This window comes from Bacillus sp. V33-4 (assembly GCF_002860225.1).
GTDB classification, from domain to species: Bacteria; Bacillota; Bacilli; order Bacillales; family Cytobacillaceae; genus Bacillus_BJ; species Bacillus_BJ canaveralius.
The window spans coordinates 1-57,671 of record NZ_PGVC01000029.1 but is presented as its reverse complement, the minus strand read 5'-3'; the positions used below and the strand labels follow the sequence as shown (position 1 = coordinate 57,671).

The window sequence follows — 57,671 nt, the reverse complement described above, 5'->3', positions numbered from 1 at the left end:
GTTATTTCATGCTCGCCGATCCAAATTTTTCCTGAGGTTGGATCTTCAAGCCGATTCATGCAGCGCAGAAAGGTTGACTTACCCGAACCGGACGGCCCGATAATCGCAACAACTTCCCCATCATGAATCGCTGTCGAAATTCCCTTTAAAACTTCGAGCTTTCCAAACGACTTATGCAAATCTTCAATTTTAATCACTGCGCCTCATCCTCCTTTCCATCGCTTTACCGATAATTGTTAACGTCATGACCATGACATAATAAATCATTCCGGCAATTAACAGTGGTTCGAAAAACGAGAATTTTTCAGCACCAACCTGGTATGAACGCCTCATAATATCCAATACCCCAATTGTCGTCACAATCGCCGATTCCTTCGTTAAAGTAATAAATTCGTTCATTAAGGCCGGTAAAATATTTTTTAATGCCTGGGGCAAAATGATATCCCACATCATCCGCTTGTATGGAACGCCAAGTGCCATCGCCGCTTCGCGCTGGCCCTTGTCCACTGCTAAAATCCCGGCCCGGATGATTTCGGAAATGTACGCTGCTGAATTCAAACCAAAAGCAAGTACCGCTGCGACATAAGCGTCAATTTGATAGCCGAGCAGCTGCGGTGAACCGAAGTAGATAATCATCAATTGGAGAACAAGCGGTGTACCGCGAAAGACCGATGTATACGCATCGGCAATCCAGCCAAGAATTCTTATTGAACCAATTTTAAATAAGGCTAAAATAATTCCAAATGCAAAGCCTAAAATCCCTGCCATGATGACGATTTGAAGGGTAACGCCAATCCCTTTCAATATATAGGGCAAGGAGGGGATAAATTGTGCAAAATCTAAATTCATTGAGATACTCAATCCTCTCGCTAAAATGCAATATTTGAAGGAAAAAACGTTCAGAAGGCTGATCCTTCTGAACGCTGTTTATTTGTGGCAAACTATTCTTTGCTGCGGAACCATTTTTCTATTAATTTATCAAGCTCGCCATTTTCTTTCATTTCATTTAGAACTTTGTTAAATTCAGCTGTATGTTCGCTTTCCTTCGGGAAGGCAATCGCGGAACCTGCTTCTTCAGGATCATCTTTCAAAGTAAATCCTGTCAGATCCGGATTGTTTTTGAAATATCCTTGTGCAACTACATCTTCAATGACGGCTGCATCAAAGCGCCCCGCTTTTATTTCCTGGATTAATTCCGGAATGCGATTGCGATTTTCGATCTTGATGTCAACCTGTTTAGAAATTTCATCAGCTTTTCCTTCCTGAATCGAACCAAGCTGTACCCCTACGGTCTTTCCTTGTAAATCTTCAATTGTTTCAATACCGCTATCCTTCTTTGAAACAATCATGTGCTCTGCCGTGAAATAAATATCGCTAAAGTCAACATTCTTCTTACGGTCTTCTGTCGGCGTCATCCCGGCCATGACGAAATCGACCTGTCCACCCTTCAATGCCTCAATCAAGCCGGCAAAATCCATGTCCTTTACTTCGATTTCATAGCCAAGTTCTTTGCCGATGGCATTGGCAAGATCAATATCAAAACCGATATAATCGTCGCCCTTTGCTGTATCAACATATTCGAACGGCGGATAATCAGCCGATGTTCCCATTGTTAACACTTTTTTATCGTTACCGTTTTGCCCGCCGCTTGAATTTTTTTCAGTTGAGCCACATGCGGCCAGCAGACCGATTAATAATATGCTCATTAAAAATAATCCGATTGCTTTTTTCATTTATTTTCCTCCTATAACTTTTCTGAAAATTAATATTTTTCGTAATTAACTTTTATTTTATAGTAAATATCTATCAATTTTCAAGTACAATCTATGAACTTATATATATTCACCTAGATGAATTTTAACACATTTTTATATTTATGCAAGAATATTATTAAATATAAATTTTCGGTTAACCGTGGAAATTATTATGCTGCAAAAATAGTAGATAGGAGAGGCTAAGTAGGCAATCCTAAATTGCGGGGATTTTTGAAAGAAATAAAGCCCCGGTGCTCCGGGGCTCATTTATCATACTTCATCGCAATGTTGTTCGAAGGCTTGCTGCAGTTTTGATACAACAGCCATTGGTTCATGTCCTTCTATTTCATGCCGTTCGATCATCGTTACGAGTTTTCCATCTTTTAATAAGGCAAAGGACGGAGAGGATGGCGGGAATCCTGTAAAATAGCCTCTTGCTTTTTCAGTCGCTTCCTTGTCCTGGCCTGCAAAAACGGTGACAAGCTGATCGGGGCGCTTATCATAATGGAGTGCATGAGCAGCAGCAGGACGGGCAATTCCCCCGGCACAGCCGCACACGGAATTTACCATTACTAATGTAGTGCCTTCCTTTGTAAGCGTCTGCTCTACCTCTTCAGGTGTTGTTAATTCTGCATATCCAGCCGTTACGATTTCCTGGCGGGCCTGGCGGACAACGTCATTCATAAATAAATTGAAATCGATGTTCATTATTATCGCTCCCTTTCTAGAAATAATTTTAGCAGAGAAAGAATTTGGATTGTAATCATTTGCTTAAACTCTGCCCTGGAGTGATTCCTTTTTCAATGATAACAAGATCGCGACCAAGTTTTCAATTAAGCCAAAAAAGATTCATAAATAAGTTTAACTCCTATCGTACCGGGAATACAAATAATACAGCTAGATCCATACCCCTAAACTCCCTAGATGATGGATAGTGCCATAATGGCGCTATCCGCTTTTTTTTTTTACTATTGGCCGTGCCGATAAAATAGTTTAAATAAGCTGTCCACCGCCGACGTAACCGTTGTCTGGCCGGAGACCACTTCGTTTTCGAGCTTGGGCAACTCGGCTTTAATTTCAGGATGATGAAAAAAAACGGCTTGCAGCTGGTCAACGATCATGGCGTACATCCATTCTCTCGTTTGGCTTCTCCGTCTTTCTGCAAAAGAGCCGCTCTGTTCTGTTTTTTCTTTGAATGCCACAATCATTTGCCACATTTCCTTGATGCCTTGCTGATGAAGAGCTGAGCATGTATGCGCCTCTGTTGCCCATCCTTTTGTGGCAGGCTGCAGAAAGTGCAAAATGCGGTTGTACTCTTGTCTTGTTTTTTCAGCGATTGGTTTATTTGCACCATCCGCTTTATTGACAACCACCGCATCTGCCAGCTCCATAATTCCCTTTTTCATTCCCTGCAATTCATCGCCTGCTCCAGTCAACACAAGCAACATAAAGAAATCGACCATGTCCCTGACGATCACTTCACTTTGTCCGACACCGACCGTTTCTACTAAAATCACATCAAAACCGGCCGCTTCACATAGCAGCATCGTTTCTCTTGTTTTTCTGTGGACACCGCCGAGCTTTCCGCCTGATGGTGACGGGCGGATAAACGCGCGCGGGTTCCTGGAAAGCAGCTCCATTCTCGTCTTATCACCGAGAATACTCCCTCCGCTTATCTTTGAGCTCGGGTCGACAGCAAGGACGGCAACATGTAGCCCTTGATCGCACAAATAACTGCCAAACGCTTCAATAAAAGTGCTTTTCCCCGCACCGGGCACACCGGTAATACCAATCCTGATCGAATTTCCGGCATAGGGCAACAATCGTTGCAGGAGCTGCTGTGCTTTGGCAAAATGGTGCTCAGCATTGCTTTCAATCAGTGTAATCGATCTTGCAAGATAGCTCCGATCACCTTCCTGGACGCCTTTAGCAAGCTTTGCAACATCAAGATTAACTGGAATTTTTTTTTGAAAACGGCCGCTTTTTTTTATGGAGACTCCTGGTGTTCCTGCTTCAACACCTTTGCTGATCACCCCCGCAAAATCATCGGGCCGGTTCGGGTCGTTCCATACGGGTTTTTGTTCATCCTTCATTTACGGTGCCACTTCCTCATACCCGAGTCGTTCATAAATCGATCTGATTACTTTTTGGGCAGCGACAGGAATCACTGTTCCCGGGCCAAAAATGGCTGCGGCACCGTGATCATATAGATACTGGTAGTCCTGGGCAGGTATGACTCCTCCAATGACGACCAGAATATCTTCCCTGTCAAGTTTCAGGAGTTCTTCCAAAAGCTGCGGAAGCAGCGTTTTATGGCCGGCTGCCAATGAGCTCATCCCGATCACATGGACATCATTTTCGACAGCCTGAAGGGCCGTTTCTGCCGGCGTCTGGAATAACGGGCCGATATCAACGTCAAAGCCGAGATCGGCAAACGCAGTCGAAATGACTTTCGCCCCCCGGTCATGGCCATCCTGGCCCATCTTTGCAATCAAAATCCGCGGCCTTCTGCCCTCGTTTTCAAGAAATTCATCGGTCATTTTTTTCACTTCGGCAATTTCTTCTTCGTTGGAGAAATGGCTGCTGTATACACCGCTGATTGACCGGATTACAGCCTTATGGCGATTTGCAACAGCTTCAATTGCATCCGAGATTTCGCCAAGGGTAGCTCTCACCCTTGCCGCCCTGACGGCCATTTCAAGCAAGTTCGCGTCTCCCGTTTCTGCTGCTTTCGTGAGCGCTGTTAAAGCTTCCTTTACTTCATGTTCATCCCTTAATTCTTTGAGCTGCTTCAATTTTTCGATCTGCCTTAAGCGGACGGCCGTGTTGTCTATATCCAATATGTCAATCGGTTCTTCTTGCTCAGGACGGTAACGGTTTACGCCGATAATCGTCTCTTTGCCTGAATCGATTTGGGCCTGGCGACGGGCCGCTGCTTCTTCAATTTTCATTTTCGGAAGACCAGTTTCAATCGCTTTCGCCATTCCCCCGAGATTCTCAATCTCCTCGATGTGAGCCCATGCCCGCTCGATCAGCTCATTTGTCAAAGCTTCTACGTAGTACGAGCCCGCCCATGGATCAATCACTTTCGTAATTCCTGTTTCCTCTTGCAAATATAACTGGGTGTTGCGGGCGATTCTCGCTGAAAAGTCAGTCGGCAGGGCAATGGCCTCATCAAGGGCGTTCGTATGTAATGACTGCGTATGGCCCATTGCCGCCGCATGCGCTTCGATCAAAGTCCGCGTTACATTATTAAAAGGATCCTGCTCGGTCAGGCTCCACCCCGATGTTTGCGAATGGGTGCGAAGTGCCATTGATTTAGAATTTCCCGGTTCAAAGCTTTTCATCATTTTTGCCCAAATGAAGCGGGCGGCCCGCATTTTAGCGACTTCCATAAAGTAATTCATCCCAACCGCCCAGAAAAATGACAGCCTTGGTGCAAATGAATCAATATCGATTCCGGCCTTCATTCCTGTTCTTACATACTCGAGACCGTCTGCCAGTGTGTACGCAAGTTCAATATCGGCAGGTGCACCTGCTTCCTGCATATGATATCCCGAGATACTGATGCTGTTAAATTTCGGCATGTAATTCGCGGTGTATTCAAAAATATCGGCAATGATTTTCATCGACATTTCCGGCGGGTAAATATACGTGTTACGAACCATGTATTCTTTGAGAATATCGTTTTGTATTGTACCTGATAGCTTCTCCTGACTCACTCCCTGCTCCTCTGCCGTGACGATAAAGAATGCCAGAATCGGCAGGACGGCTCCGTTCATCGTCATCGACACCGACATCTGATCAAGCGGTATTCCATCAAAGAGCGTCTTCATATCAAGTATTGAATCGATCGCAACACCCGCTTTTCCAACGTCTCCAACGACGCGGGCATGGTCGGAATCATAGCCGCGGTGGGTTGCGAGATCAAAAGCAACAGACAGCCCCTTTTGGCCCATTTCCAAATTCCGGCGATAAAAAGCATTGCTTTCCTCGGCAGTTGAAAACCCGGCATACTGGCGCACAGTCCACGGCCTGTTGACATACATCGTTGGATACGGCCCTCTTGTGTACGGCGGGATTCCCGGTTTGTCATTTAGATGCTCAATGTTTTTTAAATCATCAGAAGTATAGAGCGGCTTAAGTTTTATCTGCTCGTTCGTCTCAAACAAAAGATCATCTATGGAGCCGCGAATCTCCGCCTCGGCTGCTTTTTTCCAGGCATCAGAATCAAGGGCAGGCTGATCGCCAAAAAGCTTTACACTTTTGAAATCAGGCTTATCCTTCATTGTCATTGGCCTCTATTTCTGTCAGCATCGCAGAAAGCATCGCATAGCAGTTGCTTCGCATATGAATAAATTCATCGATTCCGGCTCTTCGCCATTCTTCTCTTTCTGTCCCTTCCGGCAACCCCGCTAAATAAAGCTTTAATTTCGGATACCTGCCTTTCAGGAGCCGTGCTGTCTCGATTCCTTCAGAACTATATCTTTCATTACTGCCGCACAGGCAATAATGGCTGAAAGCCGTTTCTTCTATGAATGGATAGACATCATCAATAGAATCTATTGGTGTGCTTCTGTGCGAATGGACCCCTGCCGGTGCTAAAAATCCCGCGACAAAGTCGGCTCTTCCCTTATATTCCTTCAGCGCTCCAAGGCAGATCAAGCCGACCAACGCCTTTGCTCCTTGTGCTGCTTCTATTTTTCCTGCTCTCTTTCGTAACGCTTCATATGGCTCCGCTAAACGCGACTTCTTTAACGGGGTAATCATTTCGGCTGCCCGGCCGTCATCATGAATTGAGAATCCAGCCTTGGGACGAAGAGGAACGTCCTGCAAATTGGCATAAACATTAGTGCCGATGATGCTCTGCTTTCGCATAAAGATATCTTCCTGCCTCTTCCTGTTCACGTCAGCAACTTTTTCCTGGAGCCAGCCAGAGCGGAGCACAGCGGCAATCCCGTTTTTCTCGTCAATTTCTAAAAACATTTCCCACGCTTTTTGTGCCAGCTCATCTGTCAAGTGTTCGATATACCATGATCCACCGGCAGGATCGGCGACTTTATTCAAATAAGATTCTTCCTTCAGCAGAAGCTGTGTGTTGCGGGCAATCCGTTCCGCAAGCGAATTCGGGCTGTCTTCAGGGTCATTATATGGATTGACGTGAAGGTACTGGACACCGCCCAACACTGCTGCAAACGCCTCATTTCCGCTCCTCAGTATATTCACATACGGATCATATACGGTTTTTGTAAACGTCGACGTTTCCGCCGCGATAATCGCTCTTCCGGATTCAGGCCCTGCCCCAAACGCTTCCGCTACTTTCAACCAGAGCAGCCTCGCTGCCCGCAGCTTGGCAACCTCCATAAAAAAGTTGGCACCCACCGCCATTTTAATCACGATCTTCTCCAATATTTTCTCAAGATTGATGCCGTTTTCGAGGAGCTGCTGAATATGATAGCTGCCGGTTGCCAGCGCAACTGCCAGCTCTTGAACAGCATTTCCGCCGCTATTATGGACAGGGATGGTATCGATTAAAACGGTTTTCAGATTCGGCAGCATTTGATCGGTTTTCTCAATCAGTTCAGCCCAGTTTTTATAAGCGCTTTCCAGTTTTATCGGCAATTTCCCTGTTTCAGCGAGCCGTGCGACCGGATCCATGCCAACATAACCGGTCACGTTCTCATTTCGGCTTCCAGACAAATTGAGCAGTTCATTTAGAAAATGACTTTGTCCGTCCTTAGCATTGATACAGAAAGGATAGCGGTCATAGATCCCATCCAAAATGAAGGGAAGGCTTTTGTCAACATGTTTACTTACGTCGAATGAAACAGCTGTCTGGCCTTTTTTCAGTGAATCCTCAAGCTTGTTTCTTAAATCTTGTTGATCTGTGTAAGTGATTTTTTGTGCAATATGCCACCCATTTGCGGCCATTCCGAGCGGGTTTATACCCCTGCGGAAATCGGGCTGACCGGGATACTGTGATGGGCTTCCGTTCCGATTCTCTCCTGAATAAAGCGGTTTCAAAATAATCGATTCATATGTATTCGTTGCCAAGGAATCGACCGTCTTCCCTTTTAGTGATTGTTCTGCTTTTCGTTGCCAATCTTCCATCGTGACGCCAGAAAAACGCTTATTTTTCATTTCGTTAATCATGATTACGCTGACCCAGTTGGACAGCTTTCCCCTCCTTCCCGGTTGTGGGGCGAATTATATTAAAAATTCAAAATATAAACGGTTCATGATTATTTTAGTATACATATGAAAAACTGGCAATCATAGCAGTCCTTTCAACTGACACTATTTTTCCAACACCCCCCATTAAATGGGTTTGACAGGGCAATGGAACGGGGATAGTACCATTAAAGGAGTGACGTTTGTGCAAACACACATGGAGCTTTCTGACTATCACAAATGGATGTGCAAACAAATTAAAGAAAAGTTGGCCGAACGCGCTTATTCTGTTGGATACACTTCCAATGCAATAATTGATTACGGAGAACGAGAGGTCATTACATTGGCGCTCAGCGAAATGCTCGTTCGGTTAGACAGCCGTGAAATGTAAACCGATTTTTATGTTCGATATAATATGAAAACCGCTGCAAGTTGCAGCGGCTTTATTTTTTTAAAATATAGCAGTGTTTTCCTTTGATGTATGTTCAATGATTTCCTTGACGCGCTGCAGGAAGCGGCCGCAAATAAAGCCGTCAAGCACGCGGTGGTCAAGCGACATACAGAGATTTACGATATCGCGGACAGCTATCATGCTGTTGTTCATCACAACCGGGCGCTTTACAATCGATTCAACCTGCAGGATAGCAGCCTGGGGATAATTGATAATCCCCATTGATTGAACGGAACCGAACGAACCTGTGTTGTTAACAGTAAACGTACCGCCTTGCATATCGGCTGATGTAAGTTTACCGGAACGAGCTTTCCCGGCAAGCTCGGAGATTTCACGGGCGATGCCTTTTATTGTTTTTTCATCGGCATGTTTGATGACTGGCACAAACAAAGCATCCTCAGTGGCTACAGCAATCGAAATATTAACATCCTTTTTTTGGATGATCTTGTCGCCGGCCCACATCGAATTAATTTGCGGATATTCTTTCAGGGCCTGGGCTGCAGCTTTGACAAAGAAAGCAAAGAAGGTCAAGTTGAAGCCCTCTTTTTTCTTAAAATCATCTTTGACAGCATTGCGGAAATCGACAAGATCCGTTGCATCTACTTCAATCATGGTCCATGCATGCGGAGCTTCATGCTTGCTGCGCAGCATATTTGCCGCAATCGCTTTGCGCACTCCTGTAACCGGGATCTCGATATCCCCAGTGGTAACAGGCGGATTTATAGTTGTTTCCGAGGCATCGACTCGTTCATTTGCTGCTGGAACGGCGGTTTCATACATACGTCCAGACGAGGTGGCAGGCACGGTTTCCTGCTGTTTTGATTGCCGAACAGGAGCGGTTTTGTCCCCGGTTTTTGGAATGTTTCCTGATTCAATGATTTTCATTAAATCTTTGCGGGTAATCCTTCCGCCTGCACCTGTTCCATTTACTTGTGAAAGGTCGATGTTATGCTCTTGGGATAGCTTAAGAACGGCAGGTGAATAACGTGCTCTGTTGCCTTCAGCTACTGGAGCGGAGATCGCCTCTGCTTGCTGCCCTGCGGCATGCGAATTTTCCTTTTCCTGATCGTCGTCTCGGTTTCCGCCGTCTACCTCTAACGTACAAATGATCTCGCCGACCGAGAGCGTATCTCCTTCGTCAGCAATCAACTCCTTGATCACGCCGGTAAAAGAGGATGGCACTTCCGCATTTACTTTATCCGTCATGACTTCGGCAAGCGGATCGTACTTATTCACTTTATCCCCTGCGGAAACAAGCCATTTGCTGATCGTACCTTCCGTGACACTTTCTCCTAGCTGGGGCATTTTAATTTGTTCAATAGCCAAAGGGTAACCCTCCTTTTCACATTGACTGCTTTAGTATTCTGCCAGCTCACGCATTGTTTTTTCAACTTTATCAGGGTTGACCATAAAGTATTTTTCCATTGTTGGAGAATACGGCATCGCCGGAACATCAGGACCTGCCAATCGCATAATCGGGGCATCAAGGTCAAACAAACAATTTTCAGCAATAATTGCGGATACTTCACTAATGATGCTTCCTTCTTTGTTGTCCTCTGTTAACAACAATACTTTCCCTGTTTTTGAAGCAGCTTCGATGATTGCTTCTTTATCTAATGGATAGACGGTTCTTAAGTCTAAAATATGGGCAGAAATGCCGTCTTTCGCGAGCCTTTCCGCAGCCTGAAGGGCAAAATGAACACATAAGCCATAAGTGATCACGGTAATATCTTCACCTTCACGCTTCACATCTGCTTTACCGATCGGTAAAGTGTAATCTTCCGCCGGTACTTCTCCTTTAATTAAGCGATAGGCACGCTTATGCTCAAAGAATAGGACCGGATCTTCGTCGCGGATCGCTGCTTTCAGCAAACCCTTCACATCATATGGAGTGGAAGGCATGACAATTTTGAGCCCAGGCTGGTTCGCAAACACAGCTTCAACTGATTGCGAATGGTAGAGTGCACCATGGACGCCGCCACCATAAGGAGCACGTATAACAATTGGGCAGCTCCAATCATTGTTGGAACGATAACGAATTTTCGCTGCTTCGGAAATGATTTGATTGACAGCAGGCATAATAAAATCAGCGAATTGCATTTCCGCAACCGGCCTCATGCCATACATCGCTGCACCAATTCCGACCCCGGCAATCGCCGATTCTGCGAGGGGAGTGTCAATGACACGCTGTTCGCCAAATTGATCATAAAGCCCCTGGGTCGCCTTAAAAACACCGCCTTTTTTCCCAACGTCTTCACCAAGGACAAATACTTTCGAATCCCGCTCCATCTCTTCACGCATTGCCATTGTAATTGCATCAATATAAGAAATTACTGCCATGTTCGTTCCCCCTTACTTCTCAGCATAAACATATCGTAAAGCGTCTTCCGGCTCTGGATATGGTGCATTTTCAGCATAGTCGGTCGCTTCATTTACGAGCTTCATCACCCGGTCATTGATTTCCAGTTCAAGCTCGTCAGTCAAAACGCCTGTTTCTTTTAAATAAGCACCGAAAGTGATGATCGGGTCTTTTGATTTTGCTTCAGCCACTTCATCGGGAGCCCGGTAGCTGCGATCATCATCATCGGAAGAGTGCGGCGTAAGGCGATAGGAAATTGTTTCAACAAGAGTAGGACCTTCACCGCGGCGTCCCCGGTCCGCCGCTTGTTTTACAACCTTGTAAACTTCAAGCGGATCATTTCCATCAACGGTAACTCCCGGCATACCGTAACCGATAGCCCGATCAGAAACATTTTCGCAAGCGAGCTGCTTTTCAATCGGTACGGAAATAGCATACTTGTTATTCTCGCACATAAAGATAACAGGGAGCTTATGAACCCCTGCAAAGTTCGCGCCTTCATGGAAATCTCCCTGATTAGACGATCCTTCTCCAAAGGTGACAAAGGTGACAAGATCTTCTCCTGACATCCTCCCGGCCAGCGCCACACCAACAGCATGGGGAACTTGGGTTGTGACCGGAGAGGAGCCGGTCACAATTCGGTTTTTCCTCTGCCCGAAATGTCCTGGCATTTGCCTGCCGCCTGAGTTTGGATCTTCCGCTTTCGCAAACCCTGACAGCATCAGTTCTTTTGCGGTCATGCCGAACGTTAACACGACGCCCATATCGCGGTAATATGGCAGAACATAGTCCTTGTCGCGATCAAGAGCAAATGCAGCTCCTACTTGGGCTGCCTCCTGGCCCTGGCACGAAATGACGAATGGTATTTTCCCCGCACGGTTCAGAAGCCACATACGCTCGTCGGTTCGGCGTGCTAAAAGCATCGTTTCATACATTTCCAATACTTTCTCATCGCTTAAGCCTAAGTCTTTATGACGATTTTCAGCCATTTTTTTACCTCCTGAAATTTATATGTAAATGAATTTCATAAAACAAAAGCCAACTATTATCAGCCATGAATGGCTTTGCCATCCACAGCAAGCGCGGCTTCACCGATTGCTTCGGAAAGGGTCGGGTGTGGATGAATCGTATGGCCGATCTCCCACGGTGTTGCAACAAGGACACGGGCGAGACCCGCTTCGGAAATCATATCCGTAACATGGGGGCCGATCATATGAACGCCTAGAATGTCGTTTGTTTCTTGATCAGCAACAATTTTGACAAATCCGTCAGCTTCACCAAACACTAATGCCTTGCCGATTGCCCGAAACGAGAATTTACCGACTTTGACAGTACGTCCTTTTTCTTTTGCTTCGTCCTCTGTATAACCAACACTTGCAACCTCCGGAGTACTGTAAATACATTTAGAGATGAGGCTATAATCGATCGGGACAGGATTTTCGCCGGCGATATGCTCAACAGCAATAATACCTTCATGTGACGCTACATGGGCTAGCTGGAGGCCGCCGATTACATCTCCGATTGCGTATATATGGGACTCCTTTGTTTGGAAATGTTCGTTTACCGAGATAAAACCATTTTCCAATTGAATATCTGTATTCTCCAAGCCGATTCCTTCTACATTTGACTGACGGCCGACTGAAACAAGCAGTTTGGCTGCAGTGAATTCTTTTTGCTCGCCTTTCACTTCTGCGGAAATCGTGACGTTTTCACCTTGTTGCATCGTTTCAGGAAGAACTTTCGCACTTGTAACAATCCGAACGCCCTTTTTCTTCATCAAACGCTGCATTTCTTTTGAGATTTCTTTATCTTCCGTTGGAATAATCCGATCTGCATATTCAATCACCGTTACTTCCGTCCCAAAGTCGGAAAGCATGGAAGCCCATTCAATTCCGATCACGCCGCCGCCGACAATGATGATTGATTCGGGAAGCGACTCCATGACAAGTGCTTCATCAGAGGTTAGCAGCAAATTGCCGTCAGCTTCCAGTCCCGGCAGTGTTCGAGGGCGGGAACCGGTCGCAACAATCACGTTCTTGGGAATGAGCATTTCATTTTCACTGCCGTTATTCATTTCAACCGAAATCGTTCCAGGCATTGGTGAAAAGATCGACGGTCCCAAAATCCGGCCAAGCCCTTCATACACATCTATTTTCCCTTTTTTCATAAGCTGCTGGACACCTTTATGGAGAGTATCGACGATTTTGTCTTTTCGATCTTGAACCTTTGCAAAATTGATGGTTACTTCGCTGGTCATGACACCGAATTCTTCCCCGCGTTTAGCTGTCGCAAAAACCTCTGCACTCCTGAGTAAAGCCTTGCTTGGGATACATCCTTTATGCAGGCATGTACCACCCAATTTCCCTTTTTCAACTATTGCCGTTTTCAATCCCAGTTGGGAAGCGCGGATCGCTGCTACATAACCACCCGTTCCGCCGCCGAGAATAACTAAATCGTATTCTTGAGTCAAGATTCTCTCCTCCTTATTGGACGCTCGCCTTATTTTTTGTGGCGCCAGGGTATGCCTTTACATCCTCTTCACCGCGAAGTACACGCAATGCTCCTTCAGCTAATGCTTGAAGTTCATTTTCACCGGGATGGACGATGACATCTGCGATCCAGTTGATTCTGTCACTGATTTGTTTTACAAAGCCTCTGCCATAAGCAAGACCGCCAGTTAAAATAATCGCATCGACTTTTCCGGCAAGGACTGCGCTCGCTGCGCCGATTTCTTTAGCGACCTGGTAGGCCATTGCCGAGTATACCAGCTCTGCTTGATTATTGCCTTTTTCAATCATTTTCTCCACTTTGACTGCATCGTTAGTTCCAAGATAACCAACAAGCCCCCCCTGGCCGATTAGTTTTTTCATCATTTCCTCACGATAAAAATCACCTGAATAGCAAAGTGCCACTAAATCTCCCGCCGGAACCGTCCCGGCCCGTTCAGGACTGAACGGCCCGTCTCCATGGAGCCCGTTGTTAACATCGATGACCTTTCCCTGTTTATGGACACCGACAGTAATGCCGCCGCCCATATGGGTAACAACTAAATTCAAAGTTCCGTATGTTCTTCCCAATTCTTTGGCTACTCGGCGGGCAACTGCTTTCTGGTTAAGCGCATGAAAAATGCTTTTTCTTTCAATTAAAGGCATACCTGAAATACGCGCGATCGGCTCTAGTTCATCGACGACTACTGGATCGACAATATAGGAGGGAATATTGAGCCCGCTCGCGATTTCAAAAGCGAGAATACCGCCTAAATTTGAGGCATGCTGCCCTGCATACCCTGCTCTTAAATCGGAAAGCATCTGTTCGTTTACAGCATATGTACCACCCTCAATCGGCCGAAGCAAGCCCCCGCGCCCGCAAACTGCAGTGAGCTTCGAAATGTTAATTCCCTCGATGTCAAGTGTTTCCAAGATTGTATTTTTGCGAAATTGATATTGATCAATCGTGCTATCGTATAGATTAATCACGTCTGCTTCATGGCGAATCGTTTTTTCGAAAACAGATATTTCATTATCGAAAACACCAATCTTCGTTGACGTCGATCCCGGGTTGATTACGAGAATTCGATATTCCTTTTCTGGCAACATCTAAACCTCCAATTAATAAGAATAAGCAGCTTCTGTGAATACTCTTATTCTTATTTAAGGTGTATCCTCAAAAAGGGAAAGACGCTGAAATGAATATTCAGCGTTCAATCCCCTTCTTCTTAAATGGCCGAGACTGGCCAAGCTTCAAAAAATTGTCTCCGCGGGCGCTTCCGCTTTTCGTACTACCTGCGGCTCAGGATGTGATGGCCGTTTTGCAGGAATTGGCTGCGGGAGTTTTGCATTCTGCTGATGCGTTCTTCCGCCATACGATCCGCTGCTTTATACGTTGGAATTCCATCCCGTTTCGCAATTTCGATGACTTTTTCGATATTGTTATAGATCATTTCAACTTTTTTCATGGCTCTTTCATGGTTATATCCGTAAAGCTCATCAGCAACATTTATCACGCCGCCGGCATTAATAACATAATCAGGCGCATAAACAATTCCCATTTCGTGGATGATATCACCGTGGCGTGTGTCTTTTAGTTGATTATTAGCTGCCCCGGCAATCACTTTTGCTTTAATTTTCGGGATCGTTTCATCATTGATTACTGCACCTAAAGCGCAGGGAGCATAAATATCGCATTCCACACTGTAAATATCGTTAATATCAACCGCTCTGGCGCCGAATTCCTCAACGGCACGCTGAACTGCTTCTTTATTAATATCAGTAACAATTAATTGGGCGCCTTCTTCATGGAGGTGGCGACACAGAGTATAGGCAACATTTCCTACTCCCTGGACAGCGACGACTTTCCCCTCCAAAGAATCCGTCCCGAAAGCTTCTTTAGCAGCTGCCTTCATTCCGCGGTAGACGCCGTAAGCCGTAACCGGTGAAGGATTCCCTGAAGAGCCAAAAGCAGGCGAAATTCCCGTAACATAATCCGTTTCTTCATGAATCAAGTCCATGTCGGCAACGGTTGTGCCCACATCCTCAGCTGTAATGTAGCGTCCATTTAGGCCCTGAATATAGCGGCCAAACGCCCGGAACATTTCTTCATTTTTATCTTTACGGGGATCACCGATAATAACCGTTTTCCCGCCGCCAAGGTTTAGCCCTGCAGCTGCATTTTTATAGGTCATGCCGCGGGCAAGGCGGAGTGCATCCTCGATCGCCGCTTCCTCTGAATCATATGTCCACATCCGTGTTCCGCCTAAAGCAGGGCCTAACGTTGTATCGTGGATCGCAATGATTGCTTTTAACCCGGATTGCTTATCCTGGCAGAATACTACTTGCTCGTAATCATATTGTTCTAAGTACTTGAAGATTTCCATTAATACTTCCTCCCCATCATGTCAAAAAGTCTATTTAGAAGCAGAACAGAGAGCGAGAGCAAGAGAATAAAGCTTGCTTTCAGCTGAATCAGTTCTTGAGGTTAAAACAATTGGAGCTTTGGCGCCCGCAATCACAGCACCGACTTTTGCTTTTGCAAAATAAATAAGCGATTTGTATAGGATATTTCCCGCCTCAATTGTCGGGACTAACAAAATATCGGCTTGTCCGGCAACCTGCCCGCTTATGCCTTTGTGCTCTGCCGCAAACACGGAAACGGCGTTATCCAAAGCCAGTGGCCCGTCAACAACGCAGCCACCAATTTGGCCCCGCTTGTTCATCGCGGTTAAAGCAGCCGCATCCAGTGTCGCTTGCATGGCAGGATTAACCGTCTCTACCGCAGCAAGCGGAGCAACCTTTGGTGTGTCAATCCCGATTTGCCTCGCGATTGCAACGGCATTTTTGATGATTTCTGCTTTTTGCTGAAGATCAGGCGCGATATTCATTCCGGTATCAGTAATAATCGTAAACCGTTCATATCCCGGCACTTCAAAGACAGCTACATGAGAGAGAACACCTCCCGTCCTCAAACCATATTCCTTGTTCAAAACCGCTTTGAGGATTGTTGCTGTCGGCACATCGCCTTTCATTAATACATTTGCTTCATTAAGCTTTACGGCTTTCACCGCATTCTCGGCGGCAATTGCTTTGGAGCGTGCATGAATGATCTTTATTTTACTATTTTTCATTGCGCCGGGGTCTATTTTATCGAAAATCGACACAATCTCTTCTTTATCCCCAAATAACAGGAAATTGGCGAGATTACGTTCAATTGCACCGACAACCGCTTCAATCGCTTCTTCATCTTCTGCCGCAGCAACTGCGACCGTTTGATTTTCAATTTCGGTTGCCTTTCTGAGAAGTGAATCCAGCTCCATACATTTCTCAATCCCTTCAATCCTAAAGCTATTAACTTACACATATCTATGCAAGAAATATGCCAACTTAAAAAACTGATGAAAACGTTTTATTCACTATAATAAAGCGTGAAAAAAATTTCATAGTATGAAATTTATTGCATGCTATCTATTGCAAGTTGATGCCGCTCCAGCTTGTAATACAAATTCCTTACGGATATTCCGAGCACCTTTGCCGCCAGCGTTTTATTGCCATTGGCCTGCTCCAATGCTTGTTCAATCAGTTTCTTTTCATATTGCTCCATTCGTTCGTTTAAAGAACCTGCCTGTTGAAACGAGTGTTTTAAGACAGGGAGATCACTTGTTTCATTGAACTTTCCCTTTAACTCCGGCAAATGGTTCGTGTCTATTTCTTGTTCTGTATAATACATGAAAATGATCGCCCGACCGAGAATGTTTTCAAGCTCCCTGACATTTCCGGGCCAATCATAGCTCATTAAATAGTTCATCGCGTCAGCGGAAATCGATTCTACATTTCGTCCGTAATCCTGATTGATTTTATGAATCAGCCGCTCGCATAAAGAAGGAATATCGCCCTTCCTCCGCCTTAATGGCGGAATATGAATCGGCATCCGGTTCAGGCGGTAGTATAAGTCTTCCCGAAAAGTTCCGTTCGCAATGCCTTTTTCCAAATTTACATTTGTTGCGGCGATTATTCTTACATTGATCGGAATCGACTTTGTGCCTCCTACCCGCGTGATCTCCTTCTCTTGCAAAACCCTTAATAGCTTTGCCTGGGTATTTCCCGATAGCTCACCGATTTCATCGAGAAAAATACTGCCATTATTCGCTTCCTCAAAAAACCCTCTTTTACCTCCCCGCTTCGCACCTGAAAAGGCACCCTCTTCGTAACCGAACAGTTCACTTTCAAGCAAGGATTCCGATAACGCCGCACAATTTACGCGAATAAACTTGTTATACTTCCGATCACTGGCGTTATGGATGGCATGGGCAAACAGTTCCTTCCCCGTTCCTGACTCCCCGCGCAACAGAACAGTGGCAGGTGTTTTTGCACCGAGCTTTGCCTGATCTATAGCCAGCTGCATTTCATCAGACTTACCAATGATATCCTCAAAAGAATATTTTGCCTCAAGCGTCCGGATGATTTGCCTGGCCCGATTCAACTCGCGATTCAAACTTAGGATTTCGGACACATCGTGAATAACACCGACGCTCCCTTTCAGTTTTCCGTTTACAATAATCGGGGCTACGTTGACAACGACTTCCTTCCTGTTCGGACCGACCCGCATCGCAGCACCCCTGATAGCTCGGCGGGTTTGCAGAACTTTCATATGGATGCTTTCGCCTTCAGAAATATCTGCGGTCGCAGGCTGTCCGATTACCTCATCCACGGTCAGTCCGGTTATCCTTGTATAAGCCGGATTAATGAGTATGCCCCTGCCCGCTTCATCGACAACAGATATGGCATCATCACTGGAATGAATGATTGCCTCGAGCATCGTCTGAATCTCTTTTAAATTCGTTATTTCTTCAGCGAGGTTCACGACTTCGGTAATATCCTGAAAAACAGAAAACGCGCCGATTAGCTGCTCTTTTTCATCGATTATCGGAATACGCGTCGCGATAATTTTTGCACCGTTTTTTAAGAGAAGCTTCCGGTTTGCTTCAATTCTTCTCGTATGTAAAACCCCCGGCAGCTCACTGGCGGCAATCACTTCATGGATATGCCTGCCAAGGGCGAATTCACGGCTGACTCCAGTAATTTTCTCAGCACTTTTGTTAAAAAGAATAACATTTTCGTCGGTATTGATCACAACCATGCCATCTTCAGTAGAATTAAAAATAAGATCGTGCTTATACGTTTCATTGCGGAATGTCTCAACAAGTTCTTCTTTTTCTTCGAGCAGGCTTGACAGCAAGAAGGCCACACTGCCGGGAATCAATACCGCTTGCTTGCCGCGGGCATCACGGAGCGCTGTAAACACTTGATCATTTCCGGTCACTTCAATAATGACATCAATATTGTCGGCAATATGCGGTTTCCAATCGGAATCTGTCGTGATCCCTTCATCTTTTGCGTAGCGAAGTCCAGGTGCGGCTGGATCTATATCAATTACAGCCTTTACATCCAGAATAGCCGTTTCTTTTAAAATTTTTAAAATGGCTGTACCGCCTTTTCCCGCGCCGACAATCATGGCAGTTTGCATATGGACTCCTTTCTTCACGCAGAATCAAGAAATATTTTTCAGGCTAGTTTTGCAACTTTTTTCATATTCATTTTACCTTGAACAGTTAACCTTGACAAATTCGGTGGATGATTTATTATTTTCGTGAGGGCAAGAAGTGAAGGGAATGTCTATGAGCAGAATAATCGCATTAATCATTATGTTGATTCCCGGGGTATTTGCGGCGGTTGGAATAAAATTAATGAGGGATATGGTATTCGGGATTTTGCAGGAGCCGTTTCCTTTTTTGTGGCTGCAATTTTTGGCCGGATTGCTGTTTTTTCTGGCAGGACTTGGCTTTGTTGCAGGTTTTATTTTACATCGGGACCGAAAAAGAAATAAAGTCCAGCAAAGATTTCGAAATGAAAATTCCCGGATAAAAGCAGGTGCCGAACAACATCAAAAGAAATAAGAAAGAGCTTTGTTAAACATGACAAGGCTCTTTTCTGTGTTATTAAAGGTTATTTTTTTGTAGCTCATTTTTAATTTTACTGGCCTTGACAGGTTCATCGGTAAAAAACGCCGAGCACCCTGCCGTAAACAGCCGTTTCATATCTGCTTCTTTATTGACGGTATATGGCCTTACGGCGATGCCATTTTCAATGCTTTCTTTAATAATTGCATCAGGAGCGGCCACCAGTGCCGGGTGAATTCCCTTAGCCCTGATCGACTGCGCATAAACCCAGGGCATATATAATCCTGAAGAATAAAGAGGCGCAATCTCTATTTCCGGGGCAAGCCGATAACTATGTATAATGCTATAATGATTAAAAGAAGAAATAATTATCCGGCTTGACAGCCCGAAGCTGCGGACAAGCTCAATCACCTTCTCTTCCATACCTGGATATGGAATAAGGCCGTTTTTCAATTCGATGTTGCAAATAAGCTGATTCGTTGTCAACCACTCCAGCAGTTCTTTCAAAGCAGGAATCCGTTCGATGCCGGAGAATTTTTTATGCGAAAAAGCGGCATTGAGCTTGCGGATTTCATCGTAGGTGAAATCCTTTACTAGTCCTTGACCATCGGTATGACTGTCAACCCGTTCATCGTGGATAATCACTGCTTCACCGTCTTTTGTAAGCTGCACGTCAATTTCAATTCCGTCCGCACCGGCTTTTTCTGCTTCATCAAATGCTATCATCGTATTCTCCGGAAACAATGCCGAATAGCCGCGATGGGCAAAAATCTGTGTCATACATTCACGTACCTTTCATGATAGGAGGATATTTTATGAAACCACTGCAAATCAGCGCTGAAACAGCCGTTAAAATTGCCGAAAAGCTGAATATCCCTGTAGAACAAGTTATGCATCTGCCACAACATATTTTAATGCAAAAACTAATCGAAATCGAGAAGGGAACCAAGAAATAGGCTAGCGAAAAAGATGCTGAAATTAACTTCAGCATCTTTTTCTTTACTCATGATGGAGTATATTACCCGTGGCATAAAAAGTGCCGTGGGAAGTAGAATGAATCCTTTTAATCATGCTTTTAATTTGGATCACTGTTTCAGGATAGGCGGTCACTCCCACCGTAACTTCGCCTTCCCCCTTCGTCTCCAGCAATGATAATAGTGATGTTCGCTTCTGATCCAATTCATTAAGCTTGTCAAGCTCTTTCTCATAATTGGACTTTGTCAGTGCATATTGATTTTTTTTCTGTTCATTTAACTGATCCAACACACTTTCATATGATGAGATCTGCTGAGCGTAACGTTCGGCATGGAGAGTTGCCATATCATATTCTGGAACCAGTCCCGCCAATTCCGTTTCAATTGATGCTCTGTTGAATCCTTCTACATGAATCATCGTTTTCCTCTCAAGATGGTTGCCGACGATGCCTGCCACCACCTTCCCCTTTGCTTCGATGACTCCGCCAATCAACTTCCCTTTTTTCTCATGGGCCAATACGTTTTTGGCGATTAAGAAGCAGCCTACCGAATAATAGGCGATCATAATATTTTCACCAGCCTGAAGCGTACACTCATTTGCATGCTTTATAAAAATGTTCTTCGCCGCTCTGATCTTAGTTTTTCCTTTGCCAAAGGCCCCGCCTTTAATAAAGATGTCACCGTTCCTTGATGTGACAGACTCGACCCCGCTTAAGCCCATTGCCCCGAGAATCGAGATGTCCTTATCCGCAGTCACGGAAAAACCCTCCATAATAATCCCTTTAATCGTAATATTTCCGTTAAAATCAATATTTCCAGTTTCTAAACCAACATCGCCATTAACAACCAAATGATCCCCAACGGCAATCCGGTTTCCCTTTTTTTCAACAACCCCTTTAACAAGGGCACGGAGAACAATTACTCCGTCCTCTTCATATTCCATGACTGTTTTTGCATCGTATAAAAGTTTCCTGTCTTTCCCCTTTTTCGGATGCAGTATTTCTCCAAATATAGTTCTCCCTGGCAGTCCATCTGTCGGATCATGCTTTTCCCCGAGCCAATCCCCTTTATCTACTTCATCTAAAAAATGCATATCAAAAAAATCAGCTTTACCATCTTCTTTAATCGATGGTTTTCGTTCAGACGGCTGAAAATAGATAAGCTGTGCGTCTTGTCCATCCACCGCTTCGGTTCCGGCCGCAACAGTAATATCTTTTTGGACTTTCAGCTCATGGTCAATAACATGCTCAAGAATTCCTTCACAAATTCCCCTTGCTTCGAGCATGTTTCTAATTTCAGCTTTTATACTTTTAAGATTTTCTTTTAAATGCTGTTCTGTACAATTTATCCTTATCTTTACTGTCATGCTGTCTCTGGAGATCTCCAGGTCAACCGGCGGTTTTATTTCGCCAATCTCCAGCTTTTCACAATAGCCGGCGCTTAAGGCATCCTTTAAAGGCAGAAATTTTGTGATCGATATTTGCGGCAGCGCTTGCAAGGTTCGATCCAGCTTCACAAATGTCATCCCGCTTTTAAAAACCGTTATAAAAACGGAACCGCTTTCTTCTTCAAGTAATATGGTCTCATCTCTGTATAGTTCCATAGTAACCCCTACCAACTAATGCTTTTTCTTCAAGTATATACGAAAAGGAAAATTTTGCAGTAAAATGTTTATAAAATTGATGAAAAATTGCTTGCTGGACATGATTTATCCACAATAATTGTGAAAACTTGCAGAAAATCTCCGTTATTCCTCCTCCAAATACCTATACTTCTATTTTCACGCAATATTCAGATAATACAAGACGCTTTTTTAGAGGTCTCCCCAGTGTTGTTCCATAGTCAGAGTATAGGCTTTTCCCTTCCTGCAGCATCTAGCTTTGAGCCACTATGCATAAAAGCCGCCTGATTTGGCGGCTTATTTCAAAACTTGTTCAATAATATTCATTCATTTACGGCGGTTTGGCAGTGATCAAATGTGATTATGCAGATTGTTTCTTCTCAGCAACTCCTTCCGCTGTTTGGTGAAGGCTCTTCGTCTTTTTGATTTTTGGTACTGGAATAATAAAGCCGCTAAGCGGGATAAACTGCAGAACTCGAATGAAAACGACCGCTATTATCATAACTGCAATAAACATAAAGACGACATAATTTGCATTCCAATAATGTTCCGGAAGATGCCGTGCAAACAGATATAAGATCATTGGATGAATCAAATAAATTCCCATCGAATATTGGCCAATCAAGTATAGAGGCTTTTTGATCACGTTCCATCTAGCCAGAAGCGGATAAATTCCAATTGTTGCAATACAAAGCAACGGGATATTTGCCAGATTTGAAAGTCTTCGATTGGAAACAAAGCCATTCACCATATATTCCACTACTGCACCTGCTGAAACGATCAATGCTAGAGCTAGCATCTGCCACGGCCGTTTCGTTGCAAAGTTCACAATTTCATCCCAGAAGTAGGCAAGAAATCCGCCAAACGCAAAGTAAAAAATCCAGATAGGCATAAATGACTTACTAGCCAGGAATTCCCCAATTGCCCCTTCTATACCAGGACTAAATCCATAAAGATTATAGCTGATTAATAAGGCAATAAACGCAAACACCAACAATAGAGTTTGGGTACGAAATAACTTTTGAATGAATGGAAAGATCAAATAAAATTGAACTACTATAGCAACAAAATACAGGTGATAGAAGGAATCGCCCAATAAAATTTTCTTGACTTCCGCTCCGTAGTCGCCTAATGCCTGATTGTCGTAATAGTAAAGAAGATAACGATAAGCGAGGCTCCAGATAAGAAATGGAATTATAATCTTGGACAGACGTGTTTTCAGGAACCTGCCTAGTGCAAATCCTCTTCTTTTCACCTGATAAAAAAGCAGAAAGCCACTAATAACAGCGAAAATAGGGGTGCCAAATCGTCCGATTTGATTAAGAAAATAGGTAAACCAGGTCCATGTCTCTTGAGTCATTCCATAGTTCGTAGCAGAAACATGCACTCCGACAACCGACAGACATGCAAATGCACGCAAAAAATGAATCTCGTAAATATATTTCTTACCCTCTTTGCTGGGACGCCGTGATTCAGCAGACATTGATGTTCTTCCTCCCTTATTCTCAAATTCAACCCTCATTTTAATTCAAAAACATATAAAGATGTGGACGTTTATAAAAGTCTAGTCTTTTGTCTTGGATTCAAAACAGGACCAAAGGATGCATATAATTTTTATGTAAACGCTGTATTAGTATAAACAGTCAGTAAGCATTTTTTCCTAATACAATTTGGCAACGAAAATTCGGTTAAAAGGGCATAGTTTATTCCAAATTATTCATTTCTGCATTTTTTTAGGGACATACGTTTTGGAATAGAAGCCTTAGTAACAGGAATTTCTTTCATCATTTCATTACCTTTCAACGCTGTGTACAGGGAACAGATAGATAATTACTCCCAACTGAATGTAATGAGATATTCATCAAAATCCGATGTAATAATATTGTTGGATCCTTGTTATTGCCTTTGAATTTTTAACCCTTAAAATAAAGAGCAAAGCCTGTTAAAGAATCAGTTAAATTTTTCATCTTATTTGTTTTATAAAAAGGGAGTATTAATAGTGGTTAAGAAATTCGGTGTTTATGTTTTTATAATAGGATTATCCTTCTTCCTGTTTCCCCTCTTCTCAAAAGATGAGACGGTTTTATTGAACGTAAAGGATTATGGAGCTGTCGGGGATGGAGTTTCCGATGATACAAAAGCGTTACAAAAAGCGTTGCAAGATGGCGCTGGCCATATCATTTACTTTCCTGACGGTGAATATAAAATAACGAAAGAATTACAAATTAAGGGTCACACAGAGATGTACGGGAGCTATGCTATACTAAAAACCTCTTCTGCCCTGAAAACCGTTATGAGGGTTAAAGGCTCGAATATTCGTATTCGCAACCTAACAGTCGACGGAAATAATACATCTTTGCGGGGAATTACTATTGAGGAAGGTTCCAGCAATGTATTCATTGTCAAAAGTATCATTAAAAATTTCACGCAGCCAAATCACCGCTCATTATTCCGATTAACGGTAAGTGCGATTAGAATTCAAGGTGGAACTAGAAATATCGTATTGGACCATAACAAAATCGAAAATGTGATGGCCAGAAACCCTGTAAAAGGCTGGGGGCATTTTGTTGCGAGAGGAATTCTAATCAGCCCAGCTTATAAGAAACAAGCCGCAACTAAAAATATAAAAATCAGCAACTCAACTTTCAAAGAAATCGGCCCAAAAGATGATGGCGATGCGATTGTCATCCAGGGCTTTAACGAAAGAGTGAACCTGCAAATCTTAAATAATTCTTTTTCAAATATTTATAAAAGAGCGATTAAGATACAATCACCCGGAGTGCTCATCAAAGGAAATGAAATATTTAACAGCTTTTTTCAAAATAACTTCTATAGCACATATTCAGAGGAGAAAGAGTATGACATGTGGGCTGCTATATCCGTTTATGCGAACCACGTGACCATCTCACATAACAAAATCGCTGGAGTGGGGAACTACGCAAGAATTATTGATGTAGCTAACGCAAGTGATGTACATATCATTAAAAATTATCTAAGAAATGGAGGGAAGGGATCCTACAATCATTCGTCTATAATTGCTATTACCTCAAATAATTCAAAGCGAGCAATAAAAAACTTCACTATCTTGCACAATGTATTGGTTAATGGCCGATATGGAGTGTATGCGAATAGTAACATACCAGGGTTAAAGGAATTGAACAATAAAATCGTCAATGTAAAATACCGCTAATATCTACCGGACTCAGGCAGTATAATAACAAAGCAGGATACTATCTGATGATTCAGCGAAAGTAAAATATTGACTTTCTTTAAGTCAGTAAATTTTTTAAATGCCGCCATATGGCTAAAAAAATAGAAAGACCAGTGAGAAAATGTCATTGGTCTTTCGTTGAGGCCATCGGATAATGTGAAGTTGGATTGTAAATTTAAAGCTAACCACCTTTATCCTTACACTTCAAAAAGCTTTATGCTTAGTCTAAGTTTGTCAGCCAGCATTGCGATAAACCCACTATTGAACAAAGAGTTGGTTTTCAGAAAATTGGTTTGTTTGCAATAACCCCAACCCGATATCCTAACCCTTTCAAGAAGCCTTATGCTCAAGTCTAAGCTTGTCAGCGACCATTGCGATGAATTCGGAATTGGTTGGTTTTGCTTTTGTCATGCTGACGGTGTAGCCGAAAAGAGATGAAATGGATTCGATGTTGCCTCTGCTCCAGGCGACTTCAATCGCATGGCGGATCGCCCGTTCTACACGGCTTGCTGTAGTGTTGAATTTCTTGGCGATATCGGGATATAACACTTTCGTAATTGAGCCAAGGAGTTCGATATCATTGTAAACCATGGAAATGGCTTCACGTAAGTACATGTAGCCTTTGATATGGGCTGGGACACCGATTTCATGGATAATGCTTGTGATGCTTGCGTCAAGATTTTTCGGCTTTTGTTCAGCAGACGACCGATAATTTGAGGAAAACGATTTTCTAACCATATTGGTTGATTTTCCGCTGACCTGGCGAATATGGTTTGCCAAATTTTCCATATCAAAAGGCTTCAAAATAAAATATGATGCGCCAAGTTCAACAGCTTTCGTTGTGACATCTTCCTGTCCGAAAGCGGTAAGCATGATGACATTAAGAGCAGGATTTGTCTTCATCTCTCGGACCTTTTCCAACACAGCAAGGCCGTCCAAATGAGGCATGATAATATCTAAAACTAAAACGTCCGGTTTAGTTTCCTCTACAATTTCAAGGCACTCCTGACCGTTATGCGCTACACCGACTACTTCCATATCCTCTTGGGAAGAAATATATTCCTCTAATAGTCCAACAAGCTCCCTGTTGTCGTCTACAACACAAACTTTAATTTTTTTCACTTCTTGTTCCTCCTTGACTCCATTATGGTCTCTTTTTCTAACCGCTGCTAATTTCTATTCTAAATGACAAATTCGACAATGCAACCCAAATTCCTTTTGTTTTTTAATATTTTCTGAAAAAGGGCATAAAATCATATTTTTTCTTTAAAATTCTTTCTTTTTCGACGGATTTCACCAGTTTTCATATTAGGAGTCGACTCTTTGTCGAAAAATCTTCATTTTTTTTGCGATGGAGCGCACATAATAAAAGATAGGCAGGATAACCTGCCTATTTAAAGAGCCAAAAGGATCATTATCAATTTGTGCTTAACTTGCTTTTTGCTTGGGTTGCTCATATATATCGATGTCCGCTTCGTTTAGCATCCATTCAATGTGAACACCGTAGCCGGATGTTGGATCATTAACGAACACGTGTGTGACAGCGCCAATTAGCTTTCCATCCTGGATGATCGGGCTCCCGCTCATTCCCTGGACGATTCCGCCCGTTTTTTCGAGCAGCTTTGGATCTGTTACTTTAATAACCATTCCTTTCGTCGCCGGAAATTTTTGCGGAATTGTGCTAACAATTTCGATGTCAAACAGGTTGACCTCGTCAGTGTCGACCACCGTTAAGATTTTTGCAGGCCCTTCTTTAACTTGATGTGATAATGCAATCGGCAATGGCTCGTCATAAACACCATTTTCAATATCTTTATTCAACTTGCCAAAAATCCCAAAAGGACTGTTTCTGTTTATGTTTCCGATTACTTCCCGATCAGTTGAAAACTGCGCGAGTTTTTCGCCGGGATCTCCATTGCTTCCTTTTTCAATAGAAGTAACAGTTGATCGGACAATTTGCCCATCTTCCACCACAATCGGCTTTTTTGTATCCATGTCGGAAATGACGTGCCCCAACGCACCATACTTTTTTGATTCGGGGTGATAAAAAGTCATCGTGCCGATTCCAGCCGCTGAATCCCGGATATAAAGGCCAAGCTTATAGGAGTTCTCGCCTTTTTCCTGAGTGGGCTTTAATTGTGCGCTTATCTTGTCATTCTCGCGGTTAATCGTGATATTAAGTGGTTGACCATTTTTTCCCGCATTCTGAACAACCGGGCCAACGTCCGCCATTTTCTCTATTGGCGTGCCGTTTATTTCAGTGATAATATCGCCAACCCTTATTCCGGCAGCTTCTCCCGGCGACGCTTTCCCTGCCGGGGTTTCAACCTGGTGATGGCCTACAACTAACACACCAACCGTATTTAACTTCACTCCGATCGACTGGCCGCCCGGGTAAACTTTAAAATCCTTTAAAACATCAACATCAACTTTTTTAATGGGAAAACCCGCCAGTTCGAGGATCATCTCATTTTTTCCATATTCCTTTGCTTCGAGCGAGACTGAATCCTGATCTTGAACAAGGTTAAGATTTGAGCTATCTGAAGACAAACCAGCCGATACTGTCACAGCCTTTGGCAGATCGATCTGTTGTCCTTCAAAAATGGTAAGTTGTTTTGGAATTGACAAATATTCATGAACGGGTTTTAAAAATCCGATGGCAATTAATGAAACAAGGAGAATTCCACCAATTATCTTTCTGAGATGCTCATATATCAAATTTTTCACTCTCCTCGCTTCTAGTCCACACACTCGTTAAAAATGGCTACATCTATAATTTTGCCTGCTTGAGAGGCATTTATAACCGATGGAAATTAAAGTTTTTATCCATTTGGCAGGAATGATCTTTATAAAAAAAGAAAAGCTACCCGTATGGATAGCTTTTAATTTGCCATTTTCAGTTCGTTTGCGAGCTGCAACAGCTCTTCGGCATGCTGTTTGGTCAAATCGGTAATTTCAACGCCGGAAATCATTCGCCCGATTTCTTTAATTTTTTCGGGTATGGTGAGCGGGGTGACTGTCGTTTTTGTCCGTCCCGCTTTCGTTTTCTTGGCAATAAACAGGTGTGTATCCGCCATTGCTGCCACTTGCGGCAGGTGTGATATGCAAAGCACTTGAGAGTTCACGGATACTTTATAAATTTTTTCGGCTATTGCCTGGGCCACTCGGCCGCTTACACCGGTATCCACTTCATCAAATATGATTGATGTAACCCCCTGGTGTTTCGAAAAAATGCTTTTCAAAGCAAGCATAATTCGCGAAAGCTCGCCACCTGAGGCGATTTTTGAAAGGGGTTTGAGCGGTTCCCCCGGATTTGTTGAGATGAAAAACTCGGCCTTATCTGAACCGTTTTTCGTGAATCCATCTCCTGCTGTGCCGAATTTTATCTCAAAAACCGTTTTTTCCATGTAGAGTTCTTTTAATTCTTTCATGATCAGTTTTGTCAGCTTTTTTGCCCAGCTTTTACGAAGATCGGTCAGCTGTTTTGCTTCTAATTTTAAATCCTTTCGCAGCGATGAAAGCTCTTGTTCCAATTGGCCGATATGCGTCTCCTTGTTTTGCAGCGTTTCCAGTTCTTCTTCAATCTTTGCTGCATATTCGAGAATTTCAGCAATAGTACTTCCATATTTGCGTTTTAACCCATTGATTTCAGTCAATCGTTCTTCAATTTCATTTAAGCGGCGCGGATCAAACTCGAGGAGCTCAAGTTCATTGCGAAGTGACGTTGAAACGTCTTCAAGGGCATAAAAACTAGCCGATACGGTTTCATACATTTCCTTATAAGCCGGGTCAAGATCTGCTGCATCCTGCAAATGCCCCATCACAAGCCCAATCCAATCAAGCCCCTTTTGTTCGCTTTGCAGGGCCATATATCCTGATTGAACTGCCGCAAAGATCCGTTCGAAGTTCCCCAGCTTTTGTTTTTCTTCAAAAAGCTCTTCATCTTCATTTACCTGCAAATTGGCAGCCTGGATTTCCTCGAACTGAAATTGGAGTAAATCGAGACGGTGTGCCATCTGCTGTTCGTTTTCACTTAAATTTTTCAACTTCCGCTGTGTCGTGTCATAAGCGCGGTATACTTGCCGGTAATCTTCAAGAGCAGCAGCAATCTCGTCGGCACCGAACTGGTCAAGTAACGAAATATGCATCGTTTCATCCATAAGCTCCTGATGCTCGTGCTGCCCATGAATATCAATCAGCGTGCTGCCAATTTCCCTCAACGTCGAAATCGTAACAAGTTTGCCGTTTATGCGGCAGACACTTTTACCGTTTTTGGCTATATCACGACGAAGGATCACCATTCCTTCTTCAATCTCCAGTCCAAATGCTTTTGCCTTTTCATAGCATGGGTGCTTCTCATCATCGAGCAGAAACAGCCCTTCAATCTCGGCCTTCTCTTCGCCATGACGAACAAATTCTGCTGAGCCCCTGCCGCCGACAAGCAAATGTACAGCATCGATAATGATCGATTTCCCTGCGCCCGTTTCACCTGTTAGCACAGTCAAACCTTTTTGAAACGGGATCGATATGGCTTCGATGATTGCGAAATTTTTTATGGACAGTTCATTTAACAAAGTCGTCACCTCGGTTAGAGCATTTCAAGAAAACGGTCTGAAATAGCTTTTGTGTCTTCAGGTGACCTGCAAATGATTAAGATTGTATCATCACCGCAGATCGTTCCAAGTATTTCTTCCCAGTCAAGATTGTCAATTAATGCGCCAATCGCCATCGCATTGCCCGGCAGTGTTTTCATTACCAGCAAATGCCCGGCATTATCGATCCGCACAAATGCATCCATTAGCGATCTTTTTAGCTTTTGCAGTGGATTGAACCTTTGATCTGCTGGCAAGCTGTATTTATACCTGCCATCCATTAACGGCACTTTCACTAAGTGCAGCTCTTTAATATCGCGGGAAACGGTTGCCTGGGTTACATTAAAACCTGCGCGTTTCAACCGGTCAACAAGGTCGTCCTGGGTTTCTATATCGTTGTTTGTAATCAGGTCACGTATCTTAATATGGCGCTGTCCTTTATTCATTCCTATCACCTCAAAAGCGAATCGTAACAGTCTTTTCATTTTCTATTATTTATGTTAGCCCATTTCTGTTAACTTGTACATTTTTTCTTAAAAATCGACACTGATTATTCACTGCTTAGCGACTAAAGTCGTTTTGCCATGTTTAGTTTCATACAGTTAACCGGATTTGAAACCGAACCGAATCGACAAAAAAAGGAATAAGCATATCGCTCATTCCTCGGCAGCTTGTTTTGACTTCAATTCAGCATGGGCCTCCTCAACCACCTTGGCCGGTGGGATTACGAGTTCATTCTTCCCTATTTCCTGTTCACCTTCCCAATAAAGATGCAGCAGAAATTCGATATTGCCATCGCCGCCAGTGATGGGTGAGTAAGAAAGGTTTTTAACATTAAAGCCAATACTCAGTGAAAAATCAATGATTTTTTCAAGGACGCTCTCATGGACTTTTTTATCCCGGACAATTCCCTTTTTTCCAACCTGGTCTTTTCCTGCCTCGAATTGGGGTTTGACAAGGGCAATCACATTGCTGCCGTTCACAAGCAATGTCTTTAGGACGGGTAAAATTAATGTCAGGGAAATAAATGAAACATCGATCGTTGCGAAGCTTGGCATTTCCCCCTGTAAATCTGCGGGGGTAACATAGCGAAAGTTTGTCCGTTCCATCACGACGACCCGCTCATCCTGGCGCAATTTCCAGGCGAGCTGGTTATAGCCGACGTCCAATGCGTACGAAAGCCTGGCTCCATTTTGCAGGGCGCAATCTGTAAAGCCCCCGGTCGATGAACCGATGTCAAGCATTACGCGGTCACGGACATCGACATCGAATATTTTCAAAGCTTTTTCAAGCTTTAAGCCGCCTCTGCTCACATAAGGCAAGACGTTACCTTTTACCGTCAGCGGAAGGTCGGCATTCACTTTTTCGCCCGGCTTATCAAGGCGTTCCTCATTGCTGTACACAAGGCCCGCCATCACAGCACGCTTTGCCTTTTCCCGCGTATCGAACAAGCCTTTTTCTACAAGCAATACATCTAAGCGTTCTTTTTTGCTTTTCATCCCTTAAGCCCTTTTTTGTTTCTTTCTGGCGAGGATTTTCATTTTTTGTACGACATTCTCGACAGTCATCCCAATTTCCTTGAGGAGCTCTGACACACTTCCATGCTCAATAAATTCGTCTGGAATTCCCATCCGTTCAATCCTGGAGTTATGGTAGCCGTTATTATGGGCGAATTCCAGTACGGCGCTGCCAAAGCCCCCCTGTAAAACAGCTTCCTCAATGGTAAAGACTGGCATCGCATCACTGAGAATGCCTTTAAGCATTTTATCATCAAGAGGCTTGATAAACCTCGCATTGACCACTTTAACAGAGACTCCTTGTTTCTCGAGGATTGCAGCTGCTTCCATTGCCATCGGGATCGTTGTCCCGAATGTCAGGATCGCCGCATCTTCACCGTCTCTTAAAATCTCCCAGCTGCCGATTGGAATCGTCTGTAACTGTTCATCCATCGGAACGCCAATTCCGTTGCCGCGCGGGAACCGCATTGCAATTGGTCCGTTATCATATTTTATGGCGGTGTTTACCATATGCTGGCCTTCATTTTCATCCTTCGGCATCATCAAAACCATATTGGGAAGATGCCTCAAGAAGGCGATATCGAAAACACCCTGGTGGGTTTCGCCGTCCGCACCAACCAGCCCAGCCCGGTCAATGCCGATAAACACATTTAAGTTTTGCCGGCAAATATCGTGGACAACCTGGTCATACGCTCTCTGTAAAAAAGTTGAATAGATCGCCAAAAACGGTTTCATATTCTGGGTAGCAAGCCCTGCCGCAACTGTGGCAGCATGCTGCTCAGCAATCCCGACATCATACATCCGATCAGGAAACTCGCTTGCGAAACCTTCCAGTTTGGAACCGACTGGCATTGCCGGAGTGATCGCAACAATCCGTTCATCTTCTCGCGCTAATTGCCGGACGGTCTCGCTGACAAGCTTGCTCCATGCTGGAGGAGGATTAATCGGCTTGACAAAATCACCCGTTTCGATTTTATAAGAACCTGTGCCATGCCACGTTCCGATTTTATCGTTTTCAGCGGGTTGGTACCCTTTCCCCTTTTTTGTAATAACATGAAGCAGCACTGGTCCTTCAGTCTTTTTTGCATAGCTTAAATTCTCAAACAAATCCTCATAATTATGCCCATCAACAGGACCGAGATAAGTAAATCCCAATTCTTCAAAAAATATTCCGGAAACAAGTAAGTACTTCAAGCTATCCTTTACTCTTTCGGCAGTCGAGGCAAGGCGTCCGCCGACAGCCGGAATTTTCTTAAGAAGCATTTCAAGCTCGTCTTTGACCCATTGGTATTTGCCTGCTGTCCTTAATCGGCCCAGCACACTATGAAGTGCTCCGACATTCGGGGCAATCGACATTTCATTATCATTCAAGATCACGATCATATCTTTTTTTTCATGGCCGATATGGTTAAGCGCCTCGAGCGCCATCCCGCCTGTTAAAGCTCCGTCGCCAATCACCGGAATAATAAACGAATCGTCTTTTTTCAAGTCTCTGGCGATGGCCATCCCCATTGCTGCTGAAAGAGAGGTAGAGCTATGGCCTGTTTCCCATACATCGTGATCGCTTTCAATTCTTTTCGGAAAACCGCAAAGGCCTTTGAACTGGCGCAGGGTATCAAATTGCGAAGCCCGTCCTGTTAAAATTTTATGAACATACGACTGATGCCCTACATCCCAGATGATTTTATCCTTCGGGCTGTCAAAGCACTTGTGCAAAGCAATCGTTAATTCAACGACCCCGAGATTTGGGCCGATATGTCCTCCAGTTATTGAAAGCTTTTCAATTAAAAACTGGCGGATATCATCGCTGAGCGCTTCCAATTCTGTTGTTGACAGTTCTTTTAAGAATCCCGGGTCTTTAATTTTCATTAGATCCATGTTCGGATCACTCGCTTTCATCCCTATTTCGTTCGTAAATAGTTTAATTTCGATAAATGTCGACGCCCCGCACTTGTCGCGGCATAAATTCCTGTTTCGGGGTATAATCCAGTTCTGATCGATTATCGTTTTGGATCAGAGCCGTTGTTCATTCCCTCAAACAGGCACAAAGTTTTAAAAATAGCCGCTAACACCGGAGTGTAACGGCATACTGGCTTTTTAAATAAGCTTTTTTAGGTTCATTTAACTTGAGGTAACAGCTAATAAAGTAACCCAATTATATCATATGCCTATTTCCGCCTCAAATTTACTAATGGTTCCGGTCTGCAACCAAATCAGCAATGTCTTGCAGAAGGCTTGTATACAATATGGTTTCCTTTAGAGCCAATTTGGCTTTGTGAATATGCCCGGCTAGTTCCTGTTTTGCCCCTTCCATCGTCAGCAAAGAAGGATATGTACTTTTTTGGTTGTTCATATCACTGCCAATTGGTTTGCCAATCAGCTCCTCACTTCCTTCGAGGTCTAATATATCATCCCGAATTTGAAATGCAAGACCTAAATGGTAGGCATACCGGGTCAGCTTGTCAATAGTGGCTTTGTCAGCACCAGCCAACAACGCTCCGGCCAGCACGCTGTATATCAACAGCTTTCCAGTTTTGTGAACATGAATATATTCTAATTCTTCTTTAGTCAGTGCCTTTCCTTCGCCTTCAAGATCGGCTGCCTGGCCGCCGACCATGCCTTCTGCCCCTGCTGCCTTTGCGAATTCGATGATCAACTCAAGCTTTATATGAGACGAAGCGAATTGTTCCGGGGTTGCAGCGATGAGTTGAAAGCTATAGGTTAAAAGTGCGTCCCCTGCCAAAATCGCAAATGCTTCGCCGAAAACTTTGTGGCTGGTCGGTTTTCCTCTGCGCAAGTCATCATTGTCCATGCTTGGCAGATCGTCGTGGATCAGCGAATAGGTGTGAAGCATTTCAATCGCTGCAGCAGTGTTCAGTCCCTTTTGGCTCGCTTGCCCAAAGGCATGGAGCGTCGCAAACAGCAAAAGCGGACGAATCCGCTTCCCTCCCGCTTCGAGAGAGTAAAGCATCGCTTCCTTCATAATCGTTGGAGCCTCGATATCCTTTATCACTTTCCGCAACTGTTCTTCAAGGAGCTTTTTATGTTCAATTGCAAAAGAAGCAAGAGATTGATTGTTCAAAAGGCTATTCCTCCTCTTTGATGGAGAATGGTTCCGTCTTTCCTTCCTCAGTTAAAACCTGGGTCAGCTGTTCCTCCACGCTTTTCAATTTATCATGGCAAAGCTTTGAAAGCTCCATCCCTTCTTTATAGATCGAAATCGCCTCTTCAAGAGGGACGTCGCCCTCCTCCAACCGGTCCACGATTACTTCCAGTTTCTCCATCGCTTCCTCAAATGTAAGTTGTTTTTCAGCTGCCACTGTTCTCGCTCTCCTTTATGTCCATTATCCTGCAGTGCATATAGCCGTCTGCCATTTTGACTTCTATTGATTCGTCCTTTTTCACTGCCGCTATGCTTTTCACCAACTGGCCGTCATCTTTATAAACAAGACTATAGCCCCGGTTCATGATTTTCAAGGGACTTAAGGCTTCAAGTGTTGTTAGCATGCTGTGCAGATCCTTTTGCTTATTTGCATGAATGTTGCCCAATGCTTTCTTTAATGACCGGTTTGATCTTTTATAGTTGGCAACGGCTTCGCTTAATAGCTCGCGCGGATGGACGCGGTTCAGCCGCCCAAGCTCGCGCCGGTGCTGTTCCGATTTTAAGGCGAAAAGCTTTTGCGCTCCTTTTACGAGCTGTTCCCTCCGCTTATCGACCTGCTCGATTTTTTGCTCGTACAGCCTTTGCGGATAGCGGAAGGCGTAAGATTTTTGCATGCGGTTCAAGCGCTGATTTTGCGCAGCGACTTTTTCCTTCATCGCGCGCAGCAGTCTTGTCTGCCGATTCATAATCCTCTCCATTAAATCGTCTATATGCGGGACCGCTAGCTCTGCGGCGGCCGTTGGTGTCGGTGCACGCATATCGGCAACAAAATCGGCAATCGTATAATCCGTTTCATGTCCGACGGCGGAAATTACCGGAATGCGAGATTCGAAAATTGTTCTTGCGACAATTTCTTCATTAAAAGCCCACAGTTCTTCAATCGAACCTCCACCACGGCCGACGATCAGCACATCAATTTCGCTGTTGCCATTCGCCATTGCAATGGCCTTTGCAATCGACGGAGCTGCCTGCTCGCCCTGTACTAATGCAGGAATGAGGATAACGCTCGCAATCGGATAGCGGCGCTTCAGTGTTGTCAGAACATCGCGAATAGCCGCACCAGTTGGCGAGGTGATCACCCCTACTGTATGAGGATACTTTGGGATGCTTTTTTTGTACTGGGGTGAAAATAGCCCTTCCTTCTGCAGCTTTTCTTTCAGCTGCTCATAAGCCAAGTAAAGCTCGCCGACTCCATCCGGGCGCATTTCCTTGATGTACATTTGATACTGGCCGCTCGATTCATAGACGGTTATATCTCCTTTAACAAGCACCTTCATGCCGTTTTCCGGGGAAAACTTCATGAATCGATTGGAGCTCGAAAACATAACGGCAAGAATCCGGGCTTTTTCATCCTTCAGAGTGAAGTACATATGACCGCTCGAATGCTGTTTATAATTGGAGATTTCCCCCTTCACAAAAATGTCCTGCAAATGGGGATCAGCATCAAATTTTCTTTTTATATATTTTGTTAAAGCGTGAACGGTTAAAAAACGCTGTTCCTTCATAACAAGCTCCTTTAAATTTCCAGCTAAACAGCTTGGCACAAACAAACTGTCCCCATCTATTATAAGGTTTGGATCTCCATCCGTCACCTCTCCAGGGTTTCGAATATTCAAGATCCATCCTCATAATAGACAGGGACTCTAATTTGGTTAATGCGTTTTTTGCAGCCTTTTTTGAAAGTTATCAGCTGATTTCAATGTATTGTGCATGAGCATGGTGATCGTCATTGGTCCGACTCCGCCTGGAACAGGAGTGATGTAGGCTGCCTTTGTGCTTACTTCTTCAAATGCAACATCACCGCAAAGCTTTCCTTGATCATTGCGGTTCATCCCGACATCAACGACAACAGCGCCTTCCTTCACGTGGTCAGCAGTGATTAAGTTGGCTATGCCGACCGCTGCCACGAGTATATCGGCAGTTTTCGTAAAAGCTTTTAAATCCTTTGTCTTTGAATGACAGTATGTAACAGTAGCATTTTCATTTAGAAACAGCTGCCCTGATGGCTTCCCGACGATGTTGCTGCGCCCGATGACAACCACATGCTTGCCGGCGATTTCGATATTCATCTCTTTTAGCATAACCATAATCCCTGCGGGTGTACACGATACGAATGCATCCTGTCCAGTCATCATTCTGCCGATGTTAACAGGATGAAATCCGTCCACATCCTTGTCAGGCGAGATCGCCTCGATTACATTCGTTTCATTGATATGTTTTGGGAGCGGAAGCTGCACTAAAATACCATGGATTGAGTCGTCATTGTTTAGCTCGGCAATTTTGCAGAGCAGCTCTCGTTCTGTAAGCGACTCGGGATATTTGAGCACAACGGAATGCATCCCCAGCTCTTTGCTTGCTCTCTCCTTATTTTTTACATATGTACCTGATGCCTGGTCATTTCCTACTAATATGACAGCAAGACCCGGGTGAACATTTAGTCTCTTTAACCTGGCCACATCATCGGCAATTTCTGCGCGCTTTTTTCTGGCAATTTCTTTTCCATCAATAATTTGGGCTGTCATGACATTTCCCCCTGTTTTCATATTCCATTCCGCTGTATGCTATTGACGGCTATTATGCTAATTGCTGTTTAATCTTGGACAATACTCCATTGATAAACCGGCTGGATTGTTCATCTCCATATAGCTTGGCAATTTCGATTGCTTCATCAAGAACGACATTTTGCGGAACTTCTTCTTTACAATAGGCAAGCTCAAAAGCAGCCATTCTTAGTAAATTCCGATCAACAGTTGCCAGGCGCTCAAGCGTCCATTTTTCAAGATGAACTTTAATCATGCCATCAAGTTCTTCTTTATGCTCGACAACACCTGAAACCAGTCTTGTTAAATACTCATCGCCTGGTGCTTCCTCCAAAACGTGTTCGATTGCTGAGTCCGGCTCAGCCTGACTAACGTCAATTTGAAAAAGAGCCTGGAGTGCCTTTTCTCTCGCTGTTCTTCTTTTCATTTGAATTATGTGCTCCTTTTTAAGGAAATATGTTTTTTGGGTGCCACATCTTATTGAAAAAATAACTTTTCACTATAGTCTCAATTCATAACAAGATAATAGCACAAGTCGACTTGCTCTGCACGGTCTCTTTCGTTATTTTGCTTACTAAACAGGAATTTCACTATTATCTGAATAAATTTCATAAAATTCTTTAACTGAAAAACGAACGGTCATTTAACATTCAGATAATATTATTCGTTTCCTACGGCATACTCCTGTTTATTTAGACAACGTCATTAAAAAAACCAAAGACAGCAGATGTCTTTGGTTTGTTTATTAAATCTCTTCAATTTCTTCGGCTTCCTGCTTTTGGTTTTCAAACTGAATGCCGACGACATGAATGTTTACTTCTTCTGCGTTTAAAGCCGTCATATTAAGCAGTGCCTGACGAATGTTGTCCTGGATTTTCTGGGCAACATGCGGGATTGAGACGCCGAATTTCATCAGGCAATAAACATCAACCTTGATTCCTTGTTCGGTAAGCTCGACTTTCACGCCTTTGCCATGGTTTTTTTTGCCGAGCCTTTCAACTACACCAGTTGCGAAGTTTCCGCGCATTTGCGAAACTCCTTCCACCTCTGAGGCGGCAATTCCGGCAATAACCTCGATTACTTCTGGAGCAATTTCGACTTTGCCAAGCCCTGTATTCTCTTTGTTCATTTCAAGAATGTTGTTTTCGCTCATTTCATGCACCTCCAAATTATTTATCCGATTTCATCACATCATACAGTTCCAGAAATTTCGTATTGAATTGACCATCTACAAATTGCTCATGGTCCAGCAGCCTTAAGTGAAACGGAATTGTCGTATGGATGCCTTCAATAACAAATTCATTCAGAGCTCTTTTCATTCTGGCAATCGCTTCTTCCCGGCTGCTTCCGTATGTGATGACCTTCGCAATCATTGAATCGTAGTACGGCGGGATCGTATATCCGGGATACGCAGCCGAATCAATCCGGACTCCAAATCCGCCTGGCGGTAAGTACGTATTGATTTTTCCGGCTGATGGCATAAAGTTCTTTTCAGGATTTTCAGCATTAATTCTGCATTCGATCGCCCAGCCGGTAAAGATGACTTCATCCTGTTTTAAGCGAAGCCTCTCTCCGGACGCCACCCTGATTTGCTCCTTAATCAAATCGACACCGGTGACCATTTCAGTTACCGGGTGTTCAACTTGAATCCTTGTGTTCATTTCCATAAAGTAAAATTTGCGATTGCGATAATCATATATAAATTCTACCGTGCCAGCGCCTGAATAATCAACTGCTTTTGCAGCTTTTACAGCTGCATCTCCCATTTCTTCACGAATTTCCCCGTCGAGGGCCGGTGAAGGGGTTTCTTCCAGCAGTTTTTGCAGTCGTCTTTGGATAGTGCAATCGCGTTCGCCAAGGTGGATAACATTCCCATAACCATCCGCGAGGACTTGAATCTCGACGTGACGAAAATCTTCGATAAATTTTTCAAGATAAACGCCTGGATTCCCAAAAGCAGTCAATGCTTCCTGCTGGGTAATAGTAATCCCTTTAATCAGCTCCTGCTCTGTTCTTGCGATGCGGATTCCCTTCCCGCCACCGCCGGCTGTTGCTTTAATGATAACCGGGAAACCGATTTTATTTGCGAGTTCCACACCATCATCGACCGATTTAAGTATTCCCTGCGAGCCAGGAACAATCGGAACGCCAGCCTCGCGCATCGTTTCCCGTGCAATATCCTTCGTGCCCATTTTCGTGATTGCTTCGGGACTTGGGCCCACGAACGTGATATTCACTTCCCGGCACAGTTCAGCAAAGTCTGCATTTTCGGCGAGGAATCCATACCCTGGATGGATCGCGTCACAGTCGGTCAATTTGGCAACGCTGATAATATTTGTAAAGTTTAAGTAGCTGTCCTTTGAAGCTGTCGGTCCAATACAGTAAGCTTCGTCCGCAAGCTGAACATGAAGAGATTCCCTGTCAGCTTCCGAGTATACTGCCACCGTTTCAATATTCATCTCATGGCAAGCACGGATGATCCGAACGGCGATTTCTCCTCTGTTTGCGATTAACAGTTTTTTTATCATGATAAAATTAGCCCCCCTTATTCAGGCTTAACCAGAAATAAAGGCTGGCCATATTCTACAAGCTGCCCGTCACTCACTAAAATTTCAACAATTTCGCCATTCACTTCAGCCTCGATTTCATTGAACAGTTTCATCGCTTCGACAATACAAACGATGGAGTCATTGGAGACCTTTGATCCCACTTTTACATATGCAGGAGTATCTGGTGATGATGATTGATAAAAAGTCCCAACCATTGGGGATGTGATCTTATGTAGATTCGTAGCTTCAGGAGCTGCTTCTTCCCTGGCCGCGGGTTTTTCCTCTGCAGGAGTTTCTTGGTTAACTTCAGATAGAGCAGATTGTTGCGGTTTTACAGTTTCCACAACAGGGATTTCATTGATTGGCTGAGCGACCACAGTTGTCTCTGCTTTGTTCTTTTTCATTTTAATTTTTGAACCATCTTGTTCAAAAACAAATTCGTCAATGCTTGAATGATCAACAAGCTTTATCAGTTCACGTATTTCTTGCACCTTCAACATGATTACACCTCTGTCCTTCTTAATTAAGACTAGCTTCTAATATCATACGATAAGACCTGCTCAAAGTTCAACAATGTATTCGAGAGTCACAAGATAAAAAAGCCTCTCCACCCTATTGTAATATTTTTTATCATAATTGTGAATTTTTCCGAAAAGGTTTTCATTACCATTTATCGAATAATGGTTGCACACTCGGGGAGAGGAGCAAATACGAAGCGAGGTATGTATTATAACAATACCTGTAGGTGCCCAACGCTCTTTCATGATCCAATGAAGAATTGTCTTCATAGAAAAAGCATCGGCTCTCCATACCGATGCTTCTCCCATGCAAGGATAAATCCTTGTCTGCTGAGGCTAAAATTCCCAACCCACTGTACTCAGCGGATTGAGAACAGCCTATTTGGAACCGTGGAACCTGACGGCTATGTCTTGCTCATTAATCTCTGATTTCACCATTTGGATAATTTCATTTGCCGCTTTAGGGGTGTTTTCTTCCGCTTTAATTGTAATCAGGACTTTATCTCCATCAGCACGCACCAGCGCATCATCATAGCCTGCCGCTATGATCAATGTCTCCAAAATTTCTTCCTTTTCGGCGATGGCATCTAATTCTTTCATCTGGTCGTAAGCTTCGCTTTTTTCCTCGGCGGTTAACTCAGAAGAAGCCATCATCTCTGTTAATTGCTCTTTCAGCTCACTGCGCTTATCGTTGAGTTCAAGGCGGAGCTCTTCAAATACATCATCGCTTGCAGCACCGGAAATGACCATGCTTTCGTCCTTTGACTCAGCTGCTGGAGTGTCTGGTGCACCGTTTTCAGCTTCCTGGGGATTTTTTTCTTCCTCTACTCCTGCGAAGTCATTGCTTTGCTGTTCAGGAGAAGTAATGTAATAGACGGACAAAACGACTACTAAACTTAACATTGTTAACAACCAGACTGTTTGCTTTTTTAATAACATTTATGAATCCCCCTTTGTTTTCTTTGGCATCACTGAAACTCTGTGACTCGGGACGTCCAGCACCCTTGTTACTGCTTCAATAATCCACTTTTTCACTTGAATATTATTTGCGCCCTTAGCAACGACGAGCACACCGCGGATTGCCGGCTTCTTTGTCTCTAAAACGATCGGAACTTCTTTTTCGCCATTGCGGATAATTACAAGCTGCTCATCCTCTGACATATCTTCAACCATGCGTTTCCCGCCTTCCCGGTCAGTTTCCTCGGTTATTTGGGATTGAGTCACCTTGTTTTTTTCGAGAACTTTTTTTTCGGTGGCATCAACATTGACGACAACGGAGACGTCATCTACACCAACAATACCTTCAAGGGCTTCTTTCAGCTGGACTTCGTAAGCCTCTTCATAGTCTTTAATCACGCTATTTCCACCAGTACTCTTCTGTCCGAATGCTTCAACATCATCGCTTTTATTTTCTTCATTGCCATTCATCACTGGCAAAGCTGTTTCAGATGGCTTCTCACTGAAAAGCATGTTGCTGATTAACATGATGGCAGCACCGAAAAGAAGGACCAATAGTAAGTAATGGTATTTACCCGGTTTTTTATCAGCTTGTTTATCCCCGAAAAACTGATTTTTTAACCATGTCAACGGCCCTTTATCCTTGTCCATTTACTTCGGTATTCCCCCCTTCAATCGTCACTTCGATAGTGCTTTCATTAACATTCCACTTTTGCGAGAGAAGAGAAACGATTTTGCTTGTTTGATTGTTAGGTCGCTTTGATGGAAGAGGTTGTTCTGTATTGATTTCTATTTTCTTTACTGCTTCGACTGCCTCGGGTCCAGCGTCTGGATATTTCAGTTGAACGATGACTTTCTGCAGGTTTTCCGGGAATTCATGCTGGTCTTGTTCGTCTACTAAAACATCTATATTAGCAATTTCCAATCCGTACTGGTCCATCAACTCCTTTTTTGCGTCCTTTTCCATGTCGACAGCCATTTGTTCTAAAATATATGCATGTTGGGATGCTTGTATTTCTTTTTTCTGCATTTCTATCAAATTTCCCATGCTTTGATCGCGCTGGCTCTCAAAAACCGGGATCGAAGCAACGGCCGCTTCAAAATCAGAAGAAAAAAATTTTAGAATCGGTGTTAAAATAATCGCAATCAGAAGCAAGCCGGTGACCATTTTTGAATACTTTTGAAAATTAGAATTAGGGAGCAGCATATCCAGCACAGTTGCCAGCAACACAAACAAAATAATATTCGTGATCCATTCTGTGATAAAGTCCATGCTTCTCCCCCTATCGGACCATCATCGTTAGGTTGCCGGCGGCAATGATAACGGTAATGCTTAAAAAGAACATTAACGAAACGATCGCCAGCGCAGCAAACACGTAAATAACACTTTTACTAATCACATCAAGGCAGGCAATAATTGGACCCCCGCCAAGCGGCTGCAAAATCGCAGCAGCAAATTTATAAATAAAGGCAATCATCAAAATTTTAAGGGCAGGGAACGCAGCGATTAGCAGCAATATAATCACTCCGGCTATACCAACTGTATTTTTAAGGAGGACGGAAGCACTAATCACTGTATCCGTCGCATCGGTAAACATTCTCCCGATAACCGGTATAAAATTTCCGGTTATAAACTTTGCTGTCCTGAGCGTAACTCCATCGGTTACCGCAGTTGACGCACCCTGTACAGAAATAACTCCCAAAAAAACGGTTAAAAACAACCCGAGCAGGCCGATGCTCCAATTTCGCAACAGCTGGGCCAGCTGGGTGACCTTATAATGCTCGGTTAAAATACTGACAATGCTGAGCAGTGCTGATAGAAACAGGAGTGGCAAAACGACGTACTGAATGAGCAAGCCGCTCGTATTCATTAAAAAAAGGATAACTGGATGAAAAAAAGCCGCCGAAACCAGGCCTCCCGAAGCTGCAATTAATGCAAGCAAAAGCGGGACAAGTGCTAGAATGAAATGAATCATCGAGCCGATCGCCTCGTTCGTATAGCTGATCGCAACGTGAAAGCTATTTAGAGCAATAATCATCAGCACAACAAAGACAATCATATAAGCTACTTTGCTGACGTTACTTTTTTCAAAAGCATTTTGCAGTGATTGTAAAAACATGCTGAAAATCGTCAGCATGATTAAAGAGCCAAGCAGTTTCCCATTAACAAGAAATTCATGAAACAAAAATTTTAAACCGCCCGAGAACCACTCCCGTAAAGAAAAGTGCTTGTCCCCTTTAATAAAATCGTATAGGCTTCCTTTCTGGCTCTCGGGCAAAAAGCCGCCGTATTCAGACAGGATGTCTTCCCAGAATTGTTTGAGCTCCTCTATATTGAGCGTGTCAAGCTGGGCATTGGCCATCTCTTCTGCATTTAATGCAGGATTTTGCTGATCTGTTTCAGGTGAGGCTTGTACGGTTGCGACGAATACAAAGGACAATGCAAAAATAAGGATGATCATTAGCTGCAGCCGCTGCTTCATGGTACCACCTCTTTTTAATGGAATCCTGCTTCGATTTAATTCGGGATTAGTTGAATGACAGTTTCGATCATGACGGTCAGGATCGGGATAGCCATCGCCAGTATCAAAATTTTGCCGGCTAATTCGATTTTTGAGGCGATCGCACCTTGGCCCGCATCCTTCGTGATTTGCGCTGCAAATTCGGCAATATAGGCAATGCCGATGATTTTCAATATCGTTTCTACATAAATAATGTTTACTTTCGCATTTATGGCTATTTTTTCGACCATATGGATAACTTGATAGATCTGATCAACAAGGAATAAGAAGATGGCACATCCAACAAAAACGATTAATAGAAAAGCAAAATTCGGTTTTTGCTCCTTCACGATTAATGCAAGGAAAGTAGCTACTAAGGCCACTCCTGCAATTTGGATAATCTCAATCGCCAGTCCCTCCTTTACCCCTGGAACAGGAAGACAGATTTAATTTTTTGAAATAGCTCGTCAACAATTGAGGCCACCATAAACAAAATATAGATAAACCCGAACAGGGTAACCCACTGGGCATATTCTTTTTTTCCAACCTGATCAAGAATCGTATGCAGGAAAGCAACGACTATTCCCACCCCGGCAATTTTAAAAATCACATCCACGTCTATGCCCATCAATTCTCCCCCTAAGTGCTACATCAATAATATGATGACTAGTAATCCGGACAGGAATCCGAGACTTTTGACCATTTTTTCGTATTTCGCCTGTTTATCACGGGCGTCGGCTTCTTCCCTTTCCAGATGGGAAAGAGTGAGAATAATTTGCTTTTGCTGGGAATGGCGGTCGTGCCGGCCAAGCGTCTCCCCAAACTGCTTCATAATTTCAAATTCCCCGAGCTTTAAAGCTGTGAGCTTCCAGATGTGATTTAAGCTTTCTTCCCAGGCGGCCTTGACCGTTGTTTCTGATTCGGTCAGTTTATTGGCAAAGGCCTCAAAAAAGAGCGAGAGCGGTTTTGGAAGCTGGGCAGCCAAACGTCTTGAAGCTTCATGCAATGGTGTATGCCCATACATGATTTCCGCCTCGAGTGACTGCAATGCTGATTTCAGCTGCCGGAGCTGCCGCGGCCTTTCACTTAAATGACGGGCAGCTTCAAAGCCAGTCCATGTAGTTGCAATGATAATGAGTACGGCACCGATTAATTTCAGCATTTATGTCACTCTCGCTTTTCCACTCAGTTCGCGTCCGAAACCATCCTTTATTTTCGTAATGGTTCCCGGACCTTCTGAACGGCTCAGTTCGATATATCGCTCAAATATGTCCTGTTCGATCAATGGTCTTAAAGTCGGTCTTTTTTTAACTTCAGCCAGCGTACTGCCGTGTGTAGTCATAATCAGCTTGATTCCGGCGTTAACGGCTTCCATAACCGCTTCCCCGTCTTCTTTCCGGCCAATTTCATCAGCGATCAGTACATCCGGACTCATCGAGCGCACCATCATCATCATTCCCTCTGCTTTCGGGCACGCGTCGAGAATATCAATACGCGGGCCAAACGTTAACTGGGGAATGCCATTAACGCTGCCGGCAATTTCAGACCGTTCATCGATAATCCCCACTTTAAAGGGGCCGAAACCTGCTTCCGGACTGCCAGTCGAAATGATTCGCGCTAAATCACGGAGCAGTGTCGTCTTGCCGGTTTGCGGAGGTCCGATAATCAGCGTATCGGCCCATGAACCCCTGTATAAGTAAGGAACCAGCTTCTCAGCAATTCCCAGCTTTTCTCTGGCAATTCTAATATTAAAAGAGGAAACATCCCTGATCGCTTTGACGATGCCTTGTTCGAGAATCACCTTGCCGCCAAGGCCCACCCGGTGTCCACCCTCGATGGTGATATAGCCGCGCCTAAGCTCTTCCTCCATCGTATAAATGGAGAAATGGCTGATCTTATTCAGCAAATGCTCCGCATCCTCAGGCTTAACAATATATGATAAAAATCGTGGCATCCCTTTGACTGTTATCTCGATGGGTCGATGAATCCTTACGCGTATTTCTTCAATATCTTCTAATTGATTAGGAGGGATTTGCTTAAGTTTTTCTGCAATGCCTTTAGGCAAAAAGGCTGTAACGGTTTCCACAATGATTGATTCCTCCTCGATAGACAGGCTCTCGTTATTAAAAATGTATGCCTGCCCGGCCACTTTATGACCAAGCGTCATAAAATTTGCTGAAGATCACTTTCATACAGGCCTGAGCTTTTCAGGAAAACATTTGGAAAATTACGAATATAATTTATACGGAAGATGAAGAAGATTTTTTCGAAGGAGGTGCGATTATGGCTGGCAATGTGTATATGTGAAAAGGCCTTGTCATGGACAAGACCTTTTTGTTTTTTAATAAAAACCAAGTTATTTACCACCTGTAAAAGAAATCCCTTTAATAAAGTAGCGGTTAAAGAAAGCGTACAATAGCAATACCGGCAGGGTAAAGACCATCGATGCCGCCATGATGTAATTCCAGTAGCTGACGAATTGCCCTTTAAAGGTGTTAAGTCCGAGCGGAAGAGTAAACATCTCTGCATCGGTCATGACGATCAGCGGCCTCATAAAGTCGTTCCATGAGCCCATGAAAATAAAGAGCGCCTGTGCTGCCAATGCCGGCTTAGCCAATGGCAGCACAATCCTGAAGAATGTGCCGAAACGGCTTAACCCGTCGATTTCAGCTGCTTCCTCCAGTTCTTTCGGGAAGTTAATAAAGAACTGGCGCATCATGAAGATGTAAGTGGCGTTAATCATTGCCGGAACAATCATGCCCTGATAAGAATTAAGCCAGCCGAATTCTTTTAAAATTAAATAGTTTGGTATCATCGTTACTTGAACCGGAATCATCAACACACCAAGGATAACGATAAACAGCAATTTTTTCCCAGGGAACGCAAGGCGGGCAAGTGCATAACCTGCCATTGAGTTGAAAATTAAATTCAAGACTGTAGTAATTGTCGCGATCACAATGCTGTTCAACATCCAACGAGGGAATAATTCCTGTTCAATGAATATCTGCTTATAATTATCCAGTGTGAAATCCTTTGGGATAAAGCTTAACGCTCCGCTGACAATTTCCTGGAGCGTCTTAAACGATGATGATAGCGCCCATAAAAACGGGACCAACGTTGTAATTGCATAAAGTATCAGGATCGTATATAAAAAGATCTTCCCAAAGCCCGGCTTTTTCTTCATGATTGTTTCTCCTCCCCTTTTTAATATAAGGACTCTTCCTTGGAAATTTTACGCTGCAATAAGGTCGCAATAAGGATAATTAATGCGAGCAAGAATGAAAGTGCAGCTGCATATCCCATTGTTCCCAGTGTTTTAAATGCATATTGATAGACTAATAAAACAACTGTTAGGGTACTATTATCAGGTCCTCCTGAACCTGCAGAGAAGATGTATGATTGATCAAACAACTGGAATGTACCGATCAAACCCATGATCGCCACAAACGATGTAACCGGGCGCAAATTTGGAACGGTAATATGCCAAAATTTATGAAATACATTTGCTCCGTCCAGTTCTGCTGCTTCGTATAAAGAATCAGGAATTCCCTGCAATGCAGCCAGATAAATGACCATAAAGAACGGTGCGGTTGACCAGATATTCATGAACATGATCGCATTAAGCGCTATATTCGGATCTCCCAAAAAATTGTATGTTGGAAGGCCTATGAAATCCAGCACATTGTTAATCAAGCCTTCTTTGTTATACATCCACATAAAAATTAATGTAAGCACAGCGGAAGAAGTTAAAGTAGGCAGGAAGTAAACAATTCTGAAGAATGTTTGCCCTTTTAACCCTGCATTAAGAGTTGCTGCGAGAATAAGTGCAAGCAGAGTTTGGCAAGGAACCACAATGATTACGTATTTAAATGTATTCCAAAGCGCAATCTTTGCCCTCGTATCTCCCAGTATTCTAGTAAAATTATCAAAAGCAACGAAGTCATAACTTATATTTCCTAAAAGCTGTACCTTATGAAAGGACAAGAAGATAATATAAAAGATCGGGCCAATTATAAATAGTAATAAGACGAATAGAGCAGGTGTCATAAAAGTATAGCCCTGGCCTGCTTCACGCAGTTTCCTGGCGGAAAATAAGCTTTTCATCTTTAACACTCCTTTTGAAATTCGTAACGAAGCTCATCCATTAGCTGTGAGACCTCTTTCTGCCGAAGTTCAAATGGACTTCGGGCAGAAAGAGGTCTACAGTTTGGAAAGGAAAGGGGAAACTTTCTTTCCCCTCACCCCCAGTAGATTATTGTGATTCAATTTCATTATTTGCTTGTTTCTGAGCTTCTTCCAATGCCTCATCAAGAGGACGGTCACCAAGGAAAGCGCTTAAAAACTGGTTGTTAAAGTTATTCACGATAATTGGCAGGTTTGCACCTTCTGACCATACTGTTGCATAGGATGCACCCGCTACTAAAGGAGCGCGCAGTTCATCTTTGTCAAATCCAAGCTTTTCCGCTACAGACTTTCTTGAAGGCAAGGCATAACCAAGGCTTGTCCAAGTCTCCATTCCTTCCTTGCCAGTTAAGTAAGAAAGTAATTCCCATGATGCTTCTTTCTTTTCGGAAGCAGCGTTCATTACATAAGCAACATCATATGCCATTGTCGACTTTTCGCCGTTAACGGTTGGAAGTTCAGCGGTTGCATATTCGATATCCGGGAATGTATCTGCTAAATAAGGAATCGCCCAGTTCCCTTCGATAACCATGGCTGCTTTCCCCTGGCCGAATATTTCTCCGCCCCATGTTACGCCGACTTCTTTCGGTTCAACTGAAGACTTATCAGCATTATGCATTTCTATAATAGGTTGCAGCGCTTCGACAACTTCAGGTGATGCAAAGTTTGCTTTGCCATCCTTTACAACATCTCCGCCACCAGACTCGGCAAGCCAGAACATACGGGCAAGCTCAGGAGCCACGCCAAAACCATACACTCCGTCTTTGGTCAATTTCTTGGCTGCTTCGCGAAGCTCATCCCATGTTTTTGGCACTTCAACGCCTGCTTCTTCAAGCATTTTCTTGTTATAGAATAAAGCTAGTGTTGAATAATCTTTAGGAAATCCATATGTTTGACCGTCAACCTTGAAAGCATCCAACAAAGGCTTCTCGAAATCATCGACATCAAACTCTTCTGTTACGTATCCATCAAGAGGTTCAATTACACCAGTTTGAATAAGGCCCGGTGCTTCAAATGCATCCAGATAAAACACATCAGGACCCTCACCGCCGATTAAACGCGTTTTAATAACATCCATGTATTGCTCAGAAATAATTTCAAGCTTTACGTCGATATTAGGGTGTTTTTCTTCGAAATCAGAAATCGTCTGTTTGAGCAGTTTCTCTTCAGTAGGATTGCCACCCCAGCCAGCAAGTGTTACTTCGACTTTTTCTCCACTGCCGGATTCCCCGTTGCTGCCGCTTTTTGATGTATCATCGCTGCCGTTGCAGCCAGCTAAGATGCTGGCAGCCAGCATAGAAGTAATCCCCAGTGACGCCATCCATTTTTTTGACCTCATTTTTGAAATTCCCCTTTCAAAATTTTTAAAATTAATATATCTAAAGGAGGTTTCTCTCCTAAAGAGCGATGTAGCTTAACGTTAAACTTTTTCTCCTTTCTTAAACACCAGCTCACAGCCTGTCGTATTCTTGAGGACCTGAACATTGATCGTATTTTCAGTTCTGGTAACCGAGATGGATAAATGTCCTTCGCAGATGGCTATATCGCTGACAGTCAACTCCTGCATGTCCTCAAGCAATGCAGGAGAAAGTTGAATCACCTTGTTAATGCTGTCCGGAAATAGTCCGAGCAGCGACTGGATAAATACAAGCGGCGTACCTGCTGCCCAGGCTTGTGGGGAACACGCAACCGGATATTTAACCGCTTTTCCGATTGAAGCATCGTAGCCACAGAACAGCTCCGGAAGCCTATCGTATTCAAAATGGGCACCGGCATGTATCAATCCTTCAATAACTATATTTGCCGCATCCTGACGGAGAAGTTTGCTCATACCCAGCAAAATTAAACTGTTATCATGCGGCCAAATACTTCCGTCATGGTAGCTCATTGGATTGTACGCAGACTCGCCTTCACCCATAGTGCGAATACCGAAGCCGGAAAACATTTTTTTAGATAAAAGAGTATTTATTACTGCTTCAGCTTTGTCCTTTTCAAGCATTTCAGATAGTAGAACATGGCCAGGATTTGAAGTGATCGTTCCGACCTGTTTCTTGTTGGCATCAAGAGCAATTGCATAGAACTTGGCATCCTCCATCCAAAACGCTTCATCAAATCGATCCTTTACTTGCTTAGCTTGATTTCGCAATGCCAGCGCTTCTGCAGGTTTTCCTAAATTTTCATAAATGTTGGCAATCCCTATTTTTGCGTGGTATACATAACCCTGAACCTCGGATAAGGCAATCGGTGTGTCAGCGTACTCACCGTTCCTGTGTACAACTGAGTCTCCTGAGTCCTTCCAGCCCTGGTTGGCAATTCCCTTGCTGGACTCCTGGTGGTATTCAACAAATAAATCTCCATCCCGATCGCCGTAATGGTCGATCCAATTAAGCGCGGCTTCCACATTGTGAGACAGCTGTTTCACCAGCTCCAAATCACCTGTCCACTTGACATATTCCGAGAGTAGAATTAAGAACAATGGTGTCGCATCAATCGTTCCATAATAAGGAGTGAACGGGATTTGATTGGTTGCCGCGAGTTCACCATAGCGAATTTCATGCATGATTTTTCCCGGCTGTTCGTCTCTCCATGGATCTACCTTCTTGCCCTGGCTGCTTGCCATAGTCAACAAGGTTCCTTTTGCAATCTCAGGATTGAAAGCCAGCATTTGCAATGCTGCGATTAGACTATCCCTCCCGAACGGAACACCGTACCAAGGCAATCCGGCGACAGGAAACTTGCCGTAACCTACATCGGTCAGCAGAACTCTTACGTCATCAATTCCCCGCTCTACTAATTTTTGTAATGGAAGATAATCTGTATGAACCTTCGTAATCTCCTGTCCCCAAGCCTCGTAAGAAGCTTTTAGCCGGGACATCGCATCCGCAATCTCAATATTCTTTTTGGGCTCTTCTGCACCAATCAGAGGCTGAATCGTAAATGTAATCGTTTTCTCTTCAGCGTTATGTAAAGAAATGTTAAACGAAACATTCCCGCCTTCTTCAACCGTTGCTGCGTCCTGATCCCAGGATACTAACGAACGACGGCTAACCTTATCCGCGCCAAGATAGTTGTAAGTTATTGAGTTGCCCTCGATACTCTGTCCGGTACGTTTACCCATTGTTCCATTTTGAAATCCGCGTACAATAAACATATCTGTAAAGTCGACATCCATGTGCACGCTTAGATCAAATTGCACCGACTTTGGAAAGTAATTTTTCACTTTGATAGATTCGTATAGAATCCCTTCATTTATAAATCTTGTCCGTTCAATTTCGACTGATTCCCTCCATAAAACAAGTGAACCGTCATTCTCCATATGAGGGTTTGTCAACAATATGGTAGCCATATAATTTTCTTTGGCATCAGATGACAATAGAATTGGCTCTTGTCCATTAATTTTGATATCAAGCTTGCTTAAGAATCGAGTATCATTACGGTACAAACCCAATCCGTAAGTGTGATTCTCCGGGATGTTCCCTTTTTCATCCGTTAAAAGAAATAAATTATTTTCCTTAATGACTCTGTATTCCATGGGGCTCCTCCTTAATACTGTTTTCCGAAACGTTTCGGATTTTACCGGCAATCATTTTTGCAGGTGTACTTTGACATCTCTCCGTAATTGCACGAAGCACCGAATTAAGAATGCCTGTTTCGCATATTGACGGTTGAATTAATCTTGGTCATTTTGAGCCTTGCATGTTGATTCTCTGGCAATCAGTTCAGTATCCAAAATACAAACATGCGACTTTGTTTTGACTTCGAGCATATCAATCAGCAAATTTGCCGCCTGGTAGCCAAGCTGAAAAATATTTTGCCCTACTGTTGATAGCTGGGGCGTAGAATATGAAGATAGCAATATATCATCAAACCCGATTACTGACAAATTACGTGGAACATCCATACCCAAAGCTTTTGCTGCTTTGATTGCTCCAAGAGCCATTAAGTCACTGGCACAAAATAATGCTGTAACTTCAGGATGATTTCTCAACAGGACCAACGTCTGTTCATACGCTTTTTCTTCAGAAAAGCTGCCATCAAGAATCCAGCTTTGATTTACAGGAAACCCTTCTTCCTGCAATGACTTCTCATATCCTTCAAGCCTTTTTATACTTACATAGGCCTGATTGTGGCCGTTGATCATGGCAATATTTTTATGGCCCAACTCGATTAAATGCCGAACTGCTTTTCGAGCGCCCAAAACATTGTCGGTTGTAACATAGCCTACCGTATCAGATTCAATAGGGATATCAATAAGCACACACGGAATATCACTTTCAATGACTTCCTTTAAATATGGATCATCGATTTTCATTCCTTGCACAATAGCTCCATCTACTCTTCGTTCTCTGCACAATTGTGAATAGGTTTTTTCTCTTTGCTTGGCGGTAGTGGTACTAAATAAAACCAGGTCATAATCTCTTTCCGAAATACAATCATTGGCCCCGGAAAGAACCTCGAATGTAAAATTGTCTTTCTTGTTCGCTTCTGTCATGCCTGAAACTATTAATCCAATCGTCTTTGACTTATTCATGACCAGGCTTCTTGCTAAAGTGTTCGGGCTATAATTCAAGTCTTTGGCAACCTGCATAATCTTTTTTCTTGTCTTTTCATTCACATCTGAATAACCATTAAGAGCTCGGGAAACGGTTGTAATAGAAACTCCGGCGACTTTTGCGATGTCCTTAATCGTAGTCATTTATACTTTCCTCCCGAATCCGAAACGTTTTGGATTACTCTTGATTAAGATCATACAATACGATGAAAACGATTTCAACTACTTTTTTAAAAAAAGTTTTTCGAATCTCCTAACCACACCTGAACACTTATGCATGAAAAGAGAAACTAAACCGTACATATAAATATGTGTTTTTTTGAAAATAAGAGGTGAACAAAATGGAGTTTATTCAACGCAATTCCCCTTATCGCCATCAGGCTCGAAATGTATTAACGGTTAATGGGGAAGGAACTGTCTCCGCCCCGCCTGACCGAGCTGAAGTAGTATTAGGTGCGATCACAGAAGGCAAGGAACTGCTTGAGGTTCAGCAGCTCAATTCCAATATCATAACCAATGTCATCCAGGCTTTGCTTCGATTGGGCCTGCCACGAGAAAAAATCCAAACCTTTGAATACAGTGCTGAACCTCAATACGATTATGTCGATGGAAAACAAGTATTCCGCGCCTACAGGGTTACTTATTTATTGAAAATAACGATTGATGCTATTAGTCAGGCTGGAAAAGTTGTCGACACAGCTTTTGCGAATGGAGCTAATATCGTGAGAAGCATCGAATTTACGATTTCCAACGAGGGTACATTGTACGCCCGCGCCTTGGCCATTGCGGTGCAAGACAGTTTAAACAAAGCAGCAGTTATCGCGCAAACGATTGGCGTCCAGCTCATTAAAACTCCTTCTTTGATCATCGAGAACCCACAAACCCGGGAGCCGATCATTTTTCACAGTGCGGTGTTAAGCAGTTCCACAGAGGCAGCAACTCCAATTGAGCAAGGGATGCTCACTATTAAGGCAGCCGTGAAAGCTGAGTATGTGTATTATGCTTAGTATGGATTTTTGGGAAATGTTTATCTGGAGAACAGTCAGTAAAAACAACAAAAAACCAGTTCAGATATGAACCGGTTTTTAAAAAAATATGTAACAGCCGCAGTTGCCGCCTTCAATATGGAGTTTCATAACCTGCTCCAACAGGTGGGTGTCCGCAAAGTCTTTCCCAACGTCCTCTGCATAATGAAGGCTTGTCGTTCAGTCCTTATTGTAAGACTCCCTTAAACTAACTAAAGGTTGAAACTTCATATATGGCGCACAACGCAGCGTTTATATTATTATAATACCCGAAAATACCCGATCACTCAACAGGGAAATGCTGGCCTTGTCCTCTAATCTTCTTAATATTTTTCAGCCGAAAGACAAAACTAAGAGATGAAAGGGGGCAAAGATCAGCATGAATCAAGATCACAGGCAATTTCAAAAGCACCAACGAAAATCAGTTTATCTCCAGGGAGCCATCGATAACCGTCGAGAATCAGATCATGATTACAATAGCCGAAACAACACCGATATTTCAGTAGGTGCGAGAGGCCGGGACATATATCGGGAAAATGATGGCGATTGAGAGCCAGGCATTAAAACTGGAAAATCGGATTCCCAAACCCGGTTTCAACAAGCTCATAATTTAAAAAATAACCCCGTGAAAACGGGGTTATCCTATTCAATAATTAGGCGCGGGAAACATATGAGCTGTCAGTTGTATTAATAATTAACTTGTCACCCTGGTTAATAAAAAATGGAACCTGAACGCTCAAGCCTGTTTCGAGAATAGCAGGCTTAGTTCCACCTGATGCCGTATCTCCTTTGATTCCCGGCTCAGTTTCAGCCACTTCGAGAACAACGGTGTTTGGAAGCTCGATTCCCAACGTCTCGCCCTGGTACATCATAATGAATACTTCCATATTTTCTCTTAAAAACTTTAGCTCGTATTCGATTGAATTAGCGGGAAGCTCTATTTGATCGTACGATTCATTATCCATGAATACATGCTCGTCACCATTCGCATATAAATATTGCATTTTGCGGTTATCAATTTGTGCTTTAGCTACTTTTTCACCGGCCCGAAAGGTTTTCTCCTGAATGGCTCCAGTTCGCAGATTGCGCAGTTTTGAACGGACAAACGCCGCTCCTTTACCAGGCTTAACGTGTTGAAAGTCCAATACGCGCCAGATTGCGCCATCGACTTCAATGGTTAATCCTGTCCGAAAATCGTTAACAGAAATCATCTAATGTCCTCCTATTTCAATTAAAGAATGATTAGTTCTTTCGTAGAGTGGGTCAGCGTTTTATTATGATCGTTTGTAATGACCGTATCATCTTCAATGCGGACTCCGCCAAGGCCCGGTATGTATATTCCCGGCTCAACTGTGACAACCATTCCCGGTTCGAGAACGATCTCTGACTTAATGGACAGCGCCGGACCTTCGTGGACCTCAAGCCCGATTCCATGACCTGTAGAATGGCCAAAATAGTCACCATAGCCTTTTTCACTGATGAAATTCCGAGTTAACGCATCGGCCTGTTTTCCCGTCATTCCCGGCTTGATTCCTGCCATCCCCCGCAATTGGGCTTCAAGGACAATATTGTAGATTTCCTTCAGCTTCTCATCAGGTACACCTACGGAAACGGTTCTTGTAATGTCTGAAACATATCCTTTGTAGTACGCTCCAAAATCCAGTGTAACAAAGTCACCGGTTTCAATCACTTTCTCACTGGCGACCCCGTGCGGGAGTGCTGACCGTGAACCCGATGCAACGATGATATCAAAAGAAGATGACGTTGCGCCGGCCTTTCTCATAAAGAACTCAAGTTCATTCGAAACGTCCAACTCTGTGATCCCCGGACGAATGAATTCTAAAATATGTTTAAAAGCGGCATCAGCGATTGCCCCTGCTTCTTTTAATATCTTAATCTCTGCGTCAGTCTTAATCAAGCGTAACTTTTCGATCGCTCCGGATATCGGAACAAGCTCGGCCTTCACAGCTTTTTCATATGCTGTATATCCAGAGAAAGTTAAATGATCCTGTTCAAATCCAAGCCTTTTAATGCCGATTTTTTCAGCCTGGTTGGCAACTTCATCAGGAATTAGACCTTTATGCTGGACAATTTCAAACCCCTTACATTGTTTTTCGGCTTGTTCAACATAACGAAAATCTGTAATAAACAGAGCCTTTTCAGCGCTGATTAGGACTACGCCAGCAGATCCCGTAAATTGCGACATATAGCGACGGTTGTAGTTACTTGTAATCAGCAATCCGTCTATTCCGAGTTTGTCAAAATGAGCGCGAAGCTTTTCTAGCCTATCCATTTTATCCTCTCTCCTTTGCATTGTTCAATGTTAAAAAAGAATGTCCAATATGAACATTCTACCACAAAGTGTCTCTGCATTCAGTTTATTCCGGGCACGGAAAATATTCATTTTGTTAGGCTACAACATCAGCCTCTTGCTTTTTTCGAATTCTAAGTTCATTTTCTTCATAAGAAATAGAATAGCCGACAAATACACCGTATAAAACATAAAAACAGATGGATGTAATGATTGTATTTCTGTTCAGTTCAGCAAATGGACGTATTCCCGGGAATATTGGATTCAGGATAAAAAAAACGAGACCAAATAACACAATTCCATACCCAATTCCAACCCACATGCTGCGAAATCTTCGAAGCACCGCATAATATAATAATGCAGCAGCAATCGAAATAATACCGATCATAATGATCGAAATAATCGTCCCAAGCCATTGCCCCTTCCAGTCACCAAGTGCCCACGGCTCAAGAATAATATTGGGACGAATGTTCGTGAAATTGAATAAATAAGCAATATATGCCAAACCACTCCATAAAATGCCGCCAAAAAATCCGGTCAAAATAACCATCGCTATAAACGACATTGTTTTTTCCTGCTGGTTCTGTTCCAATGGCCCCTGCTGTTCGGACATTTTTTTCCACCTCCATTTTTATTATGTCCACGGGCATTTATTCCTTGCATCATAATAAAATAAATTATTAATTCAAGACTTCAACAGTCTTCGAGTATAGAGGTTTTCACGATTTTCTAGTAAAATGGAGTTAAGGTACATGCAGCTTTTGTAATTCCTGTGCTGTTTTGTGCAAGTTCACTATATAGGTTGGTGTAATTATGGCTAAAAGTCAAAAGCCCGTTTACGGCGGGCAGGCAGTTGTCGAAGGCGTCATGTTCGGCGGCAAACATCATTATGTGACAGCTGTTCGCAGAAAGAATGGGGCAATCGAGTATTTTGAATTACCACGAAAAACAAACCCGGTCGCCCAAATTTTGAAAAAGATCCCTTTCTTGCGGGGAATTGTAGCCATCATTGAGGCGAGTGCCAATGGTTCCAAGCATTTGAACTTTTCGACAGAACGATACGATGTCGACCCGGATGAAGACCACCAAATAAAAGAAGAGGAAGTCTCCAAGCTGGCAATGGTACTCGGGGTTGCTGCGGTAGGAGTATTGACCTTCCTGTTCGGAAAATTTGTGTTTACACTTATTCCGGTTTTTTTGGCAGCATTGACAAAACCTGTTTTTTCAAGCGATCTCTCTCAAATATTGGTTGAAACCTTCTTTAAGCTTATCCTCCTTCTCGGGTATATTTACTTTGTATCGCTGACCCCCGTTATTAAAAGAGTGTTTCAATACCATGGTGCAGAGCATAAAGTCATCAATACATTTGAAACCGGCAAAGAGCTGACCGTTGAAAATGTGCAGGCTCATTCCCGTCTCCACTACCGATGCGGCAGCAGCTTTATCTTATTCACTGTAATCGTCGGTATGTTTGTATATTTGCTTGTTCCCACCGAGCCTTTATGGGTGAGGGTGTTAAATCGCTTGGCTCTGATCCCGGTCGTGCTTGGAATTTCTTTCGAAGTCCTCCAGCTGACCAATAAGCTTCGCGATATACCTGTATTAAAATATTTAGGACTGCCCGGCTTATGGCTCCAACTCCTTACAACAAAGGAACCAAAAAATGATCAAGTAGAAGTGGCGATTCTTTCGTTTAAAGAACTTCTTAAAAAGGAAAAAGAAAAGGAAGACAATTTGAAAGCGGAAGAAATTGTGTAAAAGGCGGAGCAAAGAAGTTTAAAAGAGGGAAAATATGCTCATCATGCTCTTAGGGAGGTGGCATTCTTGAAAAATCGGACTGCAAGTATTATGGCTATCTGTATCACCATTTTAGCGGCTATCGGAATTATTGGCAGCTTGATAAGCAATCCGGCCGGTTTTTTACAAAGAATAGCTGTCATTGTTTTGATTGTTGCAGCAGTTTATTTTCTTTTCCGCCGCTTTTACCAATCCAGCCCTGAGAAGCAAGAGCAGCGGGCATTTGTTAAGGCAGCGAAAAAATCAAAAAAACGACTACATCATAAAGACGGCGGTCAGAACAAGCAGCGGGCAAACGTGCGGTCACTTGCTTCTTTACGCAAAAATAAGGCAACGAAAAAACATCCTTCCCACCTCACCGTGATCGAAGGAAAAAAAGGCAAAAAGAAAGATCGGGCCACCTTTTGAGCCCGGTCTTTTGTGCGCTTGGCAGCGCTTCGCTCTAATGGGTGAAAGTCCCTAACATGCCGTTGTGGC

General features: G+C 43.5%; 56 protein-coding genes and 1 other RNA gene (1 of these 57 running past the window's edge). 8 read left to right on the top strand and 49 right to left on the bottom strand.

Annotated elements, in window-relative coordinates; genetic code table 11:
• The 7 genes from CVD23_RS11440 to CVD23_RS11410 all read right to left on the bottom strand — a co-directional run.
• Positions 1–197, bottom strand: the beginning of a protein-coding gene (locus tag CVD23_RS11440; protein ID WP_101575697.1) for an amino acid ABC transporter ATP-binding protein. Its footprint begins 526 nt before the window's first position; the window shows 197 of its 723 coding nt (coding positions 1–197); the start codon lies at positions 195–197; the stop codon falls past the left edge of the window.
• The gene (locus CVD23_RS11435) at positions 190–849 is read right to left on the bottom strand and encodes an amino acid ABC transporter permease (protein ID WP_101575696.1); all 660 of its coding nucleotides are present in this window, start codon (positions 847–849) and stop codon (positions 190–192) included. The genes CVD23_RS11440 and CVD23_RS11435 overlap by 8 nt, the downstream gene beginning before the upstream one ends.
• Before the next feature lie 92 nt (positions 850–941).
• A complete protein-coding gene (locus CVD23_RS11430; protein ID WP_101666089.1) occupies positions 942–1,733 on the bottom strand; it encodes a transporter substrate-binding domain-containing protein in 792 nt (263 codons plus the stop codon).
• 291 nt (positions 1,734–2,024) lie between these two features.
• Entirely contained in the window at positions 2,025–2,462 is a 438-nt protein-coding gene (locus CVD23_RS11425) for a BrxA/BrxB family bacilliredoxin (RefSeq protein ID WP_101575694.1), read from the bottom strand.
• 260 nt (positions 2,463–2,722) lie between these two features.
• Positions 2,723–3,847 (bottom strand): methylmalonyl Co-A mutase-associated GTPase MeaB, encoded by a 1,125-nt coding sequence (gene meaB, locus CVD23_RS11420; protein ID WP_101666088.1) that lies wholly within the window; start codon positions 3,845–3,847, stop codon positions 2,723–2,725.
• Positions 3,848–6,043 carry a methylmalonyl-CoA mutase gene (gene scpA / locus CVD23_RS11415; RefSeq protein ID WP_101666087.1) on the bottom strand — a complete coding sequence of 732 codons (2,196 nt, stop codon included), beginning with the start codon at positions 6,041–6,043 and terminating at the stop codon, positions 3,848–3,850.
• Positions 6,033–7,907, bottom strand: coding sequence for a methylmalonyl-CoA mutase subunit beta (locus CVD23_RS11410; protein WP_257988344.1), 1,875 nt, complete (start codon positions 7,905–7,907; stop codon positions 6,033–6,035). Before CVD23_RS11410 ends, scpA begins: the two co-directional genes overlap by 11 nt.
• A 223-nt stretch (positions 7,908–8,130) precedes the next feature.
• Between CVD23_RS11410 and CVD23_RS11405 the strand changes: the two genes are divergently transcribed.
• Complete coding sequence (locus tag CVD23_RS11405) at positions 8,131–8,316, top strand: hypothetical protein (RefSeq protein ID WP_101575690.1); 186 nt, start codon at positions 8,131–8,133, stop codon at positions 8,314–8,316.
• A gap of 60 nt (positions 8,317–8,376) precedes the next feature.
• Here the strand turns inward: CVD23_RS11405 and CVD23_RS11400 are convergent, their stop codons facing one another.
• The 8 genes from CVD23_RS11400 to CVD23_RS11365 form a co-directional block, all read right to left on the bottom strand.
• Complete coding sequence (locus CVD23_RS11400) at positions 8,377–9,702, bottom strand: dihydrolipoamide acetyltransferase family protein (RefSeq protein ID WP_101666085.1); 1,326 nt, start codon at positions 9,700–9,702, stop codon at positions 8,377–8,379.
• Positions 9,703–9,732: 30 nt separating this feature from the next.
• Positions 9,733–10,716 (bottom strand): alpha-ketoacid dehydrogenase subunit beta, encoded by a 984-nt coding sequence (locus tag CVD23_RS11395; protein ID WP_101666084.1) that lies wholly within the window; start codon positions 10,714–10,716, stop codon positions 9,733–9,735.
• Positions 10,717–10,728: 12 nt separating this feature from the next.
• The gene (locus CVD23_RS11390) at positions 10,729–11,724 is read right to left on the bottom strand and encodes a thiamine pyrophosphate-dependent dehydrogenase E1 component subunit alpha (RefSeq protein WP_101575687.1); all 996 of its coding nucleotides are present in this window, start codon (positions 11,722–11,724) and stop codon (positions 10,729–10,731) included.
• 59 nt (positions 11,725–11,783) lie between these two features.
• Positions 11,784–13,205, bottom strand: coding sequence for a dihydrolipoyl dehydrogenase (lpdA, locus tag CVD23_RS11385; RefSeq protein ID WP_101666083.1), 1,422 nt, complete (start codon positions 13,203–13,205; stop codon positions 11,784–11,786).
• 13 nt (positions 13,206–13,218) lie between these two features.
• Positions 13,219–14,331, bottom strand: a complete 1,113-nt coding sequence (buk, locus tag CVD23_RS11380; protein WP_374702633.1) for a butyrate kinase — start codon at positions 14,329–14,331, stop codon at positions 13,219–13,221.
• 182 nt (positions 14,332–14,513) lie between these two features.
• Positions 14,514–15,608 (bottom strand): branched-chain amino acid dehydrogenase, encoded by a 1,095-nt coding sequence (gene bcd, locus CVD23_RS11375; RefSeq protein ID WP_101575685.1) that lies wholly within the window; start codon positions 15,606–15,608, stop codon positions 14,514–14,516.
• Positions 15,609–15,638: 30 nt separating this feature from the next.
• Positions 15,639–16,544: a phosphate butyryltransferase gene (gene yqiS / locus CVD23_RS11370; protein ID WP_101666082.1), complete on the bottom strand. Its 906-nt coding sequence runs from the start codon at positions 16,542–16,544 to the stop codon at positions 15,639–15,641.
• A 134-nt stretch (positions 16,545–16,678) separates the two neighbouring features.
• Positions 16,679–18,751, bottom strand: a complete 2,073-nt coding sequence (locus tag CVD23_RS11365) for a sigma 54-interacting transcriptional regulator (protein WP_101666081.1) — start codon at positions 18,749–18,751, stop codon at positions 16,679–16,681.
• 151 nt (positions 18,752–18,902) lie between these two features.
• Between CVD23_RS11365 and CVD23_RS11360 the strand changes: the two genes are divergently transcribed.
• Complete coding sequence (locus tag CVD23_RS11360; RefSeq protein ID WP_101575682.1) at positions 18,903–19,181, top strand: DUF2627 domain-containing protein; 279 nt, start codon at positions 18,903–18,905, stop codon at positions 19,179–19,181.
• A gap of 42 nt (positions 19,182–19,223) precedes the next feature.
• On the opposite strand, the gene CVD23_RS11355 is transcribed toward CVD23_RS11360, so the two are convergent.
• Positions 19,224–19,964, bottom strand: a complete 741-nt coding sequence (locus CVD23_RS11355) for a glycerophosphodiester phosphodiesterase (protein ID WP_101666080.1) — start codon at positions 19,962–19,964, stop codon at positions 19,224–19,226.
• A 35-nt stretch (positions 19,965–19,999) separates the two neighbouring features.
• Here CVD23_RS11355 and CVD23_RS11350 point away from each other — a divergent pair, with 35 nt between their 5' ends.
• Positions 20,000–20,140, top strand: a complete 141-nt coding sequence (locus CVD23_RS11350) for a YycC family protein (protein ID WP_101666079.1) — start codon at positions 20,000–20,002, stop codon at positions 20,138–20,140.
• Between the two features lie 43 nt (positions 20,141–20,183).
• Here the strand turns inward: CVD23_RS11350 and CVD23_RS11345 are convergent, their stop codons facing one another.
• Complete coding sequence (locus tag CVD23_RS11345) at positions 20,184–21,761, bottom strand: DUF342 domain-containing protein (protein ID WP_101666078.1); 1,578 nt, start codon at positions 21,759–21,761, stop codon at positions 20,184–20,186.
• A 379-nt stretch (positions 21,762–22,140) separates the two neighbouring features.
• On the bottom strand, positions 22,141–23,262 hold the full coding sequence (locus tag CVD23_RS11340; protein ID WP_180955639.1) for an acyltransferase: 1,122 nt from the start codon (positions 23,260–23,262) through the stop codon (positions 22,141–22,143).
• Between the two features lie 516 nt (positions 23,263–23,778).
• On the opposite strand from CVD23_RS11340, the gene CVD23_RS11335 reads away from it, so the two are divergent.
• Positions 23,779–24,969: a glycosyl hydrolase family 28-related protein gene (locus CVD23_RS11335; protein WP_180955638.1), complete on the top strand. Its 1,191-nt coding sequence runs from the start codon at positions 23,779–23,781 to the stop codon at positions 24,967–24,969.
• Between the two features lie 351 nt (positions 24,970–25,320).
• On the opposite strand, the gene spo0A is transcribed toward CVD23_RS11335, so the two are convergent.
• The 27 genes from spo0A to CVD23_RS11190 form a co-directional block, all read right to left on the bottom strand.
• Positions 25,321–26,112, bottom strand: a complete 792-nt coding sequence (gene spo0A / locus CVD23_RS11330; RefSeq protein WP_101575676.1) for a sporulation transcription factor Spo0A — start codon at positions 26,110–26,112, stop codon at positions 25,321–25,323.
• 306 nt (positions 26,113–26,418) lie between these two features.
• A complete protein-coding gene (gene spoIVB / locus CVD23_RS11325; protein ID WP_373270848.1) occupies positions 26,419–27,717 on the bottom strand; it encodes a SpoIVB peptidase in 1,299 nt (432 codons plus the stop codon).
• Between the two features lie 155 nt (positions 27,718–27,872).
• Positions 27,873–29,564 (bottom strand): DNA repair protein RecN, encoded by a 1,692-nt coding sequence (gene recN / locus CVD23_RS11320; RefSeq protein ID WP_101666077.1) that lies wholly within the window; start codon positions 29,562–29,564, stop codon positions 27,873–27,875.
• A 14-nt stretch (positions 29,565–29,578) separates the two neighbouring features.
• A complete protein-coding gene (gene ahrC / locus CVD23_RS11315) occupies positions 29,579–30,028 on the bottom strand; it encodes a transcriptional regulator AhrC/ArgR (protein WP_101575673.1) in 450 nt (149 codons plus the stop codon).
• 210 nt (positions 30,029–30,238) lie between these two features.
• Complete coding sequence (locus tag CVD23_RS11310; protein WP_101575672.1) at positions 30,239–31,081, bottom strand: TlyA family RNA methyltransferase; 843 nt, start codon at positions 31,079–31,081, stop codon at positions 30,239–30,241.
• 3 nt (positions 31,082–31,084) lie between these two features.
• On the bottom strand, positions 31,085–32,977 hold the full coding sequence (dxs, locus tag CVD23_RS11305; protein WP_101666076.1) for a 1-deoxy-D-xylulose-5-phosphate synthase: 1,893 nt from the start codon (positions 32,975–32,977) through the stop codon (positions 31,085–31,087).
• A gap of 310 nt (positions 32,978–33,287) precedes the next feature.
• On the bottom strand, positions 33,288–34,181 hold the full coding sequence (locus tag CVD23_RS11300; RefSeq protein WP_101666075.1) for a polyprenyl synthetase family protein: 894 nt from the start codon (positions 34,179–34,181) through the stop codon (positions 33,288–33,290).
• 4 nt (positions 34,182–34,185) lie between these two features.
• Positions 34,186–34,419: an exodeoxyribonuclease VII small subunit gene (locus tag CVD23_RS11295; RefSeq protein WP_101575669.1), complete on the bottom strand. Its 234-nt coding sequence runs from the start codon at positions 34,417–34,419 to the stop codon at positions 34,186–34,188.
• Complete coding sequence (gene xseA, locus CVD23_RS11290) at positions 34,409–35,767, bottom strand: exodeoxyribonuclease VII large subunit (protein WP_101666125.1); 1,359 nt, start codon at positions 35,765–35,767, stop codon at positions 34,409–34,411. The genes CVD23_RS11295 and xseA overlap by 11 nt, the downstream gene beginning before the upstream one ends.
• Before the next feature lie 147 nt (positions 35,768–35,914).
• The gene (gene folD, locus CVD23_RS11285) at positions 35,915–36,784 is read right to left on the bottom strand and encodes a bifunctional methylenetetrahydrofolate dehydrogenase/methenyltetrahydrofolate cyclohydrolase FolD (protein ID WP_101666074.1); all 870 of its coding nucleotides are present in this window, start codon (positions 36,782–36,784) and stop codon (positions 35,915–35,917) included.
• 52 nt (positions 36,785–36,836) lie between these two features.
• Positions 36,837–37,229: a transcription antitermination factor NusB gene (gene nusB / locus CVD23_RS11280; protein ID WP_101666073.1), complete on the bottom strand. Its 393-nt coding sequence runs from the start codon at positions 37,227–37,229 to the stop codon at positions 36,837–36,839.
• 318 nt (positions 37,230–37,547) lie between these two features.
• Entirely contained in the window at positions 37,548–37,955 is a 408-nt protein-coding gene (locus CVD23_RS11275; RefSeq protein WP_101575666.1) for an Asp23/Gls24 family envelope stress response protein, read from the bottom strand.
• A gap of 16 nt (positions 37,956–37,971) precedes the next feature.
• On the bottom strand, positions 37,972–39,330 hold the full coding sequence (gene accC / locus CVD23_RS11270) for an acetyl-CoA carboxylase biotin carboxylase subunit (RefSeq protein ID WP_101666072.1): 1,359 nt from the start codon (positions 39,328–39,330) through the stop codon (positions 37,972–37,974).
• A 17-nt stretch (positions 39,331–39,347) separates the two neighbouring features.
• Complete coding sequence (gene accB / locus CVD23_RS11265; RefSeq protein WP_101666071.1) at positions 39,348–39,851, bottom strand: acetyl-CoA carboxylase biotin carboxyl carrier protein; 504 nt, start codon at positions 39,849–39,851, stop codon at positions 39,348–39,350.
• A gap of 396 nt (positions 39,852–40,247) precedes the next feature.
• Positions 40,248–40,808 carry a SpoIIIAH-like family protein gene (locus CVD23_RS11255; protein WP_101666069.1) on the bottom strand — a complete coding sequence of 187 codons (561 nt, stop codon included), beginning with the start codon at positions 40,806–40,808 and terminating at the stop codon, positions 40,248–40,250.
• Positions 40,809–41,477: a stage III sporulation protein AG gene (gene spoIIIAG, locus CVD23_RS11250; protein WP_101666068.1), complete on the bottom strand. Its 669-nt coding sequence runs from the start codon at positions 41,475–41,477 to the stop codon at positions 40,809–40,811.
• Positions 41,464–42,099, bottom strand: coding sequence for a stage III sporulation protein AF (spoIIIAF, locus tag CVD23_RS11245; RefSeq protein WP_101666067.1), 636 nt, complete (start codon positions 42,097–42,099; stop codon positions 41,464–41,466). The genes spoIIIAG and spoIIIAF overlap by 14 nt, the downstream gene beginning before the upstream one ends.
• A gap of 10 nt (positions 42,100–42,109) precedes the next feature.
• Positions 42,110–43,309, bottom strand: coding sequence for a stage III sporulation protein AE (gene spoIIIAE / locus CVD23_RS11240; protein ID WP_101666066.1), 1,200 nt, complete (start codon positions 43,307–43,309; stop codon positions 42,110–42,112).
• A 35-nt stretch (positions 43,310–43,344) separates the two neighbouring features.
• Positions 43,345–43,740 carry a stage III sporulation protein AD gene (spoIIIAD, locus tag CVD23_RS11235; RefSeq protein ID WP_101575659.1) on the bottom strand — a complete coding sequence of 132 codons (396 nt, stop codon included), beginning with the start codon at positions 43,738–43,740 and terminating at the stop codon, positions 43,345–43,347.
• Positions 43,741–43,748: 8 nt separating this feature from the next.
• Positions 43,749–43,955: a stage III sporulation protein AC gene (gene spoIIIAC / locus CVD23_RS11230; protein WP_101575658.1), complete on the bottom strand. Its 207-nt coding sequence runs from the start codon at positions 43,953–43,955 to the stop codon at positions 43,749–43,751.
• 18 nt (positions 43,956–43,973) lie between these two features.
• Positions 43,974–44,489, bottom strand: a complete 516-nt coding sequence (spoIIIAB, locus tag CVD23_RS11225) for a stage III sporulation protein SpoIIIAB (protein ID WP_101666065.1) — start codon at positions 44,487–44,489, stop codon at positions 43,974–43,976.
• The gene (spoIIIAA, locus tag CVD23_RS11220; protein ID WP_101666124.1) at positions 44,490–45,413 is read right to left on the bottom strand and encodes a stage III sporulation protein AA; all 924 of its coding nucleotides are present in this window, start codon (positions 45,411–45,413) and stop codon (positions 44,490–44,492) included. It abuts the gene before it with no gap.
• Between the two features lie 270 nt (positions 45,414–45,683).
• Entirely contained in the window at positions 45,684–46,511 is an 828-nt protein-coding gene (locus CVD23_RS11210) for a carbohydrate ABC transporter permease (protein WP_101666063.1), read from the bottom strand.
• A gap of 20 nt (positions 46,512–46,531) precedes the next feature.
• Complete coding sequence (locus CVD23_RS11205; RefSeq protein WP_101666062.1) at positions 46,532–47,431, bottom strand: carbohydrate ABC transporter permease; 900 nt, start codon at positions 47,429–47,431, stop codon at positions 46,532–46,534.
• A gap of 148 nt (positions 47,432–47,579) precedes the next feature.
• Entirely contained in the window at positions 47,580–48,848 is a 1,269-nt protein-coding gene (locus tag CVD23_RS11200; RefSeq protein WP_101666061.1) for an ABC transporter substrate-binding protein, read from the bottom strand.
• An 81-nt stretch (positions 48,849–48,929) separates the two neighbouring features.
• A complete protein-coding gene (locus tag CVD23_RS11195) occupies positions 48,930–51,041 on the bottom strand; it encodes an amylo-alpha-1,6-glucosidase (RefSeq protein WP_101666060.1) in 2,112 nt (703 codons plus the stop codon).
• 138 nt (positions 51,042–51,179) lie between these two features.
• Entirely contained in the window at positions 51,180–52,205 is a 1,026-nt protein-coding gene (locus tag CVD23_RS11190) for a LacI family DNA-binding transcriptional regulator (protein WP_101575651.1), read from the bottom strand.
• A 197-nt stretch (positions 52,206–52,402) separates the two neighbouring features.
• Between CVD23_RS11190 and CVD23_RS11185 the strand changes: the two genes are divergently transcribed.
• The gene (locus tag CVD23_RS11185; RefSeq protein WP_101575650.1) at positions 52,403–53,068 is read left to right on the top strand and encodes an SIMPL domain-containing protein; all 666 of its coding nucleotides are present in this window, start codon (positions 52,403–52,405) and stop codon (positions 53,066–53,068) included.
• Positions 53,069–53,158: 90 nt separating this feature from the next.
• Here CVD23_RS11185 and ssrS read toward each other — a convergent pair.
• A non-coding RNA gene (ssrS, locus tag CVD23_RS11180) (6S RNA) lies at positions 53,159–53,341 on the bottom strand.
• Positions 53,342–53,465: 124 nt separating this feature from the next.
• Between ssrS and CVD23_RS21965 the strand changes: the two genes are divergently transcribed.
• Positions 53,466–53,636, top strand: a complete 171-nt coding sequence (locus CVD23_RS21965; protein WP_180955637.1) for a hypothetical protein — start codon at positions 53,466–53,468, stop codon at positions 53,634–53,636.
• A gap of 103 nt (positions 53,637–53,739) precedes the next feature.
• Here CVD23_RS21965 and efp read toward each other — a convergent pair whose 3' ends face one another.
• The 3 genes from efp to CVD23_RS11165 all read right to left on the bottom strand — a co-directional run bounded on the left by efp (position 53,740) and on the right by CVD23_RS11165 (position 56,010).
• The gene (gene efp, locus CVD23_RS11175; RefSeq protein WP_101575649.1) at positions 53,740–54,297 is read right to left on the bottom strand and encodes an elongation factor P; all 558 of its coding nucleotides are present in this window, start codon (positions 54,295–54,297) and stop codon (positions 53,740–53,742) included.
• A gap of 20 nt (positions 54,298–54,317) precedes the next feature.
• The gene (locus CVD23_RS11170) at positions 54,318–55,379 is read right to left on the bottom strand and encodes a M24 family metallopeptidase (protein ID WP_101575648.1); all 1,062 of its coding nucleotides are present in this window, start codon (positions 55,377–55,379) and stop codon (positions 54,318–54,320) included.
• Positions 55,380–55,494: 115 nt separating this feature from the next.
• Positions 55,495–56,010, bottom strand: coding sequence for a YqhR family membrane protein (locus CVD23_RS11165; RefSeq protein WP_101575647.1), 516 nt, complete (start codon positions 56,008–56,010; stop codon positions 55,495–55,497).
• Positions 56,011–56,210: 200 nt separating this feature from the next.
• Between CVD23_RS11165 and CVD23_RS11160 the strand changes: the two genes are divergently transcribed.
• On the top strand, positions 56,211–57,155 hold the full coding sequence (locus CVD23_RS11160; protein ID WP_101666059.1) for a DUF1385 domain-containing protein: 945 nt from the start codon (positions 56,211–56,213) through the stop codon (positions 57,153–57,155).
• Between the two features lie 57 nt (positions 57,156–57,212).
• Positions 57,213–57,602, top strand: coding sequence for an SA1362 family protein (locus CVD23_RS11155; RefSeq protein WP_245917292.1), 390 nt, complete (start codon positions 57,213–57,215; stop codon positions 57,600–57,602).
• Positions 57,603–57,671 lie beyond the last annotated feature (69 nt).

Bases quoted from the DNA above. Each gene is read 5' to 3' on its own strand.
- CVD23_RS11425 (WP_101575694.1), bottom strand. From the start codon at position 2,462: ATGAACATCGATTTCAATTTATTTATGAATGACGTTGTCCGCCAGGCC.
- CVD23_RS11200 (WP_101666061.1), bottom strand. From the start codon at position 48,848: ATGAGGTCAAAAAAATGGATGGCGTCACTGGGGATTACTTCTATGCTG.
- accC (WP_101666072.1), bottom strand. From the start codon at position 39,330: ATGATAAAAAAACTGTTAATCGCAAACAGAGGAGAAATCGCCGTTCGG.
- CVD23_RS11365 (WP_101666081.1), bottom strand. From the start codon at position 18,751: ATGCAAACTGCCATGATTGTCGGCGCGGGAAAAGGCGGTACAGCCATT.
- bcd (WP_101575685.1), bottom strand. From the start codon at position 15,608: ATGGAAATCTTCAAGTACTTAGAACAATATGATTACGAGCAAGTAGTA.
- CVD23_RS11410 (WP_257988344.1), bottom strand. From the start codon at position 7,907: ATGATTAACGAAATGAAAAATAAGCGTTTTTCTGGCGTCACGATGGAA.
- spoIIIAE (WP_101666066.1), bottom strand. From the start codon at position 43,309: ATGAAGCAGCGGCTGCAGCTAATGATCATCCTTATTTTTGCATTGTCC.
- CVD23_RS11345 (WP_101666078.1), bottom strand. From the start codon at position 21,761: ATGGAACTATACAGAGATGAGACCATATTACTTGAAGAAGAAAGCGGT.
- CVD23_RS11195 (WP_101666060.1), bottom strand. From the start codon at position 51,041: ATGGAATACAGAGTCATTAAGGAAAATAATTTATTTCTTTTAACGGAT.
- CVD23_RS11205 (WP_101666062.1), bottom strand. From the start codon at position 47,431: ATGAAAAGCTTATTTTCCGCCAGGAAACTGCGTGAAGCAGGCCAGGGC.
- buk (WP_374702633.1), bottom strand. From the start codon at position 14,331: ATGTTGCCAGAAAAGGAATATCGAATTCTCGTAATCAACCCGGGATCG.
- CVD23_RS11390 (WP_101575687.1), bottom strand. From the start codon at position 11,724: ATGGCTGAAAATCGTCATAAAGACTTAGGCTTAAGCGATGAGAAAGTA.
- spoIIIAC (WP_101575658.1), bottom strand. From the start codon at position 43,955: ATGGGCATAGACGTGGATGTGATTTTTAAAATTGCCGGGGTGGGAATA.
- CVD23_RS11360 (WP_101575682.1), top strand. From the start codon at position 18,903: ATGAGCAGAATAATCGCATTAATCATTATGTTGATTCCCGGGGTATTT.
- spoIIIAF (WP_101666067.1), bottom strand. From the start codon at position 42,099: ATGGACTTTATCACAGAATGGATCACGAATATTATTTTGTTTGTGTTG.
- CVD23_RS11190 (WP_101575651.1), bottom strand. From the start codon at position 52,205: ATGACTACGATTAAGGACATCGCAAAAGTCGCCGGAGTTTCTATTACA.
- CVD23_RS11395 (WP_101666084.1), bottom strand. From the start codon at position 10,716: ATGGCAGTAATTTCTTATATTGATGCAATTACAATGGCAATGCGTGAA.
- CVD23_RS11340 (WP_180955639.1), bottom strand. From the start codon at position 23,262: ATGTCTGCTGAATCACGGCGTCCCAGCAAAGAGGGTAAGAAATATATT.
- CVD23_RS11185 (WP_101575650.1), top strand. From the start codon at position 52,403: ATGGAGTTTATTCAACGCAATTCCCCTTATCGCCATCAGGCTCGAAAT.
- CVD23_RS11210 (WP_101666063.1), bottom strand. From the start codon at position 46,511: ATGAAGAAAAAGCCGGGCTTTGGGAAGATCTTTTTATATACGATCCTG.
- CVD23_RS11430 (WP_101666089.1), bottom strand. From the start codon at position 1,733: ATGAAAAAAGCAATCGGATTATTTTTAATGAGCATATTATTAATCGGT.
- meaB (WP_101666088.1), bottom strand. From the start codon at position 3,847: ATGAAGGATGAACAAAAACCCGTATGGAACGACCCGAACCGGCCCGAT.
- CVD23_RS11350 (WP_101666079.1), top strand. From the start codon at position 20,000: ATGAAACCACTGCAAATCAGCGCTGAAACAGCCGTTAAAATTGCCGAA.
- spoIIIAG (WP_101666068.1), bottom strand. From the start codon at position 41,477: ATGGACAAGGATAAAGGGCCGTTGACATGGTTAAAAAATCAGTTTTTC.
- CVD23_RS11355 (WP_101666080.1), bottom strand. From the start codon at position 19,964: ATGACACAGATTTTTGCCCATCGCGGCTATTCGGCATTGTTTCCGGAG.
- scpA (WP_101666087.1), bottom strand. From the start codon at position 6,043: ATGAAGGATAAGCCTGATTTCAAAAGTGTAAAGCTTTTTGGCGATCAG.
- yqiS (WP_101666082.1), bottom strand. From the start codon at position 16,544: ATGGAGCTGGATTCACTTCTCAGAAAGGCAACCGAAATTGAAAATCAA.
- CVD23_RS11435 (WP_101575696.1), bottom strand. From the start codon at position 849: ATGAATTTAGATTTTGCACAATTTATCCCCTCCTTGCCCTATATATTG.
- dxs (WP_101666076.1), bottom strand. From the start codon at position 32,977: ATGGATCTAATGAAAATTAAAGACCCGGGATTCTTAAAAGAACTGTCA.
- CVD23_RS11310 (WP_101575672.1), bottom strand. From the start codon at position 31,081: ATGAAAAGCAAAAAAGAACGCTTAGATGTATTGCTTGTAGAAAAAGGC.
- CVD23_RS11165 (WP_101575647.1), bottom strand. From the start codon at position 56,010: ATGTCCGAACAGCAGGGGCCATTGGAACAGAACCAGCAGGAAAAAACA.
- CVD23_RS11255 (WP_101666069.1), bottom strand. From the start codon at position 40,808: ATGTTATTAAAAAAGCAAACAGTCTGGTTGTTAACAATGTTAAGTTTA.
- CVD23_RS11275 (WP_101575666.1), bottom strand. From the start codon at position 37,955: ATGAGCGAAAACAACATTCTTGAAATGAACAAAGAGAATACAGGGCTT.
- CVD23_RS21965 (WP_180955637.1), top strand. From the start codon at position 53,466: ATGAATCAAGATCACAGGCAATTTCAAAAGCACCAACGAAAATCAGTT.
- nusB (WP_101666073.1), bottom strand. From the start codon at position 37,229: ATGAAAAGAAGAACAGCGAGAGAAAAGGCACTCCAGGCTCTTTTTCAA.
- spoIIIAB (WP_101666065.1), bottom strand. From the start codon at position 44,489: ATGCTGAAATTAATCGGTGCCGTACTCATTATCATTGCAACTACATGG.
- ahrC (WP_101575673.1), bottom strand. From the start codon at position 30,028: ATGAATAAAGGACAGCGCCATATTAAGATACGTGACCTGATTACAAAC.
- efp (WP_101575649.1), bottom strand. From the start codon at position 54,297: ATGATTTCTGTTAACGATTTTCGGACAGGATTAACCATTGAAGTCGAT.
- CVD23_RS11160 (WP_101666059.1), top strand. From the start codon at position 56,211: ATGGCTAAAAGTCAAAAGCCCGTTTACGGCGGGCAGGCAGTTGTCGAA.
- CVD23_RS11170 (WP_101575648.1), bottom strand. From the start codon at position 55,379: ATGGATAGGCTAGAAAAGCTTCGCGCTCATTTTGACAAACTCGGAATA.
- accB (WP_101666071.1), bottom strand. From the start codon at position 39,851: ATGTTGAAGGTGCAAGAAATACGTGAACTGATAAAGCTTGTTGATCAT.
- xseA (WP_101666125.1), bottom strand. From the start codon at position 35,767: ATGAAGGAACAGCGTTTTTTAACCGTTCACGCTTTAACAAAATATATA.
- folD (WP_101666074.1), bottom strand. From the start codon at position 36,784: ATGACAGCCCAAATTATTGATGGAAAAGAAATTGCCAGAAAAAAGCGC.